The 57,671-nt window shown below is 44.3% G+C and carries 46 protein-coding genes, 1 tRNA gene and 2 pseudogenes (2 of these 49 only partly in view); 32 read left to right on the top strand and 17 right to left on the bottom strand.

Annotated features, from left to right (window positions below; translation table 11 throughout):
• Window positions 1–873, top strand: a pseudogene (locus BW947_RS04005) (TonB-dependent receptor) (it extends 1,777 nt beyond the left edge of the window).
• Window positions 874–922: 49 nt separating this feature from the next.
• Here the strand turns inward: BW947_RS04005 and BW947_RS18415 are convergent.
• Window positions 923–1,199: pseudogene (locus tag BW947_RS18415) on the bottom strand (IS4 family transposase); the annotation flags it as partial.
• A gap of 587 nt (window positions 1,200–1,786) precedes the next feature.
• Here BW947_RS18415 and BW947_RS04000 point away from each other — a divergent pair.
• The 8 genes from BW947_RS04000 to nagP all read left to right on the top strand — a co-directional run bounded on the left by BW947_RS04000 (window position 1,787) and on the right by nagP (window position 13,544).
• On the top strand, window positions 1,787–2,830 hold the full coding sequence (locus BW947_RS04000) for a substrate-binding periplasmic protein (protein WP_076497026.1): 1,044 nt from the start codon (window positions 1,787–1,789) through the stop codon (window positions 2,828–2,830).
• A complete protein-coding gene (locus BW947_RS03995; RefSeq protein WP_076497025.1) occupies window positions 2,830–4,317 on the top strand; it encodes a methyl-accepting chemotaxis protein in 1,488 nt (495 codons plus the stop codon). Before BW947_RS04000 ends, BW947_RS03995 begins: the two co-directional genes overlap by 1 nt.
• Before the next feature lie 28 nt (window positions 4,318–4,345).
• Window positions 4,346–7,159, top strand: a complete 2,814-nt coding sequence (locus tag BW947_RS03990) for a family 20 glycosylhydrolase (protein WP_076497024.1) — start codon at window positions 4,346–4,348, stop codon at window positions 7,157–7,159.
• Between the two features lie 222 nt (window positions 7,160–7,381).
• A complete protein-coding gene (nagK, locus tag BW947_RS03985; protein WP_076497023.1) occupies window positions 7,382–8,287 on the top strand; it encodes an N-acetylglucosamine kinase in 906 nt (301 codons plus the stop codon).
• Between the two features lie 46 nt (window positions 8,288–8,333).
• Entirely contained in the window at window positions 8,334–9,332 is a 999-nt protein-coding gene (gene nagB-II, locus BW947_RS03980; protein WP_076497022.1) for a glucosamine-6-phosphate deaminase NagB-II, read from the top strand.
• A gap of 94 nt (window positions 9,333–9,426) precedes the next feature.
• A complete protein-coding gene (gene nagA / locus BW947_RS03975; protein WP_076497021.1) occupies window positions 9,427–10,563 on the top strand; it encodes an N-acetylglucosamine-6-phosphate deacetylase in 1,137 nt (378 codons plus the stop codon).
• Window positions 10,564–10,764: 201 nt separating this feature from the next.
• A complete protein-coding gene (gene nagX, locus BW947_RS03970; RefSeq protein WP_076497020.1) occupies window positions 10,765–11,919 on the top strand; it encodes a transmembrane glucosamine N-acetyltransferase NagX in 1,155 nt (384 codons plus the stop codon).
• Window positions 11,920–12,245: 326 nt separating this feature from the next.
• Window positions 12,246–13,544: an N-acetylglucosamine MFS transporter NagP gene (gene nagP / locus BW947_RS03965; protein WP_076497078.1), complete on the top strand. Its 1,299-nt coding sequence runs from the start codon at window positions 12,246–12,248 to the stop codon at window positions 13,542–13,544.
• Between the two features lie 86 nt (window positions 13,545–13,630).
• On the opposite strand, the gene BW947_RS03960 is transcribed toward nagP, so the two are convergent.
• The 4 genes from BW947_RS03960 to aptA all read right to left on the bottom strand — a co-directional run bounded on the left by BW947_RS03960 (window position 13,631) and on the right by aptA (window position 17,859).
• Entirely contained in the window at window positions 13,631–14,353 is a 723-nt protein-coding gene (locus BW947_RS03960) for a TorF family putative porin (RefSeq protein WP_076497019.1), read from the bottom strand.
• A gap of 185 nt (window positions 14,354–14,538) precedes the next feature.
• Window positions 14,539–14,904, bottom strand: a complete 366-nt coding sequence (locus tag BW947_RS03955) for a cupin domain-containing protein (protein WP_076497018.1) — start codon at window positions 14,902–14,904, stop codon at window positions 14,539–14,541.
• Window positions 14,905–14,934: 30 nt separating this feature from the next.
• Complete coding sequence (locus BW947_RS03950) at window positions 14,935–16,425, bottom strand: CoA-acylating methylmalonate-semialdehyde dehydrogenase (RefSeq protein WP_076497017.1); 1,491 nt, start codon at window positions 16,423–16,425, stop codon at window positions 14,935–14,937.
• Between the two features lie 69 nt (window positions 16,426–16,494).
• On the bottom strand, window positions 16,495–17,859 hold the full coding sequence (gene aptA / locus BW947_RS03945; RefSeq protein WP_076497016.1) for an omega-aminotransferase AptA: 1,365 nt from the start codon (window positions 17,857–17,859) through the stop codon (window positions 16,495–16,497).
• A 281-nt stretch (window positions 17,860–18,140) separates the two neighbouring features.
• On the opposite strand from aptA, the gene BW947_RS03940 reads away from it, so the two are divergent.
• A complete protein-coding gene (locus tag BW947_RS03940; RefSeq protein WP_076497015.1) occupies window positions 18,141–19,637 on the top strand; it encodes an aldehyde dehydrogenase in 1,497 nt (498 codons plus the stop codon).
• 403 nt (window positions 19,638–20,040) lie between these two features.
• Here the strand turns inward: BW947_RS03940 and BW947_RS18940 are convergent, their stop codons facing one another.
• Window positions 20,041–20,166, bottom strand: coding sequence for a hypothetical protein (locus tag BW947_RS18940; protein ID WP_279626095.1), 126 nt, complete (start codon window positions 20,164–20,166; stop codon window positions 20,041–20,043).
• 234 nt (window positions 20,167–20,400) lie between these two features.
• Between BW947_RS18940 and BW947_RS03935 the strand changes: the two genes are divergently transcribed.
• The 5 genes from BW947_RS03935 to BW947_RS03915 all read left to right on the top strand — a co-directional run bounded on the left by BW947_RS03935 (window position 20,401) and on the right by BW947_RS03915 (window position 24,357).
• The gene (locus BW947_RS03935; RefSeq protein ID WP_076497014.1) at window positions 20,401–20,745 is read left to right on the top strand and encodes a hypothetical protein; all 345 of its coding nucleotides are present in this window, start codon (window positions 20,401–20,403) and stop codon (window positions 20,743–20,745) included.
• Window positions 20,746–20,858: 113 nt separating this feature from the next.
• On the top strand, window positions 20,859–21,503 hold the full coding sequence (locus BW947_RS03930) for a hypothetical protein (RefSeq protein ID WP_076497013.1): 645 nt from the start codon (window positions 20,859–20,861) through the stop codon (window positions 21,501–21,503).
• Between the two features lie 771 nt (window positions 21,504–22,274).
• Window positions 22,275–22,688, top strand: coding sequence for a septal ring lytic transglycosylase RlpA family protein (locus BW947_RS03925; protein ID WP_076497012.1), 414 nt, complete (start codon window positions 22,275–22,277; stop codon window positions 22,686–22,688).
• A 165-nt stretch (window positions 22,689–22,853) separates the two neighbouring features.
• Complete coding sequence (locus tag BW947_RS03920; RefSeq protein WP_076497011.1) at window positions 22,854–23,711, top strand: sulfurtransferase; 858 nt, start codon at window positions 22,854–22,856, stop codon at window positions 23,709–23,711.
• Between the two features lie 133 nt (window positions 23,712–23,844).
• Window positions 23,845–24,357, top strand: a complete 513-nt coding sequence (locus tag BW947_RS03915) for a DUF2937 family protein (protein ID WP_076497010.1) — start codon at window positions 23,845–23,847, stop codon at window positions 24,355–24,357.
• Between the two features lie 192 nt (window positions 24,358–24,549).
• Here the strand turns inward: BW947_RS03915 and BW947_RS03910 are convergent, their stop codons facing one another.
• Entirely contained in the window at window positions 24,550–25,857 is a 1,308-nt protein-coding gene (locus tag BW947_RS03910; protein WP_076497009.1) for an NAD(P)/FAD-dependent oxidoreductase, read from the bottom strand.
• A 235-nt stretch (window positions 25,858–26,092) separates the two neighbouring features.
• Between BW947_RS03910 and BW947_RS03905 the strand changes: the two genes are divergently transcribed.
• The 10 genes from BW947_RS03905 (at window position 26,093) to gabT (ending at window position 38,240) form a co-directional block, all read left to right on the top strand.
• Entirely contained in the window at window positions 26,093–26,641 is a 549-nt protein-coding gene (locus BW947_RS03905; protein ID WP_076497008.1) for a cupin domain-containing protein, read from the top strand.
• 418 nt (window positions 26,642–27,059) lie between these two features.
• Window positions 27,060–27,821 carry a gamma-glutamyl-gamma-aminobutyrate hydrolase family protein gene (locus tag BW947_RS03900; protein WP_076497007.1) on the top strand — a complete coding sequence of 254 codons (762 nt, stop codon included), beginning with the start codon at window positions 27,060–27,062 and terminating at the stop codon, window positions 27,819–27,821.
• A 2-nt stretch (window positions 27,822–27,823) separates the two neighbouring features.
• On the top strand, window positions 27,824–29,179 hold the full coding sequence (locus BW947_RS03895) for a glutamine synthetase family protein (protein WP_076497006.1): 1,356 nt from the start codon (window positions 27,824–27,826) through the stop codon (window positions 29,177–29,179).
• Between the two features lie 587 nt (window positions 29,180–29,766).
• The gene (locus tag BW947_RS03890) at window positions 29,767–30,867 is read left to right on the top strand and encodes a polyamine ABC transporter substrate-binding protein (RefSeq protein WP_076497005.1); all 1,101 of its coding nucleotides are present in this window, start codon (window positions 29,767–29,769) and stop codon (window positions 30,865–30,867) included.
• 177 nt (window positions 30,868–31,044) lie between these two features.
• Complete coding sequence (potA, locus tag BW947_RS03885) at window positions 31,045–32,181, top strand: polyamine ABC transporter ATP-binding protein (RefSeq protein ID WP_076497004.1); 1,137 nt, start codon at window positions 31,045–31,047, stop codon at window positions 32,179–32,181.
• Window positions 32,178–33,083: an ABC transporter permease subunit gene (locus BW947_RS03880; RefSeq protein ID WP_076497003.1), complete on the top strand. Its 906-nt coding sequence runs from the start codon at window positions 32,178–32,180 to the stop codon at window positions 33,081–33,083. Before potA ends, BW947_RS03880 begins: the two co-directional genes overlap by 4 nt.
• Window positions 33,080–33,898, top strand: a complete 819-nt coding sequence (locus BW947_RS03875; protein WP_076497002.1) for an ABC transporter permease subunit — start codon at window positions 33,080–33,082, stop codon at window positions 33,896–33,898. The genes BW947_RS03880 and BW947_RS03875 overlap by 4 nt, the downstream gene beginning before the upstream one ends.
• Before the next feature lie 244 nt (window positions 33,899–34,142).
• Window positions 34,143–35,429: an NAD(P)/FAD-dependent oxidoreductase gene (locus tag BW947_RS03870; protein WP_076497001.1), complete on the top strand. Its 1,287-nt coding sequence runs from the start codon at window positions 34,143–34,145 to the stop codon at window positions 35,427–35,429.
• Between the two features lie 53 nt (window positions 35,430–35,482).
• The gene (gene gabD / locus BW947_RS03865; RefSeq protein WP_076497000.1) at window positions 35,483–36,931 is read left to right on the top strand and encodes an NADP-dependent succinate-semialdehyde dehydrogenase; all 1,449 of its coding nucleotides are present in this window, start codon (window positions 35,483–35,485) and stop codon (window positions 36,929–36,931) included.
• Window positions 36,932–36,962: 31 nt separating this feature from the next.
• Window positions 36,963–38,240, top strand: a complete 1,278-nt coding sequence (gabT, locus tag BW947_RS03860) for a 4-aminobutyrate--2-oxoglutarate transaminase (protein ID WP_076496999.1) — start codon at window positions 36,963–36,965, stop codon at window positions 38,238–38,240.
• A gap of 126 nt (window positions 38,241–38,366) precedes the next feature.
• Here gabT and BW947_RS03855 read toward each other — a convergent pair whose 3' ends face one another.
• Both BW947_RS03855 and BW947_RS03850 read right to left on the bottom strand, forming a co-directional pair.
• A complete protein-coding gene (locus BW947_RS03855) occupies window positions 38,367–39,374 on the bottom strand; it encodes an LLM class flavin-dependent oxidoreductase (RefSeq protein WP_076496998.1) in 1,008 nt (335 codons plus the stop codon).
• 490 nt (window positions 39,375–39,864) lie between these two features.
• A complete protein-coding gene (locus BW947_RS03850; RefSeq protein WP_076496997.1) occupies window positions 39,865–41,415 on the bottom strand; it encodes a peptide MFS transporter in 1,551 nt (516 codons plus the stop codon).
• A gap of 355 nt (window positions 41,416–41,770) precedes the next feature.
• On the opposite strand from BW947_RS03850, the gene BW947_RS03845 reads away from it, so the two are divergent.
• Window positions 41,771–43,891, top strand: coding sequence for a methyl-accepting chemotaxis protein (locus tag BW947_RS03845; RefSeq protein WP_076496996.1), 2,121 nt, complete (start codon window positions 41,771–41,773; stop codon window positions 43,889–43,891).
• A 217-nt stretch (window positions 43,892–44,108) separates the two neighbouring features.
• Here BW947_RS03845 and BW947_RS03840 read toward each other — a convergent pair.
• From BW947_RS03840 to rpsU, 5 genes are all read right to left on the bottom strand, one after another.
• A tRNA-Ile gene (locus BW947_RS03840) sits at window positions 44,109–44,185 on the bottom strand.
• A gap of 263 nt (window positions 44,186–44,448) precedes the next feature.
• On the bottom strand, window positions 44,449–46,287 hold the full coding sequence (rpoD, locus tag BW947_RS03835; protein ID WP_143562195.1) for an RNA polymerase sigma factor RpoD: 1,839 nt from the start codon (window positions 46,285–46,287) through the stop codon (window positions 44,449–44,451).
• Between the two features lie 135 nt (window positions 46,288–46,422).
• A complete protein-coding gene (gene dnaG / locus BW947_RS03830; protein ID WP_076496995.1) occupies window positions 46,423–48,147 on the bottom strand; it encodes a DNA primase in 1,725 nt (574 codons plus the stop codon).
• Between the two features lie 83 nt (window positions 48,148–48,230).
• Window positions 48,231–48,674 carry a GatB/YqeY domain-containing protein gene (locus BW947_RS03825; RefSeq protein WP_076496994.1) on the bottom strand — a complete coding sequence of 148 codons (444 nt, stop codon included), beginning with the start codon at window positions 48,672–48,674 and terminating at the stop codon, window positions 48,231–48,233.
• Between the two features lie 6 nt (window positions 48,675–48,680).
• Window positions 48,681–48,896 carry a 30S ribosomal protein S21 gene (gene rpsU, locus BW947_RS03820; RefSeq protein WP_006080725.1) on the bottom strand — a complete coding sequence of 72 codons (216 nt, stop codon included), beginning with the start codon at window positions 48,894–48,896 and terminating at the stop codon, window positions 48,681–48,683.
• A 218-nt stretch (window positions 48,897–49,114) separates the two neighbouring features.
• Here rpsU and tsaD point away from each other — a divergent pair, with 218 nt between their 5' ends.
• Window positions 49,115–50,131: a tRNA (adenosine(37)-N6)-threonylcarbamoyltransferase complex transferase subunit TsaD gene (tsaD, locus tag BW947_RS03815; protein ID WP_076496993.1), complete on the top strand. Its 1,017-nt coding sequence runs from the start codon at window positions 49,115–49,117 to the stop codon at window positions 50,129–50,131.
• 69 nt (window positions 50,132–50,200) lie between these two features.
• Here tsaD and plsY read toward each other — a convergent pair whose 3' ends face one another.
• On the bottom strand, window positions 50,201–50,812 hold the full coding sequence (plsY, locus tag BW947_RS03810) for a glycerol-3-phosphate 1-O-acyltransferase PlsY (RefSeq protein WP_076496992.1): 612 nt from the start codon (window positions 50,810–50,812) through the stop codon (window positions 50,201–50,203).
• Between the two features lie 267 nt (window positions 50,813–51,079).
• Between plsY and folB the strand changes: the two genes are divergently transcribed.
• From folB to BW947_RS03790, 4 genes are all read left to right on the top strand, one after another.
• Window positions 51,080–51,430: a dihydroneopterin aldolase gene (gene folB, locus BW947_RS03805; protein ID WP_076496991.1), complete on the top strand. Its 351-nt coding sequence runs from the start codon at window positions 51,080–51,082 to the stop codon at window positions 51,428–51,430.
• Between the two features lie 67 nt (window positions 51,431–51,497).
• The gene (gene folK, locus BW947_RS03800; RefSeq protein ID WP_076496990.1) at window positions 51,498–52,001 is read left to right on the top strand and encodes a 2-amino-4-hydroxy-6-hydroxymethyldihydropteridine diphosphokinase; all 504 of its coding nucleotides are present in this window, start codon (window positions 51,498–51,500) and stop codon (window positions 51,999–52,001) included.
• An 18-nt stretch (window positions 52,002–52,019) separates the two neighbouring features.
• Window positions 52,020–52,820 carry an undecaprenyl-diphosphate phosphatase gene (locus tag BW947_RS03795; protein WP_076496989.1) on the top strand — a complete coding sequence of 267 codons (801 nt, stop codon included), beginning with the start codon at window positions 52,020–52,022 and terminating at the stop codon, window positions 52,818–52,820.
• A 118-nt stretch (window positions 52,821–52,938) separates the two neighbouring features.
• The gene (locus tag BW947_RS03790) at window positions 52,939–53,781 is read left to right on the top strand and encodes a class I SAM-dependent methyltransferase (RefSeq protein WP_076496988.1); all 843 of its coding nucleotides are present in this window, start codon (window positions 52,939–52,941) and stop codon (window positions 53,779–53,781) included.
• Window positions 53,782–54,410: 629 nt separating this feature from the next.
• On the opposite strand, the gene BW947_RS03785 is transcribed toward BW947_RS03790, so the two are convergent.
• Both BW947_RS03785 and BW947_RS03780 read right to left on the bottom strand, forming a co-directional pair.
• Window positions 54,411–54,677, bottom strand: a complete 267-nt coding sequence (locus BW947_RS03785; protein WP_006080732.1) for an Lpp/OprI family alanine-zipper lipoprotein — start codon at window positions 54,675–54,677, stop codon at window positions 54,411–54,413.
• A 233-nt stretch (window positions 54,678–54,910) separates the two neighbouring features.
• The gene (locus tag BW947_RS03780; RefSeq protein ID WP_076496987.1) at window positions 54,911–56,161 is read right to left on the bottom strand and encodes a multifunctional CCA addition/repair protein; all 1,251 of its coding nucleotides are present in this window, start codon (window positions 56,159–56,161) and stop codon (window positions 54,911–54,913) included.
• Window positions 56,162–56,340: 179 nt separating this feature from the next.
• On the opposite strand from BW947_RS03780, the gene BW947_RS03775 reads away from it, so the two are divergent.
• A protein-coding gene (locus tag BW947_RS03775) for an ExeA family protein (protein ID WP_076496986.1) crosses the window boundary here: on the top strand, window positions 56,341–57,671 show its 5' portion. Its footprint extends 343 nt past the window's final position; only the first 1,331 of its 1,674 coding nucleotides appear in the window; the start codon lies at window positions 56,341–56,343; its stop codon lies beyond the right edge, outside the window.

Raw genomic sequence — 57,671 nt, 5'->3', positions numbered from 1 at the left:
GCATTTGACCTTGCCAGTGATTTAATTTTAAGAACGTCGGCATCTCAAGTTATTTCACGTCCAAACTATGCTGATTTATTCGCAACGTCTAAATTACCTGGTTTAAATGATGGTACACCTGGTAACGAAAAGAAAGTAACTGGCAGTGTTAACTTACAACCTTTTAAAGCCTCACAAGCTGATGTGAGCTTAGAATGGTATTTTAGTGGTGAGGGTTTATTCGCTGCGACTTACTTTATTAAAGATGTCAGTTCATTTATCTCTACAAGAGAAAGTTTGAATCAACAAATCGGTATTGAAGATCCTAGCTTAGTGATTGCAGGTGGCAGTTCATGTGGCGTAGGCGTTTACGATTGCTGGACTGTCAGTGAAAACTATAATGCTAACGGTGGTTCAATTGATGGTATCGAACTGCAGTTACAAGATTCATTCGATAATGGTTTAGGCTATTCAGTTAACTACACATTTGCTGATGCAACTTCACCAGCAGAAAACTACCCTGATCGTGTGGGTGTATTCTCTGACTCATCTAAGCATACCGTTAACTTAGTCAGCTACTATGAAATGGATGATTTCTCTGCTCGTGTAGCTTATAACTGGCGTTCAGAATATATGATGCGTGAATTACCAGGTTTCTATGGTAACCGTGAACATCAAGCCTATGGCACCTTAGATTTAAGTGCTAACTACAACATAACTGACTATTTAGCTCTTACGTTTGAAGTAGTTAATTTACTTGAAGAAGATAGTGTGCAGAAAGGCGTATCACCCGTAGATGCCGAGGGCGTTATCAGTGAGTTTAAAGATAATTATCCAGTATGGAGCTTCGACGGTGAAGCTCGCTACAAGGTTGGTATCGCATTACGTTTCTAAATTTAATTTGTTAAATTAAAAGCCTAGCGTTGCTAGTAATGCCGTTCACTTAACAGTGAACGGCATTTTTCTTTAGCCTAACTGGGTGCTTATTGTTACTTATTTTAAGGACTCGTGGATAAGCCCTTTCCCGTTTACCATCCAACTTAAATTGCCGCACATTTCGTTCTATACCTAATATCTCTTGGGACATTGCCCTGCGTTTGTGATGGCAGCTGTGTCAGTGTAAAGATGATATGGCTCGCAGTATTGCGGAGATTCAATTGAGAGGGATAGGCCGATGGCAAGCTTTTAGCTATCAGTAACATCTTATATCGGATGAGATTTGAAATAGCATAGTGAATTTGGTCACCTAACGTGCTCTGGCTCTTTTGGTGTGATTGAACATCATATTAAATATTAACGTTTATCTAATTCTAATCGGAGTGTGCTACTGCAGTGCGCAAAAGTGAGAATTCTGCGCTTTCAATTGCTGACAGAGCAAGCATTAATGGGAGATAGAAGTGCTAGAGTTTATACGTACATCATTGATTAATATTAATTAGCTAATAAATCGCTTTAATTGTCAAAAATGTGTAGCAATCATGTTTGTTTTTGTGTAACTTACCAATGACAGCGTTGTCATTCGCTTGTGTGATAGCGTTGTTTGTAAGGTCTGCGTGACGAGGATGAGGTCTCCTTATCATGTTTTGATAAAAGTATTACAGCTTGGTAATACCTTTATTTTTTATATTTTTGATAGTATCTCCCCCAGAAACTAGCGTTGGCTGGGTACTGAAAACAGTGCCTAGCCATTTTTTTAGCATGTTTTTTTACTGCATTACTCAACTGCTTACCTCAGCATTGAACATTAACGACATAGATAAATAAAACTCACTGGTAAAAACCAGATAATAAAAAGAGACTGCAATTTATGGCGATTTATTTAACCGTTGCTATGCGAATCATGGCAACGGAAATCACGAGAGTCATTGGGCTTGTCATCGAACTGTCCACCAAACTCTCCATTATTAAACGAACAGTTTACTGGTCACTTTTTATTACGGCATTGACTGGGCTTTCAACGCTTTCATCATTTAGTGTGCTGGCAGCCGTCACAACCCCAAGTTATGTTGCCTCTAACTCAGATTCTACTCAGTTAACTGCTTCTAGCATTCAGTCATCAGTATCAAAAACAATTGTTACAACCATACAGCAGACTTGGCAGTTAAATTTGCTTAAAGAAGCATTGCGCCGCTCCGATAGCACTTACCAAGTGCAGCAAATGTCGACTCAAATGAATCAAAAACGCAAAGTCGAAGAGGCTTTGGCGGGGACGGTTGATGTGTTTTGGAGCATGACTTCAAAAGAATTAGAACAAACAGTGCTACCCGTGCGTATTCCATTGTTTAAAGGGTTACTCGGTAATCGATTACTTATTATCCGCAAATCAGATGAGGCACGATTTGCCAATGTGAAAACTATGGCAGATTTTAAGCAGTTAAAGGCAGGACAAAATCGTTATTGGCCCGATGCTTCGATTCTAGAAGCCAATAAAATCCCCTTGGTAACGAGTTATCAGTACACCAATTTATACCCCATGTTAGAAGGCGGGCGTTTTGATTATCTTGCTTTGGGTGCGCAGGAAGTTGGCGAAGAGCTCGCAAGTCACCCCGATTCCGCACTTAAAATCGATAGCCATATTCTGCTGCAATATCGCTCGCCAGCTTATTTCTTTGTTTCTCCTAAGCGTCCCGAACTTGCTGCAGCTATTTTGGCTGGGCTTGAAAGTATGATCCTCGATGGTTCCTTCGATGAGATGTTCAATCGCGAGCTGAAAATTGAGCAACTGTACAGTGAGGCTAAGTTTGAACAACGCGTCATTATCCGTCTCGATACGCCAGATTTAAGCCCGTTAACGCCTATAGAACGCAAAGAATTGTGGTTAGATCTTTTTAGTATGCAAGGTACAAAATAATGAAAACATTAGCCTTAAAAGTGCAGGTTGGCTTAGCGGTAGCAATTTTTATGATTGTTGGCGTGCTGTTTGGTGCATCGTACTGGTTGGCGAGTGATAAATTAGCTGCCAATGAAACTGAGTTTGAACAAAATACTGTCGCAAGTTTGCAGGTAACTATGGCGCAGCCCATTTTCACCTATGATGATAAACAAATCCAAGCCGTATTATCCGTGATGCTTAAATCTGCACAGGTTTATCATATTGTCGTCAGCGACCATCGGGGTAAAGTGTTAGCCGAGGGGCAACAGGCTCAGACTGTGGCTGATAAATACCTGAGGAAACGTGAAATTCAATTTGCAGATCAAGGTAATCCAACAGGCCAATTGGCCATTCAGTTTTCTATGTTGCCAATTCGTGCTCAGCTATCAGATTTACTCTTAGGTTATTTCTTACAAGCATTGTTAATTCTCGGGGGGAGTTTACTTGTTATCTTCATTATTCTTAAACGTTTAGTGATTAATCCACTGGAGAATATTGTCCGTGCTATGCAAGACATTGCCAGCGGTGATGGCGATTTAGGCCGCCGGCTGCCGGTTCAGAGTCAGGATGAAATAGGCCAGCTTGCCAAGGCATTTAATAGTTTTGTAGAGCAAATCCATGGCACTATTTCTAGAGTGCATGAAACCTCGGGGCAATTGCTGGGTGATGCTAAAGCGCTGGGCTCACTGTCGCAAACCAACAATGAACGTGTGCAGACTCAATTAAAAGAAACCGAGGCTGCAGTCACGGCTGTCACTCAGTTGAGTGCAAGTGCCAACGAAGTCGCGACTAATGCGAAACGTACCGCAGATGCGGCGAGTCAGGCTGATAAAGCGGTCGATGATAGTCAGCGTCAGTTTGACTTAGGGTTAGATATTACCCGCAAACTGGCATCTGAATTAGCCCGATCTGCATTGTCTGTTTCACAGTTACAGCAAGAAACTAAAAAGATTGATGAAGTCGTTGTCGTCATCAACAGCATTGCCGAACAGACCAATCTACTGGCACTAAATGCCGCTATTGAAGCAGCAAGAGCGGGTGAGCAAGGGCGTGGTTTTGCTGTGGTTGCCGACGAAGTTCGTACACTGGCGAGCCGAACCCAACATGCAACCGGTGAAATCCAGAAGATGATCCAGCAGGTTCAGAGCCGAGTGGCCGAAACGGTCACTGTGATGCAAGCAAGCCAATTGCTCTCTACCGAGGGGGTTAATCACTCGGAAGATATTAAGTTAGTACTCAGTAAAGTGACGGGTTTAGTCTCTAATATCAGTAATATGAACATCGAAGTTTCCCATGCGGCGCAGGAACAAACCTGTGTCACTGAAGCCATTTCTCGTACGTTAAATGATCTTGCTAGTGTCTCAGGTTCTGCCTCACTTGATAGCGAGCACTTAGCGCACTCGAGCGAGCGACTGTTTCATCAAGGGGAAAGACTACGGACGTTAGTAACTTCTTTCAGATTGTAGCCATTTCTGGAGCTAGATAAGGATAATCATGAATAAAACATTTGCCGCGACCGCCATACTTGTCGCATTCGGTTTGACTGCGTGTTCAGATGCGCCAGATGCTCAGGTAGTAAATCAGGCACTCAAACAAGCGCAAAACTCGCCTGTAGCTGAGGCTGATGTAGCTTCTGCTTCTGGGGTATTAACCCAAACTCAATTACAGCAATTGGGTGACACCTTATCCGTCACTTACCGTGTTGTGACGAATATTCCTGATGCGCAATGTAACAAAGCACTCGCCGATGGCCGCTGCTTTGTGGCTGAAATCGATTTTGTTCCAGCAGTCAATCTTACCAGCCACGACTGGGCGATTTACTTCAGCCAAATGCGTCCGGTGCAATCAATCGAAGGTAATGAATTTACCATCACTCACATAAAGGGCGATCTTTATCGTATTGCACCAACGGTTGCCTTTACGGGCTTTAATCAAGGCGTGAAAAAAACACTCAGATTCCGTAGTGAGTTATGGCAATTGGCCGAAACCGATGCCATGCCCAATTATTACTTGGCCGCCGAGCATTTAGCCCCCGTGCTCATAGCGAGTACCCAGGTGAGTCAGGATACTGAAACTAGATTAGAATTACGTCCTTATGTCGAAAGCTATACCGACATGGTGAAACAGTATCGCCGTACTGAAACCGATAAGTTAGTGCCTGCGGATGCTAAGCAGCTGTTTATCACTAACCAAAGCGTAAGCGAAAATGCGGCCTTAGCAGTAAATACGATTATTCCTACACCACAAAAAGTACAACTTCATTCAAGCAATACATCAGTATCACTGACATCTGGTATTAAGCTTGAATATCAAAAAGATAATCCAGATCAACCGGCTCAAGTCGCTGCAGCATTGGCGCGTTTAGCCCGCCTTGGTGTGGCTGAATCTGCTAGTGGTATTACGGTGAAGTTTGCCAGCCAAAAAGGGGATGAGGGCAGTTATCGCTTAGATATTCAGCCAACTGAAATTGTGATCGCTGCCAATGATGCGGCGGGCTTCTCTTACGGTTTGTCATCATTAGCAAGCCTTGTGGATGTGAATTCGCTGAAAGTGAATGCCATGACGATTGAAGATAGTCCGCGTTATCCGTTTCGTGGTATGCACATAGATGTGGCGCGCAACTTCCATAGTAAACAGCTGATCCTAGATTTACTTGACCAAATGGCAGCTTACAAACTCAATAAGCTGCATTTACACATGGCCGATGATGAAGGCTGGCGACTTGAAATCGACGGTTTACCAGAGCTGACTGATATAGGCAGCAAACGTTGTCATGATCTTGAAGAAAATACCTGTTTACTACCACAACTGGGTAGTGGTCCTTTTGCTGACGCTAGCGTAAATGGGTTTTATAGCAAACAAGATTATATCAACATAGTGAAATATGCCGAAGCTCGTCAAATTCAAGTGATCCCATCGATGGACATGCCGGGCCACAGCCGCGCGGCGATTAAGTCGATGGAATTGCGCTTTCGTAAATTGCAGGCACAGGAAGTTGAGGGGACTACAAATACTCAAGTGCAAGTGGTCGCGTCAGTGGATAAGCCAAGTAGTAATGCGGTGAAGTCTTTAGATACTGGCGCTCGCCAGTTGCAAGTAGAAGGGAAAAACACCGCAGCTGAGCAATATTTGTTATCCGATCCCAAGGACACCACGGTCTATTCATCAGTGCAGTATTACAACGACAATACACTTAACGTGTGTATGGAGTCGACTTATCACTTTGTTGAAAAAGTGATTGATGAAATTGCCAAGTTACACCAAGCCGCGGGACAACCACTTACTCGCTACCATATTGGCGCCGATGAAACTGCAGGTGCGTGGAAGCAATCACCACAATGCTTAGCGTTTATTGCGCAAAATGATAAGGGCGTTAAATCGGTCGATGAATTAGGTGCGTACTTTATCGAACGTATTTCTACCATGCTTGCCGCTAAAGGCATTGAAGTTGCGGGATGGAGCGATGGCATGAGCCATGTTCGCCCTGAAAACATGCCGGCTAAAGTGCAGTCTAATATTTGGGATGTGATTGCCTATAAAGGTTATGAACACGCGAATAGGCAAGTTAACTATGGTTGGGATGTGGTGTTATCCAATCCTGAAGTCTTGTATTTTGATTTTCCATACGAGGCGGATCCCAAAGAGCACGGTTATTATTGGGCAGGCCGTGCGACTAACAGCCATAAAGTGTTTAGCTTTATGCCAGATAATTTGGCCGCCAATGCGGAGCAATGGACCGATATTCAAAATCAACCATTTGAAGCAGATGACCGCATCAAACTCGATGAGACAGGTAAAAAAATATCGGGTCCAATTGAGAAAGGTAAATCATTTAGCGGCTTGCAAGGGCAACTCTGGAGTGAATCGGTTCGCAGTGACGATACCGCTGAATATATGATATTTCCTCGCTTATTGATGTTGGCCGAGCGTGCTTGGCATCAAGCCGCGTGGGAAGTTCCCTATCAATATCAAGGCGCGCTCTATAACCAAAGTTCAGGCGCTTTTACGTTAGCCATGCGTAATGAGCAAGCAAAGGACTGGCAACAACTGGCAAATACCTTAGGGCATAAAGAGTTTATTAAGCTAGATAAAGCCGGTATCGATTATCGCGTACCGACGGTCGGCGCTGAGATCCGTGACGGAAAACTGTTTGCCAATATCGCGTATCCAGGACTAAAGCTTGAATACCGTAGCCTAAATGGCCAATGGCAAACTTATCAAGCGGGACAAGCGGTTATTGCACCGATTGAGATCCGCGCCCTTGCCGCCGATGGTATTCGTAAAGGCCGAAGTTTAATCGTTAATTAAAACGATATTTATACCAAGCTGTATTTTAACGATAAAATACAGCTTTGTTTATTTTTATGTCGGTCGTTTTTTCAGTCTTAACATTGAGTTTTAAACGTTATGAAAAAACAAATGACAACGCTGTCATTTCTGTTGTAACATTGAGTTAACTAAAGTTCAGTGCGGTATTAACGGCATATAATCAGCAACGATAGCGCAGCATTGATAGATGAGAGGGGTGTCATGGGGTTAGTCCAGACAAAAGTTCAACCGCTGTTTATCGGTGTAGATGGAGGCGGCAGTAAATGTCGAGCCACTATCTATTCTGTAGACGGCAACGTTTTAGGTACTGGTGTAGCTGGCCGCGCGAATCCACTGCATGGTCTTGCTCAAACATTTGAATCCATTGAGGAGTCGACTCGTTTAGCATTGCTAGATGCCGGTATGAAAGAAAGCGATAGTCGTTTGCTGGTGGCAGGGCTAGGGCTTGCAGGCGTCAATGTACCTCGGTTATATCAAGATGTTGTCAACTGGCAGCATCCTTTTGCGGCTATGTATGTCACAACCGATCTGCATACCGCTTGTATTGGTGCCCATCGTGGTGCCGATGGCGCGGTGATTATCACTGGCACTGGTTCTTGTGGTTATTCCCATGTTGATGACACCAGTTTAAGTATTGGTGGTTATGGTTTTGCATTAGGCGATAAAGGCAGTGGCGCTTGGCTTGGATTAAAGGCAGCTGAACATGTGTTGCTGGCGCTCGACGGCTTTGCCGTATCGACAAGCTTAACCGACATGCTACTGAATTACTTTAACGTCACCGACGCACTCGGTATTGTTGAAAATTTAGCCGGAAAATCATCAAGTTGTTACGCTGCATTAGCCAGAAACGTGCTTGATTGTGCCAATGACGGTGATGCCGTCGCGATAGCCATAGTGCAAGAAGGCGCGGATTACATTAGTGAGATGGCACGGAAACTATTTAGTCTCAATCCGGTGCGATTTTCGATGATAGGCGGTCTTGCTGAACCGTTACAAGCTTGGCTTAGTGCCGATGTGGTTGCCAAAATTTCAGAGACCTTAGCCCCGCCCGAATTTGGCGCTATGTATTTTGCCCAGCAAGAATTTAATAAATCGTTATCAGTATAAATAGTTACTGAAACCCAATCCTCTATTTGAACGTGAAGGTAAAAACATGACAAACACGATTATGGAACAAGAAGCTCGCACTGCACCGCAAAAAATCGCGGCTCAGTTAGAAGCTAACGTTGATATTATGCAGCAGTTAGGTGAAAAGCTGCGCGCTTTCAATCCTCGTTTTGTGATGATGGTTGGCCGTGGTTCATCGGATCATGCGGGTGTTTTCGCTAAATATTTATTTGAAATTGAAACCGGTGTACCAACCTTTGCCGCAGCACCATCGGTGGCGAGCGTATATGGTAAAACGTTAAAATTAGACGGGGCGTTAGTGATTGTGATTTCACAATCTGGCCGTAGCCCTGATATTTTGGCACAAGCGCGTATGGCAAAAAATGCCGGTGCTTTTTGTGTTGCCTTAGTCAATGATGAAACTGCACCGATTAAAGATATCGTCGACGTAGTTGTACCTTTACGTGCCGGCGAAGAAAAAGCCGTTGCAGCTACTAAAAGTTATCTTGCGACGTTGTCAGCTATTTTGCATCTTGCTGCTGCGTGGACGCAGAATGAATCACTTGCCAAAGCGGTACGTTCTTTACCACAAGCGCTGCAAACAGCGGTGGACGCAGAGCCGCAGCTCACGGCTGAATCTGTTGCCGATGTAAAAAACTTAGTCGTACTCGGCCGTGGTTTAGGTTATGCGGTCTCTAAGGAAATTGCGCTTAAGTTAAAAGAAGTGTGTTCAATCCATGCTGAAGCGTTTAGTAGCGCCGAGTTCCTCCACGGCCCCGTGACCTTAGTTGAGAAAAAACTTACTATCGTCGATGTATGTATTGGCGATGAATCCTACGCGAGCCATATCGAACAAATTGAAAACGTGAGCCAACGCGGCGCCGACTTAGTGCATCTAAATCAAACCTCGACTGACATTCATCCACGTGTGGCACCGTTAGCGTTATTACAACGTTTTTATATCGACGTGGCCGCAGTTGCGATTGCCCGCGGTATCGATCCTGATCAACCCGCGGGTCTTAAAAAAGTGACCCAAACACTCTAAGTGACTCGTTGATGAGATTGAGTTTTACGGGGTTAAGCCTAGCAGGAATAGGCTTAACCAAGTCACTCGCGTTATTTATTGAAAGAGGTTTGCGATGAAAATCACCCTGATCGCTGAACGTATTTTTGATGGCGAACATTTCCACCAAGATGCGCCAGTGACGATTGAAGACGGGCATATTCTGGCTTTTGATACCGTTAAAGGTGCAAAAGAAATTCGCCAAGCCGGAACATTGGTGCCGGGCTTTATCGATGTACAAGTTAATGGTGGCGGCGGCGCACTATTCAATGCCGAGCCTAGCGTGGCCTGTATTGAAACGATTGCTAAAGCACATGCACGTTTTGGTACGACCGGATTTTTACCTACCTTAATTACCGATGACGTTAGTGTGATGGTAAAAGCAGCCGATGCTATTGCTGAGGCATTGCAAAAAGGTAGTGCTGGCGTCTTAGGCGTACATTTTGAAGGGCCGCATTTATCTGTACCTAAAAAAGGAGTGCATCCACAGGGCTTTATTCGCGACATCACCGATGCTGAACTTGCAGTATTTTGTCGTCAAGATCTGGGGATAAAAGTCGTTACGCTTGCGCCTGAGAATGTGTCGCCAGAGGTTATTCGTACGCTTGTTGCTTCAGGCGTTAAGGTGTGTTTGGGGCATTCTAATGCCGATTACAACACGGTTGTTGCGGCATTAGCGGCAGGCGCCACTGGTTTTACGCACCTTTATAACGCCATGTCACCACTCGGTTCCCGCGAGCCAGGCATGGTTGGCGCGGCGATAGAGAGCGAAACCGTTTGGTGTGGGTTAATTGTCGATGGTCACCATGTGCATCCTGCTGCGGCAAAGATTGCTCTGCGCGCCAAGCCTAGAGGCAAGATAATGTTAGTCACCGATGCCATGCCGCCAGTTGGCATGGACGATGAAATGAGCTTTGAGCTCTTTGGTATTCAAGTGCTTAGAGTTGGTGACAGGTTAAATGCCATAACAGGTGAATTGGCAGGTTGTGTGCTCGATATGGCAAGCGCAGTAAATAACACAGTGAACTTATTAGGTTTACCGTTAGCTGAAGCGTTAAGAATGGCGGCCTTGTATCCGGCACAGTTCCTCGGAATTGATCATAAGGCTGGCCGTTTAGCATCGGGGCACAGAGCCGATTTGGTGTTGCTTGATGCGCAAAATAAAGTGCAGGCAAACTATATTGCAGGTCAGACCGTTTATGCTCGCTGTTAAGTTATGCAGCTAGTAAACATCAGACTTAACTATTAGCCCCTGTCATATTTTGATGACAGGGGCTAAGTTTTTTATGATGTAGCACTATATAGGCGCCGTACTAAATGGTGCAGCAGGCATATCGTCTGACACTAATCGTAGAGGGTGCTAATTTTTGCCTAACTTTGAAAAACTATAAATAACAATAAGAAAGGATATGGTATGGAGATAATGCAAACAAACAAGTCCTTGGCTAAGAAAGTGAACAAACCTAGGCTGATGTCTCTTGATGCACTTCGTGGTTTCGATATGTTTTGGATTTTAGGTGGTGAGGCGCTGTTTGGTGGCTTGCTGATTTTAACCGGCTGGGCAGGCTGGCAATGGGGCGATGAACAGATGCACCATAGCCAATGGCACGGCTTTCGATTTTACGATTTAATTTTTCCGCTATTTATTTTCCTCTCCGGTGTCGCCTTAGGGTTATCCCCCAAGCGTTTAGATAAATTACCCATGAACGAGCGATTACCTGTATATCGCCATGCAATTAAGCGGCTATTTTTATTGTTGTTACTGGGTATTTTATATAATCATGGTTGGGGTACTGGAGTGCCTGCCGATCCCGAAAAAATCCGCTATGCCAGCGTGTTAGGTCGAATCGCTTTTGCTTGGTTTTTTGCGGCGTTATTGGTGTGGCACACCAGTTTACGAACCCAAATTATCGTCGCCTTGGGCATTTTGCTTGGCTATGGCGTAGTGCAACTTTGGTTGCCCTTTCCAGGTGGGCAGGCCGGCGTGCTCTCGCCAACGGAATCAATCAATGCCTATGTTGATTCAATTTTATTACCCGGCATAAGCTATCAAGGCTATACGCCTGATCCTGAAGGAATATTGTCAACACTCCCCGCCATAGTCAATGCCTTAGCAGGCGTTTTTGTTGGTCACTTTATTGTTAAATCCCACCCTAAAGGTGAGTGGGCTAAAGTCGGTTTACTCGCAGCAGCAGGCGGTGTCTGCTTAGCTGTAGGTTGGCTGTTGGATATACTTATTCCCGTTAACAAAGCCCTATGGAGCAGTTCATTCGTGCTAGTGACTTCAGGCTGGAGCATGATTTTATTGGCAATATTTTATGCCTTAGTGGACGTACTTAAGTGGCAAAGATGGGCATTTTTCTTTGTGGTTATTGGTACTAACGCCATTATTATTTACTTAGCGTCTAGCTTAGTGGATTGGAAATATATCGCGCAAAGTGTGTTTGGCGGTGTGGTTGCTGCTTTGCCTGCAAATAGCCAATCCTTAGCTGCGGTTATCAGTTTACTTGCGGTGCAGTGGCTAGTTTTATATTGGATGTATCGCCGCAATATTTTTGTCAAAATTTAGGTTATTCGCTTAATCGATGGAAATAAGCCGTAGGCACTGAGTGCCTACGGTTTTTTTATATTGTTTCTTAACGTTGCACCGCAACTGCCTTAGCGTTGAGCTAAAAGCAAATTAGCAGTAGTTCTGTCTTTTCTAGGAATTTTATCAAATGACAGCGTTGTCTTTTTATGTTATTTGTTTTAACATCGGTGAAACAATGACGTCTTTGAGTTATAACATTCATCATTGTGAACGAGTCGTGATAAGGACATTCGGGAACTTAGAACTAATTTTAATCCCGTGATCACCTCAATAATTAACTATTAATAAGAAGCAGGTTTATGGAAATGACACTCGATAAAAGCCAGCAAAAAAGCAGCTTTCTCCCCATGGCCATTGTAGCGGCTCTATTTTTCATCCTCGGATTCGCCACGTGGTTGAACGGTTCTTTAATGCCGTATTTAAAACAAATATTGCAGCTTAATCCTTTCCAAGCTTCGTTGATTTTATTTTCTTTTTATATCGCAGTGACATTCACCGCTTTACCTTCTGCCTGGCTTATTCGCAAAGTCGGTTATAAAAATGGCATGGCATTGGGAATGGGCGTGATGATGTTGGCGGGATTGTTATTTATCCCTGCGGCAGAAACGCAAATTTTTGGTCTATTTCTATTTGCTCAATTGGTGATGGGTACAGGCCAAACCTTATTACAAACAGCGGTTAACCCTTATGTGGTGCGTTTAGGTCCTGAAGAGTCTGCCGCAGCCCGTGTGAGCGTGATGGGTATTTTGAACAAAGGTGCGGGCGTGATTGCACCTTTAGTATTCTCGGCACTGATTTTAGACAGCTTTAAAGACCGTATTGGTACTGAACTTACGCAAATTCAAATTGATGAAATGGCTGATGGCTTAGTGTTACCGTATTTAGGAATGGCCATTTTTATCGGTATTTTGGCATTGATGGTGAAAAAGTCGCCATTACCAGAGTTATCTAATGAAGATGAAAGCCTTGACCATACTGACAAAAGTCAGCTTAAAGCGGCACTTTCTCACCCTAATTTAGCTTTCGGTGTGTTGGCACTATTTGTTTATGTGGCCGTGGAAGTGATTGCTGGTGACACGATTGGCACCTTTGCGCTCTCACTCGGGGTTGAACATTACGGCGTGATGACCTCTTATACTATGTTGTGTATGGTGCTGGGTTACACATTGGGTATCTTACTGATCCCGCGCTTTATTTCACAACCTAAGGCGTTGATGATTTCGGCCATTTTAGGGTTAGTGCTGACATGTGGCATTTTATTGGGCGACAATAACTCCTACGCCATTGCTAATATCGTATTAGTGCCTTTTGGTGGCGTGGCACTACCTGACACCTTGATGATGATTGCTTTTCTTGGTTTAGCTAATGCAATAGTTTGGCCCGCCGTGTGGCCACTTGCCTTGTCTGGCATGGGCAAATTAACCAGTACCGGTTCTGCACTATTGATTATGGGGATTGCGGGTGGCGCTTTTGGGCCTGTGTCTTGGGGCTTAATGAGCTCCGCGACAGACATGGGCATGCAAGGCGGTTACATGGTGTTGTTACCCTGTTATTTGTTCATTCTGTTCTACGCGGTAAAAGGGCATAAAATGCGTCGCTGGTAAACTGAATTGTAAAAAGGAAAGCCCTCGATGATGAGGGCTTTTTTATTCAGTGGGTTAACAAGGTTGTGCTTTAGAAATTTGGATAATTAAAACGCGTAACTCACGCTAGCAAGCACTGTATCCGAGGTTTTATATACACCATCAGAGACCTTTTGGTCACCGCTAAGATCAGTGCCTAACCAAGCTAAAGAAAGTCCAAAGCCTGCTAGTTCAGTCGATACACCAACAGAGTAGTCTGAGTAACTATCAAAACCTTCACCGTCATCTAACGCTTCGCCAGCATTATAACCGTAGTGCAGATCGAGGCTCCAGTTCTCAACAAATCCATAAGAGTAGTTAAGTTCGGTGTAGTGATAGTCTAAATCAGTGCCGCTGTAGTCATTGGTGAACCAATAGGCAACGCGAAAGCCTTTATAATCCATGCCCGCAGTAACTTCAAAGTAGCCTATATCGCTCTCACCGGAATAGTTATAACGGTTAAGAGTAATATCGTAGGTCAGCTCTTCGTTGATTTCGCCGCCATAAGCAACATAGAAATCGTATTCGATAGCTGGGCCGTTATAACCTGGCTCATCAAAATCGACGTTACTTGCCCAAGCACCAACAGAGAAACCCGAGTCGAAGCTCCAATCGATACCCCCTTGCAGGGCTGGGTCGCCTGCTGTTTGTGATATGCCGCGGAAACGATAATCGTTAGTCACACCAATTTCCCCAGTCACTTCGGCGGCGGCAATGCCGGAGAATAGGGTGGTGGTTAGCGCGAGCCCAACCAGCTGTGCCAGCCGTTTTTTATTCAGATTGTTATGCACGGTATTTCTCCCATTTTCTTTATTGACTCGGACGTGTTACTGGCGGCCAAGGTGAGTTAATGGCGTCAATACATCCGTTTATTTGCCAAACAACAGCTTAGGGAAACCCATTGCTGCGACCTCATGGCGAGTATCGCTAAGATAACTTAGCCGTTCTACTGAGGCTGACATCAGCCTCGTTGATCTCACTTTTGCTCAAAAATAACGTAAATCTTACGACATGGCTCCACGACTTCCCAAATACCTTCAAATCCTGCCGGTATAATAAACCTATCACCCACAGTGAAAGTCTGTGATTGACCCTGAAGATCAGTAATAACACTTATCCCTTCGAGGATTTCGCAGTACTCGTATTCAGTATAGTTTATTTTCCAAGCCCCTGATTCGCTTTGCCAAACTCCACTGTGAAATTGATCGCAAGGGCTAGAATAATGATTCTCTAACCCTTGAGTTGGGTTACCCGCTAACAACTTTTCTGCCGGTAGCTGATAACTTTCGACGGCCGTTTGTGCCGTGGCAAAGCGAATAATGGCGTTAATGCTCACCGTCATGTGTGATTTCCTTATTAAACTGGCATTGGGCTATTTCATCGTTGGCATAACAAACTCAGTTTGAATCTGTTTACCTACGGGCCAGCGCGCAGTAATGGCTTTACGTTTAGTGTAAAAACGCACGCCATCGGGGCCATGCATATGCAGCGGTCCAAACAGTGAACGTTTCCAACCACCAAAACTGTGGAATGCCATCGGCACCGGAATCGGTACGTTCACCCCAACCATACCGACTTGCACGTGGTGGCAAAAATGCCTTGCCGCTTCACCACTTTGGGTAAAAATGGCCGTGCCATTACCAAATTCATGTTGGTTAATCAGCTCAAGTGCGGTCGGGTAATCTTTTACGCGCATAATGGCGAGCACTGGGCCAAAGATTTCTTCACGATAAATGCTCATCTCTGGCGTGACGTGATCGAATAAACAGGCACCGAGGAAATAGCCCTGTTGATGGCTGGCAACACTCAAATTACGGCCATCGACCAGCAATGCTGCGCCTTCTTGCACGCCTGCTTCAACATATTGGGTTACTTTGGCAAGATGTTGTTTTGAGATAAGTGGGCCCATTTCTATTTCTGGCGTCAGGCCGTTGCCGACTTTTAAGCTTTGGATTTGCGGTAGCAGTTTTTCCACTAACGCATCGCCCACATCACCTACTGCTAGTACGACTGAAATCGCCATGCAACGCTCGCCCGCACTGCCGTAAGCTGCGCCCATTAAGGCGCTCACGGCTTGATCTAAGTCTGCATCAGGCATGAGTAGCATATGGTTTTTTGCGCCGCCCAAGGCTTGCACGCGTTTGCCATATTTAGAGGCGGTGCTGTAGATGTATTCGGCTACTGGAGTTGAGCCAACAAAGCTTATCGCTTGCACATCTTTATGGGTGAGCAAGCTATCAACGGCTTCTTTATCGCCGTTAATCACGTTAAACACGCCATTGGGAAGGCCCGCTTCTTTAAGTAACTGCGCAATACGCATCACCGCGCTCGGGTCTTTTTCCGAGGGTTTCATAATAAAGGTGTTACCGCAGGCAATTGCGATTGGGAACATCCACATGGGAACCATCACCGGGAAGTTAAAGGGCGCTATGCCTGCGACAACACCTAAAGCTTGATTCACTGACCAAGAATCTACGCCGCCACCCACTTGTTGGGTGTGCTCGCCTTTAAGTAAGTGCGGAATACCACAGGCAAACTCGACCACTTCGAGACCGCGAATGATCTCGCCCTTTGCATCATCCAACACTTTGCCGTGCTCGCGGGTGATAAGCTGTGCCATTTCATCCATGTGCAGCTCTACTAAGGCTTTAAATTTAAATAGCACGCGAGCACGGTTGAGTGGTGTTACCTGCGACCACGTCTCAAAGGCGGTTTTAGCGATAGCGATAGCTTCACCGACTTCCGCTTCGCTGGCGAGCGAGACTTGGCTACTATGTTCGCCAGTGGCGGGGTCAAAAATATCTTGGACTCTTAAGCTGGCAGGCGTGTGCTGACCGTTAACAAAATGAGTGATCGTGTGCATAGTAAACCTTTGATATTCGCTGTTGTAGCGCAGTGTTAAATGTAAAAGTGAAATAAGAGGTTGGCTTTATTATCCAACAGCATTAATCGCATCGCTTAGGCTGTTAACCATTTGGTCAATCTCGCGTTTATCGACAATCAGTGGCGGCGATATAGCAATAATATCGCCCGTGGCTCGCACCAATGTGCCGTGGCGGAAGCAATGCTCAAACACGCCGTAGCCACGTTTGCCCGCGCCTTGAGCGTTAGGTGCAAATTGAATCCCAGCGACTAAGCCTGTGTTGCGAATATCAATCACATTCGGCAAGCCTTTGAGACTGTGCACTGCGTCCTCGAAGTAGTGCTCAAGCTCAAGACTGCGCTCAAATAATTGCTCATTCTCATAAATTGATAGGGTGGCAAGCGCCGCCGCTGCAGCCACTGGATGACCGGAATAGGTATAGCCGTGGAAAAACTCAATCAGTTCAGCGGGGCCTTGCATACAGGTGTCGTGGATAAAATCTTGCACAAACACCGCGCCCATTGGGATAGCGCCGTTATTGATGGCTTTAGCCGTGGTGATCATATCTGGGATCACGCCCCAACGTTGACTCGCAAAGGCGGCGCCAACGCGGCCAAAAGCGGTAATGACTTCATCAAAAATCAGTAGGATGCCGTATTTTTTAGTGATTTCACGCAGACGTTTTAAGTAACCTTGGGGCGGTAATATTACTCCAGCAGAACCCGACATAGGTTCAACGATGACGGCGGCAATATTCTCGGCGCCATGTAAGGTTACAAGCTGTTCTAATACCTCGGCTTTTTCCGCGCCAAGGTGTGAGAGTCCACGGGTAAATGCTGCATTTTGGATATCTAAGGTGTGGGGTAAGCGATCAACGCCTTGCAACAATTGGCCGCTAAAGGCTTTGCGGTTATTACTTAACCCACCGACAGAGATGCCGCCAAAACCCACACCGTGATAACCCATTTCACGGCCGATAAAGCGAGTGCGTGAGGCTTGACCATTCGCTCTGTGATAGCACAGCGCCATCTTAAGCGCTGTATCGACCGACTCAGAACCTGAGTTAGTAAAAAAGACTTTATTTAATCCATCTGGACTTAGCTCAACTAAACGCTCGGCGAGTTCAAAGGCAATAGGATGACCCATTTGGAAGGAGGGCGCGTAGTCCATCTCGTGTATTTGTTTGCTGACAGCTTCGCTGATTTCTTTGCGCCCATGGCCCGCGTTACAGCACCATAAACCGGCGGTGGCATCTAATATCTTATTGCCATCAATATCCTTGTAATACATGCCTTCTGCTTTGGCGAGTAAGCGCGGGTTGGCTTTAAATTGGCGGTTGGCAGTAAAAGGCATCCACAGGGCTTCAAGTGAGGGCATCTCTTGTGAAGACTTGCTGGAAAAATCATTTGAGGAATTGAGTGGCAAATCGGCCATAGTGTTTACCTTTTCCTGTATTTTTTAGGTCTGGCTTTTGGGTGGCTATTATTTGCTATGCTATGTCAGAAATAATGAACATGGAATAGTCGTGTGCAGTTATTTGTAGCTAAAATGCTATTTTTGTAAAAAATATTGAATTTTATTGCTCAAACAGCGTAACCTGAAGCCAGAAATTATGCCTGCGATGCTGTTTAGCATTTGCAATTCGTCTGTCACAGATGGCTATTTTTTGTCGATAAACGATAAACCACACTTATACGAACTATTAAGGGGTCATCATGAACACACCAAAGAAACGTAGCGAATGGGAAACTCTTGCTGCCAGTCTGTCTATTAATGGCAAGGCTTTTATCAATGGCGAATACCAAGATGCCGTTTCGGGTAGCACCTTTGATTGTATTAGTCCTATTGATGGCCGCTTGTTGGTAAAAGTGGCGAGTTGCGATGTTGACGATGCCAACCTTGCGGTTGCCAATGGCCGCAGCGTATTTGAGTCGGGTGCTTGGTCGCAGCAATCTCCTGTGCAGCGCAAAAAGGTCATGATACGTTTTGCCGAGTTACTCGAAGAAAATGCCAATGAACTTGCCCTGTTAGAAACCCTCGACATGGGTAAGCCGATTCGTTTCTCTAAGGCGGTGGATGTGGTGGGTGCTGCCCGTGCCATTCGTTGGTCGGGCGAGGCGATAGATAAAATTTACGATGAACTCGCGCCAACCGCCCACAATGAAATCGGCATGATTACCCGTGAACCGGTGGGAGTTGTGGCAGCAATTGTGCCGTGGAACTTCCCTATGCTGATGGCCTGCTGGAAATTAGGGCCTGCGCTAGCCACGGGTAACAGTGTGGTGTTAAAACCCTCTGAAAAATCACCTTTAACGGCTATTCGTATGGCGCAACTCGCCATAGAAGCAGGCATGCCTAAAGGCGTATTAAACGTGCTGCCAGGATTTGGCCACACCGTGGGTAAAGCCTTAGCCCTGCATATGGACGTGGATACGCTGGTGTTCACAGGTTCGACAAAAATTGCTAAGCAATTAATGATTTACGCAGGCGAGTCGAACATGAAACGCGTGTGGTTAGAGGCGGGAGGCAAGAGCCCTAATATTGTCTTTAATGACGCGCCAGATCTCAAAGCCGCAGCCGTTGCCGCCGCTGAAGCGATTGCCTTTAACCAAGGTGAAGTCTGCACCGCGGGTTCGCGTTTGCTGGTGGAATCAGGGGTAAAAGATGAGCTTATTGCGCTTATTGCAGAGGAACTAGCCTCATGGCATCCGGGTCATCCACTCGATCCTGCCACAGTGAGCGGCGCCGTTGTCGATAAACAACAGTTAGACACTGTGCTTAGTTACATCAAAGCGGGTAAAGATGAAGGCGCAACTCTAGTCTACGGTGGCAGCCAAGTTATGGCCGACACGGGCGGCGTGTATGTGCAGCCAACGGTATTTTCTAATGTAAATAATCAGATGAAAATTGCCAGCGAAGAGATTTTTGGCCCTGTGTTATCTGTCATAGAATTTAATGGTATGGAAGAAGCGATATCAATCGCCAACGATACTATCTACGGTTTAGCCGCAGGTGTGTGGACCTCAAATATTAGTAAGGCCCATAAAACCGCCAAAGCCCTGCGTTCTGGCATGGTGTGGATCAACCATTACGATGGTGGCGACATGACAGCGCCGTTCGGTGGCTATAAACAGTCAGGTAATGGCCGAGATAAATCTCTACACTCCTTCGACAAATACACTGAACTGAAAGCGACTTGGATCGTGCTATAAGCGGACTATTTTTATAACTGCTCTTTTTTGTCTATATTTTTTGTCTATATAGAAGAAGGAGCCGCTTTCGCTCAATACTAAAACCTCTTTTCATATTACATGGAAAGAGGTTTTTATTTTTAGGGCTGACCCATCCTAAAGCAAGATAATTGAATCGTCAGTTGTGCTGCATTTATTGCCATTGTTTCCCTGTGACTCGCCGCCCCTTTATTAAATAAAGAGTATCCCTATAGGCTCGACGGCGACATCTACAGCACACGGAAGTGTATATGCCGCGTTCACAGGGATGTGAAAAAGCGGCCATGTCGCTAACGGTCACTGTTACAACAATGCCAATCCTAACCAACCCTCTCGCTGCCGTTCTGCGAAAAAGCTATTGCCCCAAAGCAAGATAACTTTGTTGTCAGTTTGCAGCATGAATTGTCATTGTTTCCCCTGTGACTCGCCATAAATTCGTCCCTGAGGGCTCGACGACGGCATCCATGCCGCCAACGGTCACAGTTGCAACAATGCCAATCTTAACTAACACTTCTGCTGTTCGTTTAGCTAAAAAAATATTGCCCCTAAGTGCGCCACGGCTCGAAGATCAGCCCTTTGTTATCTGATAATTTGAGATACTTAAAGTAATGGGTACCCAAAAGAAAGACCAGATCATGAGGGATTGCAAAAATCGTTGCAGTGAATCAGACTTGCCTAGTCTGATTCACGCCCTGCACACGAATAAAATGTTATACATACACATCGACATATGAGATAGAAGCTAATGAAAAAATACTTGTTGTCCTTCCTACTACCAGTTGTTTTAGGTGCGTGCGGAACTCTAGATAATAAAACGATCTTAATTGATGCTGGGGATTCAAAAGAGAAAGTAATAGATGTTTTAGGGCTTCCTTATGATCGCCAATTTGAGCAACAAAAAGAAGCATGGCAATACTGTGTATCTGGAGCTGGTTTTGGATATAACGACCATAAAATTATTTGGTTTACGGATAAAAAAGTCACTGGTATTACAAGTTATAGAACGACACGTAGCGGCTGCACCGGTGCCGTGAAAACAATCAAATGGGAAGATACACCTGATTACACCGTTGAAATCCGTCAAAAGTGATATGCATAACAAATAAGGATAAGCCGCGCGTAGCCGCGGTGGTTACAGTTGTTGTATTTGAGTTTAGTGGTAGTGCGTTGCGAGCCCTTAGGCGGGCATTAGGTTTAAGGAGAATGATCATCGAGTTTTCAAATGTACCACTTGCACCAATAGCCACGGTTGTCGCTGCATTAATTACTGCACTAATTTCTTTTGTTAACTTAACGCTTAGTAAAGAGCAAAAAACATCTGAGTTCAGGCAGGCATGGATCGATGGCTTGCGTGATAATTTAGCGACATTTTTCTCGTCTTCCAGAGCATTATGCAGAACAATGCAGGAAGCTCGTAGTGCCAATAGTAATGATGAAGATGTTAAAGGTTTTAGATTTGGCGCTGATCAAGTTGGAAAAATGCGCTTGGAAGTAGCAGATGCTCTTTATAGAGTAAAGCTTCGCCTTAATAAAAACGAAGCAGAGCATAAAGAGCTATATAGATTGCTTGTGGCTGCTACAAATATTCAAAGCCGAATCAACATTGAAAAAGGTAATGACTACACTGAGGCGCTCGACGCCATTGAAAGAGCATCTGATTATTCGCAAGACATTCTCAAAATTGAATGGGAACGGGTAAAGAAAGGTGAAAGATCATTTCAAATAGCAAAAAATAGGGTGATGCCAGCAATAATGATAGTTTCAATTATTTTTATCGGATTTTTGCTGTTCAATTCAAGCGAACCTAATAAACTAATGCCGCCGACCGCTACCGCGTCGGCTGATTGAAGCGTGAGCCCTTGAATCACTCTACACCAGACTGATTCACGCGAGCCGCTAAAACCCGTCCCAACCCCCCGTTTGCGGCTATTCTGGGGCGGTTTGTTCCCTTAAGATGAATCAAATCTCTAGAGAACTGATTCATGTCCCTGTTATACCTATTCCGACTGGTTATATCGTTCATTGATTGGTTTGTAGCCAAACGAAGCATTACTAATAGAATAGCTAATCCGAATCTGGCTCATAAGAGTGAATTATCTAACAAGGTTTTGTCCCAAAGCGTGCTGCGTAAGACCTTTAAATCTACAGGTTCATGGTGATTAGCGAGACGACCGTCCGCCCCATGGCCGCTCTTTGGCGTCCATGCCATCGCGGCATTTGTGAATCCTTTCACATCAGATGGGGCGGCCCTGCATCCAGGGAGGGACTTGCTGCGTGTCGGTGAGTTAACACCATGGCTTGCCCATCAGTAGGGGGTAGCATTTAAGTTACCCAACAAGTTATTTAGCCGACTAGGCCTCTATTTCTAAAGTTATTCTGCCTGTTTCTAAGTCAGTATGTCAGCAACCTTTTACTTCAAACCGAGAGTATTCACCTGTAAATACGTGATATTAGCGTGTAACTGCTGTAGCCTTGTGGGGTTTTCTGATGCCTTGCACTGATTTTTTAGGATCAAGCCCTGAGCTTTTGTTATCCAAGGGTTCTTCGTTATTTCCCCCTTAATGTTTACTGAGCAGATTGCTCCCTAGCAATAAATTCACTTATTAGAGAAGGTGTCATGTGAACACACTTAAAAACCAAATTATGCGTTCTACTTTTATCAAATTATCTGTACTGGCACTGTTAAGCTTTTTGGTAGGTTGTTCTTCGTTAAAAACGGGTGAAGATGGTAACTGGGTGGGATTCACTGAGTCTGGCAAAGCTTCTTTTTATGGTGATAAACATCAAAATAAAAAAACGGCGAGCGGCGCACGTTATAAACACACATTAAAGACGGCGGCGCATAAAAAGTTACCCTTTGGTTCGAGTGTTAAGGTGACTAACGTCGATAATGGCAAAAGTGTCATTGTAAAAATTAACGATAGAGGGCCTTTTGTGCGTGGCCGTATTATTGATTTATCAAAATCGGCATTTAGTAGTATAGGTAACACTTCTTCAGGTTTAATTGATGTGAAAATAGAAGTCATTAAATAGTGGCTAGCTTAATAAAACGGTGCGATGCACTTTTAAGCATCGCCAAACGCGATTAATGCTTTCGTTAAATGGCTAAAGCCGGCAACTTTTAAAGCCGATATTTGGGCTTTGCGGCATAGCATGAAAGACTCCCACTCGATCCACATAACAATATAAGGATTTGCTATGGAATACCCACTTGTTAGTACGCAGTGGCTCGAAGCACACCTCACCGATCCCCATTTAGTGCTGCTCGATGCCAGTATGCAAACCGTTATTGGTAAAGAACCTCTGGTTTACGATGAGCCTATTTGCATTCCGCGCTCACGTCGATTCGACTTGGAAAATGTGTTTTGCGATAACACTTCAAGCCAAATTCATGCCTTGCCGACGTTTGAGCAATTCAGCCAAGGGATCGCACAACTTGGGATTGAGGCCGATAGCATTATTGTTATCTATGATAACCAAGGCATTTATTCTTCTCCGCGGGCTTGGTGGACTTTTAAAGTGATGGGTTTTAGTCAAGTTTATGTACTTGATGGTGGTTTGCCTCAATGGATTGAAGAAGACCGAATGACCTCATCGCGCTACCAAGATGAAGGTATCGATTATGGCCCTACGGATGTCGATACTTTGGCTGATGTACTGCAATACCACACCGAGCGGGTGATGGACGCCGAGGCCGTTTTATCACGAATTGATGATGCCAAAACCGCGATTATCGATGCCCGTGGCGCGCCACGCTTTTTAGGCCAAGTGAGTGAACCTCGCCCCGGTGTGCGCTCTGGGCATATTCCTCACTCGGTTAACTTACCCTTTGCTCAAGTGCTCGATGGCTATAAAATTAAATCTACCAGCGAGTTACAGGCCATCTATCAAGGGCTTGCTGCAGATAAGTCTGCACGGGTATTTAGCTGTGGTTCGGGAATTACGGCGTGTATTTTGATTTTAGCCTCGGTGGCGGCAGGGCATACTAATCCTATCCTCTATGACGGTTCCTGGGCAGATTGGGGCGCTCGTAATGATCTGCCAATAGAGTGTTAACTAAGCAAGGTATTGATTAAGTTAGTGTCACTTCGAGCGTTATGTAGCTTATTTGTAGTAACCAAGGTTCGTAACTCGATGTGCTTGTGTTGCTTGGCTAAAGTTCCAAGGTGAAAGTATCAAGGAGAAAGTCTTGATTGGCAGATTAATTGATAAGTTGGTATTTGGACTGATTCTAGTGATGGCCTTGCAGTTACCGCAATTGGCTGATCATTATGAGCAATTTTTATCAGGTCTTTATGAATCGACCCGATGGCAAGTAGAAGGCTATGAAGCAACCGCGAAACAATACCAATATGCGGATGCACAAGAGATGATTGCCCATCACCAAGTCAATCAGGAGCCCAGTGTACGCGCTGATGCTGAGCAAAAGTTGCAGACACTCGAACTTTACACTCAACTTGAGCAAGGTATGGGAATTTTCAAAACAGGTAATTTGTTTGAGAAAACCGTCTACATGTTGAATCCTGCTCGCTTTGATTATCTTGAAAAAACCCTCAGTAACTTTAAGCCAGGCATCCCTTTAACCACCAGTGGTATTGGCTTTGGCGTTGTGGTGGCTTTAGTGGTGCATTATCTTGGCTCTATGCCTTTTATTCTGTGGGCAAGGCGTAAAAAGCGGCTGAGATTAAGCAGAGCGAAGTAATTTGTGTAGGTGGGTCGAGCTAGAACTTAGGTTTTAGCTGAGGTTGTCCCCTGTTGCAGCTAAATCACGCATGCTTAAAAGATTAATGCGTTAATGATTAGCGCTTAAATGACTAGCGCTTAAATCACTAGCACTTAAATGACAAATCATGCTCAGCGGATAAGCTGTTCGCTGGGCATGATCTATTCGTAATTAAAACAAATCCTTAAACCTGTGATACAGCATGCCTGCCGCGAGCATAGGCGAGCGGAACGTTGGGCCGCCGGGAAAGGTCATATGTTTGATTTTGGCGAACACATCAAAATGTCCCGCCTGCTGGCAAATAGCCTCTGCAAGCAGTTTTGCCGCCATGTGAGTGGCGTTCACGCCGTGTCCTGCATAGGCTTGGGCGTAAAAAATATTATTAGCATCGGGCAGGCGACCAATTTGTGGCATACGGTTAGCGCCGATACCTATCATGCCGCCCCATTCATAATCGATGCGTATCCCTTTTAATTGTGGGAACACCTTTTCTAGATTAGGCCTAAGCGCCGCTTCAATATCCTTAGGATCTTTACCCGAATAAGTGCAAAGGCCGCCAAACAGCAGTCGACGATCTGCGGATAAGTGAAAGTAATCTAAGGCAATTCGCATATCGGCGAAAGCCATGTTCTGCGGGATAATACTGGCGCATTGATCTGCCGTTAAGGGCTCTGTCGCCAATAAATAACTGCCAGCGGGTAATACTTTGCCACCGATAAAGCTGTTAAGTTTGTGGCCGATATATGCATTGCCAGCGAGCACTAAGTATTGGCAAGTGACCTGACCTTTAGCGGTGATAACCTTAGGTTTGGCGCCATGAATGATTTTTTCAGCTTTGCTGTATTCAAATAACTGCGCGCCGAGATTACGGGCGACGCGGGCTTCGCCAAGGGCAAGATTAAGCGGGTGTAAATGGCCGCTACCCATATCGACCAAGGCACCTTGATAAAAATCTGAACCAATCACGTCACCCAATTGCGATTTAGTGAGCAGCTTGATTTCTTGCTGATAACCCATGGCTTTAAGTGTAGTGAATTCTTCTTCAAGTTCATCCATGTGGCGAGGTTTTACTGCTAAGTCGCAGTAACCCATATGTAGATCGCAGTCTATTTGGTGTTCTTGTATGCGATTTCGCACAATTTCAACCGCTTCAAAGCCCATTTGTTGGATGGCTTGTACGCCTTCAATGCCGATTTCATTTTGAAATTGTGCGGGATCGTGGCCGATACCGCGAATGAGCTCGCCGCCATTGCGCCCCGATGCGCCCCAACCAATGCGCTTGGCTTCTAATAGCACGACACTCAGACCTCGTTGTGCGAGTTCTATGGCGGTATTTATACCGCTAAAGCCACCGCCCACTATGCATACATCGGCACTGATATTGCCTTCAAGTTGTGGGTGTGCGTAAATTTCTTTTGCAGTATCAACATAATAAGATTGTGGATACTGTTCACTGTGCACGGGCGGTTTACTTGCCATTATGGCTCCAAAATTTGTTTTTATTGTAAATTGGACTTGCCTCAGTATACTCATCACACTTTTAACATGATGTAAAAAAGTGTTCGTTTTATTTAACATGCTTTTTATGTAGAATACAATGAAAGCAGTAAAACACGCACTTTTAGGGCGAAAATACGTTCTGGATGGGGTTTATCCTGAACATGTTATTCGTCATCTATCGGGTTTGATCCGAGCGTTTAGGGGGATATGAAATTTGGATATTGGCGCCAGCCTTAAAACCATTCGAAAAATGAAAGGCTTATCTCAACGAGAGTTAGCCAAGCGTGCTGGTGTGACTAACAGCACCATTTCAATGATCGAAAAAAATAGTGTTAGCCCATCAGTTAGCTCTTTAAAAAAAGTGCTTTCAGGCATCCCTATGTCTTTAGTGGATTTTTTCTCAATTGAAACCTCAACGGATAGTGAACGCAAAGTTGTTTATCGGTCCGATGAATTGCTCGATATCGGTACGGGACCTCTAGAATTTAAACTGATTGGCCGCGATTATCCAAACCGCGCTATGTCAGTAATGAATGAGATTTATCCACCCGGCTCAGACACGGGTGAAGAAATGCTAAAGCATGAAGGCGAAGAAGCTGCAATGGTGATCGAAGGTAAATTCGAACTTACTATCGGTGATGAGGTGTATATTTTAGAAGCAGGTGATAGTTATTACTTTAACAGTGAATTACCGCATCGATTCCGTAATCCCTTTGATGAACCTTGCCGTTTGGTGAGTGCGACTACGCCCGCAAACTTTTAACCAAGTTACTTACTTAGCTTATCATTCAATCTATTAGGCCACTTGTTCAGTAAAGGAGAGTGGCATAATGGCACTTAATCATTCTCACGCTGACGCCTCTAGTTCTGCTGTATTGCCTATTCTTGTTGTGTAAATAATATTAGTTCAAATTTGACGTTAATATGACTGTGTTCACTCGATATCAATCGATTTTAGACTGGCTAAATAGTTGCTGCAATCATAAAAATTAACATGTCACTTATATGATAAATATTTAACTATATGTTACTTATCCATATTTATAGATCTCACCCTTAACTGAGGTTAACAAATGTTTAACCTCTTGCCTCGTGTTAAATTTCGGTGTACTGTGTGAAAAAATGAACATTTGAAAGCAGAGTGTTCATTATGCTAGTAAAACGAATTCTAAAGGTGAGATATGTCAGCTGATTTGCCTCTTATTGGCGTTGTAGCATGTAATCGACAACTGGGATTGCACCCCTTTAATATCGTTGGTGAAAAATATCTTTTAGGCGTAGTAAATGGTGCAAAAGGTTGGCCGTTAGTGATCCCATCCTTAGGCGGTGATTTACCGATAAGCGCTATTTTGGCACGCCTTGATGGTATTTTGTTTACTGGCTCCCCTTCTAATGTAGAACCCCATCTTTATGCTGGTCAGCCGAGTGAGCTTGGCACACATCATGATCCCAAGCGTGACGCAACTGCATTGCCGTTAATCCATGCTGCAATTGCTGCTGGGGTACCTGTATTAGGTATTTGCCGCGGTTTTCAAGAAATGAATGTGGCTTTTGGTGGTAGCTTGCACCAGAAATTATATGAGGTAGATGGCTTTATTGAACATCGAGAAGATAACACCGCATCCTTAGATGTGCAGTATGGGGTTTCTCACAGTATTACTGTTGAGCCTGGGGGGGTTATTCATGAGGCCTGGGGCCGCAACTCTGCAGAGGTTAATTCTTTGCATACTCAAGGCGTGGAGCGTCTGGGTGATGGGTTGCGGCCAGAAGCTTATGCTCCTGACGGATTAGTGGAGGCTTTCTCCGTGATCGGTACTAAAGAATTTGCCCTCGGTGTGCAATGGCATCCAGAGTGGAAGGTCAATGAAAATTCATTTTATCTTTCTATCTTTAATGCGTTCGGTGACGCCTGCCGACGTAGGGCTACAACTCGAGTGAAATAATAATGAATAAGCTTATCGCTTTTTTAAAAGAACGAAAAATCACAGAAGTCGAATGTGTTGTCTGCGACATGACGGGCATCGCCCGCGGAAAAATTGCACCAGTCGATAAATTTCTCGATGAGAAGGGCATGCGTTTACCTGAAAGCGTGTTGTTACAAACCGTGACTGGCGATTTTGTAAATGAAGAGATTTACTACAGTTTACTCGATGCTGCCGACATTGATTTTGTGTGTGTGCCAGATGAAAACGCTGTCTTTATGTTACCTTGGACCATTGAAGCCACCGCGCAGGTGATCCATGATTGCTACGACAGAATGGGCAATCCGATTGAACTATCACCCCGTAACGTATTGAAAAAAGTCTTGTCTCTCTATGACGAACAGGGCTGGGAACCGGTCATTGCTCCCGAAATGGAATTTTATTTAACCCGCCGTAGCGACGACCACGACTTACCGCTTAAACCCCCAATTGGCCGTTCAGGCCGACCCGAAGCGGGCCGCCAGTCATTCTCAATTGATGCGGCTAACGAATACGATCCTATGTTTGAAGACATGTACGATTGGTGTGAACTTCAAGGTTTGGATATCGATACCTTAATCCATGAAGATGGCCCCGCACAGATGGAGATCAACTTCAGCCATGGCAATGCATTGTCCCTTGCTGATCAAGTGTTTATCTTTAAGCGTACCCTGCGTGAAGCTGCATTAAAGCATAATGTTTGCGCTACTTTTATGGCAAAACCTGTAACGGACGAGCCAGGTAGTGCGATGCACATTCACCAGAGCGTAATTAATAAAAAGACAGGTAAAAATATTTTCACCAATGAAGATGGCACTAAGAGCTCATTATTCTTGGGATATATCGCTGGCCTGCAAAAGTTTATTCCCGAATTACTGCCACTTATGGCGCCCAATGCGAACTCTTTCCGCCGTTTCTTGCCCGGTACTTCAGCACCAGTAAACTTAGAGTGGGGTGATGAAAACCGTACCTGTGGTTTGCGCATTCCTGAGTCTTCGCCGCAAAATCGCCGTATCGAAAACCGTATTCCCGGTGCCGATGCTAATTGTTATTTAGCGATTGCTGCCAGCTTATTGTGTGGCTATATCGGCATGGTTGAAGAGTTAAAACCATCGACACCGGTGCAAGGTAAAGCTAATGAAAGTCGCAGCAATAATACCCATTGCCTACCTTTGACTCTAGAAGAAGCCTTGGCAGCGATGGAAGAAAGTGATGCTTGCAAGCAGTATTTAGGCGAAGCCTTTACCACAGGTTTTGTGGCGGTGAAACAGGCTGAGCTTGAAAACTTCCGCCGTGTTGTCAGTTCATGGGAACGTGAATTTCTACTGCTCACAGTGTGATGCTGTTACGTTAAGACTCTGCAATGTTTGCCCGCGTTAGCCTAAGACCGTTTCAAGTTAACGCGGGGACTTAAGCTTGAATATTTGCACTGTTATAGTAATGTTGCACCCTGTTGGTGCGATGTTGTTGTTAAATAATATAATGATTTTATAATGGTTTGCATAAAGCGTGTACTTCAACCGAGTGTTTAGATGGTTAGAGTAAGCTAATAGCCTTAATCGTGTTTGTTGCCCTAATTATTTTTAGGTTTAAGTATTTGTTTTTATTTGCCAATAATTTCATGTGGCAAGGGGTTTAATGATTGATTTAGTGCGGCTTGAGGCTTTTAAAAATATTGTCCTATGGCGATACTAGCAATATTTAGTCTGTTTTTTTGAGTATTAATGCAATATTTTATATTTGGCACAAAACCTGATACCTAACAAGTTGTAACAAGAGCGAAATCAGCATGATTATCATGTCGTAGTGACTGCCGATGCGGTTTTAAGGTGTAGCATTGGTCGAAAATAACAACAATATCCGGGCAGCCCGGTGACACAATGTCAGAATTGCTTAAGCAATTCTGCTACCCGAGAAAGGAGAAAGCATGAAGCTATTTAATAAAGTGACCACTCTCGCTTTGGTGACAGCGAGTGTAATGGCAAGCGCAGCAGCCCAAGCTGAACAAGTCGTACACATGTATAACTGGTCTGATTATATTGCAGAAGATACCTTAGATAATTTTAAGAAAGAAACGGGTATTAGAGTAGTTTACGATGTGTTTGATAGTAACGAGGTCGTCGAAACCAAGTTGCTCTCAGGCCGTAGTGGCTACGATATCGTCGTGCCTTCTAATCACTTTCTTGCTAAGCAAATTAAAGCGGGTGCCTTTAAAGAATTAGACCGTAGCAAATTAACTAATTTCAAAAATCTAAATCCGGCGTTGATGAAATTGCTTGAAAAAGCCGATCCCGGTAATAAATACTCGGTACCTTATTTATGGGGTACAAATGGAATTGGTTATAACATCGACAAAGTAAAAGCGGCTATTGGCGAGGATGCACCATTAGACTCAATGGAGCTGATCTTTAACCCTAAATATGCTGAAAAAATCTCGAAGTGTGGTTTTGCTATGCTGGACTCTGCCGATGATATGGTGCCTCAAGCATTGATTTATTTAGGTCTAGATCCTAACAGCGCTAATCCTAGCGATTATGAAAAGGCAGGTGAGTTACTTGAAAAAGTTCGTCCTTATGTGACTTACTTTCACTCATCACGCTATATTTCTGACTTAGCAAATGGCGATATCTGCGTTGCCTATGGTTTCTCTGGTGATGTGTTCCAAGCCAAAGCGCGCGCTGAAGAGGCGGGCAACGGCAATAAAATTGGTTACTCAATTCCTAAAGAAGGCGCAAACCTGTGGTTTGATATGTTAGCTATCCCTGCTGATTCAACTAACGTAGATAATGCCCATACACTGATTAACTATCTATTGCGCCCAGAAGTGATTGCGCCAATTTCTAACTTTGTCGCTTATGCTAATCCAAACGATCCTGCACAACCTTTGGTTGATGAAGCGATTCGTACCGATCCAGCTATTTACCCACCGCAAGATGTACTCGATAAACTCTATATTGGTGAAATCCGTCCTTTGAAAATCCAGCGCGTATTAAACCGTGTTTGGACCAAAGTGAAGTCAGGGCAATAGTTGATAAGGGGCAAGTTTAGCTTGCCCCTATTTTGCAAATTCACTCTATCCAACCCTATGCAGATTAATCCACGTATAGGATTTAACAGCGTTTTGTTACTCTATTTTTCATTCATTAATTGTGTTGAACCCAGAATTTGAGGATGTTAACGCCTCATTATAGGGTGGAGAAGTACTATGACAATCACCTCGGGCGTCACTAATAAACCGACAACAAAGACGCAAGATAAAGTGCTGCTCAAGATTGAGCGAGTTAGTAAATTATTTGATGATGTACGGGCTGTCGATGATGTGTCATTGACGATTAATAAAGGTGAGATTTTTGCCTTACTTGGCGGCTCTGGATCGGGCAAATCAACACTTTTACGTATGTTAGCTGGGTTTGAAAAGCCCACGTCTGGCCGCATTTTTCTCGATGGTGAAGATATTACCGATTTACCTCCTTATGAACGTCCCATTAATATGATGTTTCAATCCTACGCGCTGTTTCCTCATATGACAGTGGCGCAAAACATCGCCTTTGGTTTAAAACAAGACAAGCTACCTAAAGCAGAAATTGAGCAACGTGTGCAAGATATGCTCAAACTTGTACACATGGAACAATACGGTAAGCGTAAGCCGCATCAGCTATCTGGTGGTCAACGTCAACGTGTTGCGCTGGCGCGTTCATTGGCAAAACGGCCTAAATTATTATTACTCGATGAGCCTATGGGCGCATTGGATAAAAAGTTACGAACCCAAATGCAACTCGAAGTAGTTGAGATTCTTGAACGTGTGGGGGTGACTTGCGTGATGGTGACCCACGATCAAGAAGAAGCCATGACAATGGCGGGACGAATTTCCATAATGAACGATGGTTGGATTGCCCAAACAGGTTCACCGATGGACATTTATGAAAGCCCAAACAGCCGCATGATTGCCGAGTTTATTGGTACCGTAAACTTATTTGCTGGCGCCATTGAAGTGGATGAAGCTGACCATTTGGTCATAAAACCTAATGAGTTAACACAGCATTTTTATGTTGGCTATGGGGTGTCGACTAACGTTGAAGATAAAAATGTCTGGTTAGCCGTACGCCCTGAAAAAACCATCATTAACCGTGAACAGCCAGAAGGCCCGTATAACTGGGCTAAGGGTGTTGTACACGATATCGCATATTTAGGCGGTATATCAGTCTATTACATTCGCTTAGAAAATGGCCAAATTGTACAGTGCAGTATGACAAACCGCGAACGCCGTGCCGATAATGCGACATGGGATGATGAAGTCTTTATCAGTTGGGAGGACACCAGCGGCGTGGTGTTGAGATCATGAAGATACCGACTCGATTAAAATGGTTAAAAGGCCGCATTTGGACCATAGGTATTCCTTATCTTTGGCTGTTATTATTTTTTGCTTTGCCATTTGCGATTGTACTCAAGCTGAGTTTTTCGACGGCGGCGATTTCGATTCCGCCCTATGAAGCGACTTTTCAGTATGCCGATAATGTCTTAAATGTTTTTTTACATTTTGGTAATTATTTGATGTTGCTTGACGATTCGCTGTATTACATGGCCTATCTCAGCTCGCTTAAAATGGCATTTATTTCAACGATTGGTTGTTTGATTATTGGTTATCCCATGGCTTACGCCATAGCCCGTGCACCAGCGCGGCTACAAACCGTGTTACTGCTATTAGTTATGCTGCCTTCTTGGACCTCGTTCTTAATTCGTGTTTATGCTTGGATGGGAATTCTAAGTAATACTGGGATTATCAACAGCATGCTGATGTGGTTAGGTGTTATCTCTGAGCCACTACAGATTTTAAATACCAATGTGGCTGTATACATCGGCATTATCTACGCGTATTTACCCTTTATGATTTTGCCCCTGTACGCCACCTTAGTGAAACTTGATATGAGTTTGATTGAAGCGGCGTCAGACTTAGGCTCAAGCCGTATTAATACCTTCTGGAAAATTACCTTACCACTGTCAAAAAGCGGTGTTATTGCGGGTTCTATGTTGGTGTTTATTCCAGCGGTGGGAGAGTTTGTGATCCCCGAGCTGCTAGGCGGCCCAGATTCCCTAATGATTGGCCGAGTCTTATGGCAAGAATTCTTCAACAACCGTGATTGGCCAGTAGCATCATCGCTGGCGATTGTAATGCTCGGTTTATTAATTATTCCGATAACGCTATTTCATCGCTATCAGGCGCGTAGTTTGGAGAAAGACCTATGAAAAAATTAAGTTTTTCTTCCGTTATGCTGTGGTTTGGACTGCTGTTCCTATATGCCCCAATGTTGGTACTGGTGATTTACTCCTTTAACGACTCTAAATTAGTGACGGTATGGGGCGGTTTTTCACCTAAATGGTATGGTGAATTATTTGAGGATCAACAGATTTTAGATGCGGTATGGACCAGTCTACGGATTGCTTTTTATAGCTCAACCATGGCGGTTGTTATTGGTACTATGGCGGCATTTGTGATGACGCGCTTTAAGCGCTCGTGGGCTAAATTAACCCTATCGAACATGATTACCGCGCCGTTGGTTATGCCAGAGGTGATTACCGGTTTGTCATTGCTACTGCTGTTTGTGCACATGGCCGATTTATTCGGTTGGCCCAAAGAGCGCGGTATGTTGACAGTATGGATTGCGCATTCGACTTTCTGCGCGGCTTATGTCGCTGTGGTGGTTTCATCACGATTGCGTGAGCTTGATAGATCAATTGAAGAAGCCGCTATGGACTTAGGTGCAACACCACTTAAAACCTTCTTTGTAATTACTGTGCCTATGATATCGCCCGCATTAATGGCGGGTTGGTTATTGTCTTTCAGTTTATCTTTAGATGATTTAGTGATTGCAAGTTTTGCCTCCGGCCCTGGTGCAACGACCTTACCTATGGTGGTGTTCTCATCGGTACGCATGGGTATTTCGCCTAAAATCAACGCACTAGCGACGCTGATTATTTTGAGTGTGTCTTTAATTGCCTTTCTTTCTTGGTATATGGCAAGGCGGGCAGAGAAACGCGACCGTATGCCGATTAACGAGTGACTTTAATAACAAAATGGCTTTGTGCTCGACAAAGCCATTTTTATTAGCTTATCAGCTGCTATTCGCAACGTTATCCTACAAACGCTTCAAGCTTAATTTAATCACTGGTTTTGACAATATATTCCGTTTGAAATATCAAACAAGGTGTAAATTATTGTGCTTTTTTGGCTAGTGTTTCGTTTTGTGAGCGTGTAGGATGTGATGGCTGTTTAAAATAATGAACATTAGAATTCAAGGGAACAACATGTCTGCCATCGCTCACGCTGGATCATATTATGCGGCATCGGCCAACGATAAGGTTGAACGTCCGCGCCTACAGGAATCGATTGAAGCCGATGTGTGTGTGATTGGCGCGGGTTATACCGGACTTTCTGCCGCACTGCATTTATTAGAATCAGGCTTTAGTGTGGTGGTGTTAGAAGCTGCTCGCATTGGCTGGGGCGCTTCGGGGCGTAATGGTGGGCAAATCGTCAATAGTTTTAGCCGAGACATTGATACGATTGAAAAAACGGTTGGCAAAGAACAAGGTAAACTCTTTGGCCAAATGGCTTTTGAGGGCGGTCAAATCATCCGCGATCGTATTGCAAAGTACAACATTCAATGCGATCTAAAAGATGGCGGCGTATTTGCGGCTATGAACGAAAAGCAAATGGGCCATCTGCGTCATCAAAAGCAACTGTGGGAAAGCCACGGTCATGTTAATCAGCTTGAGCTTCTCGATACTAAAGGTATTCGTAGTGTGGTCAATACTGAACGCTATGTTGGTGGGCTACTCGATAAAAGCGGTGGCCATATTCATCCGCTTAACTTAGCGTTAGGTGAAGCGCGGGCGGTAGAATCCCTTGGTGGTAAGATTTTTGAAGACTCAGCAGTATTACGTGTTGATGAAGGCGACAGCCCCGTAGTGCATACGGCGCAGGGCAGCGTGAAAACCAAGTTTGTGATCGTGGCAGGTAATGCCTATTTAGGTAAGTTAATGCCAGAGCTACAAGCTAAATCAATGCCTTGTGGTACACAGGTTATCACCACAGAGCCTTTAGGTGATGATTTAGCCGCCAGTCTATTGCCACAGGATTACTGTGTTGAAGACTGTAACTATCTACTCGATTATTTTCGCTTATCTGGCGATAAACGTATGATTTACGGTGGTGGAGTGGTGTATGGCGCTCGCGATCCGGCGGATATCAAATCAATCATTATTCCGAATATGCTTAAAACCTTCCCGCAATTAAAAGATGTAAAAATCGATTATGCGTGGACAGGTAACTTCTTACTGACATTATCACGCTTACCGCAGGTCGGTCGTATTGGTAAAAATATTTATTATTCACAGGGTTGTAGTGGCCATGGCGTCACCTACACCCATTTAGCGGGCAAGTTACTGGCCGAAATGCTCAATGGTCAAGCTACGCGTTTTGATGCCTTTGCCGCGCTCCCCCATTATCCTTTCCCCGGTGGTCACGCATTACGCGTCCCTTTTAGCGCTATTGGGGCTTGGTATTACACGTTAAGAGACAAACTAGGTCTCTAACATTACCACTTTTAAGAAGCAGCTAGGTTGCTTCACAATGCGAGGAAATCCTTGTGCAATTAAATGATCCGAGTTTGCTACGTCAACAGTCTTTTATAAATGGTCAATGGTGTGATGCCGTGTCTGGTGACACGCTAAAGGTGGTTAATCCCGCAACCAATGCCGTGATTGGGCATGTTCCCAATATGGGACAAGTTGAAACTGAAATGGCGATTAAGGCGGCGGAGGCGGCTTTACCTGCATGGCGAGCACTTACAGCCAAAGAGCGCGGCGCTAAGTTAAGGCGTTGGTTTGAATTACTCAATGAAAACAGTGATGACTTAGCATTGCTCATGACGACTGAGCAAGGTAAGCCACTGGCAGAAGCGAAAGGTGAAGTAACCTATGCAGCCTCGTTTATTGAGTGGTTTGCCGAAGAAGCGAAACGTATTTATGGCGATACCATTCCTGGGCATCAAGGTGATAAACGCTTGATTGTGATTAAGCAGCCTGTTGGTGTAACTGCCGCGATAACGCCGTGGAACTTTCCTGCCGCGATGATCACCCGCAAAGCGGCTCCTGCCTTAGCCGCGGGTTGTACTATGGTGGTAAAACCGGCGCACCAAACACCTTTTACCGCATTAGCGATGGCTGAACTCGCACAGCGTGCCGGTATTCCTGCCGGTGTATTTAGCGTATTAACCGGTGATGCGGTGCAAATTGGCAATGAAATGTGCAGCAACCCCATAGTGCGTAAGCTGTCTTTCACTGGCTCAACCAATATCGGTATTAAATTAATGGCGCAATGTGCGCCTACCTTAAAAAAACTGTCGTTAGAGCTTGGCGGTAATGCACCATTTATCGTGTTTAACGATGCCAATATCGATGCTGCCGTTGAAGGCGCCATGATCGCTAAGTACCGTAATGCCGGCCAAACCTGCGTCTGTGCTAACCGTATTTATGTGCAAGACGGTGTATACGATGAATTTGCTTTAAAACTCAGTGCTGCAGTGAGCAAACTTAAGGTTGGCGAGGGTATTAATGAGGGCGTGACTACCGGACCGCTTATCAATACTGCTGCAGTTGAAAAAGTGCAAAGCCATCTCATTGATGCCATTGCGAAAGGGGCTTCGGTACTCGCTGGTGGTAAGGTCCACGACCTTGGCGGTAATTTCTTTGAGCCAACGGTGCTCACAAACGTTGATAAAAGCATGCTAGTTGCCCGTGAAGAAACCTTTGGTCCACTCGCGCCGCTGTTTAAATTCAGCGATGTTGATGATGTGATTCAGCAAGCCAACGATACCGAATTTGGCCTTGCGGCCTATTTTTATGGCCGTGATATCTCGCTGGTGTGGAAAGTGGCTGAAGCCTTGGAATACGGCATGGTTGGGGTCAACACAGGTTTGATTTCGACTGAAGTGGCTCCCTTTGGCGGCATGAAATCCTCTGGACTGGGCCGTGAAGGTTCTAAGTTTGGTATCGAAGAATATTTAGAAATGAAATACATTTGTATGTCCGTTTAATACGGCTGATTTGGCGAGTGAGGAACACTAAATGACTATAACCAATGATTCATTAATGGCACGTCGCCAAGCCGCTGTTGCGGGCGGCGTTGGGCAGATTCATCCCATTTTTACCGCACGCGCTGAAAATGCCACTGTGTGGGATGTTGAAGGTCGTGAGTTTATCGATTTTGCCGGCGGTATTGCAGTGCTTAATACCGGTCATCTTCACCCCAAAGTAAAAGCGGCGGTTGCGGCGCAGCTGGATAATTTCTCCCACACTTGCTTTATGGTGCTTGGTTATGAGAGCTATATCCAAGTGTGTGAAAAGCTCAATCAATTGGTGCCTGGGGATTTCGCCAAGAAGACGGCATTATTTACTAGCGGCTCTGAAGCGGTTGAAAACGCAGTTAAAGTGGCGCGAGCTTACACTAAACGTGCTGGCGTGATTGCGTTTACCTCCGGTTACCATGGTCGCACTATCGCGGCCTTAGCATTGACCGGCAAAGTTGCGCCTTACAGTAAAGGTATGGGGTTGATGTCGGCGAATGTGTTTCGCGCTGAGTTTCCCTGCGAAATGCACGGCGTGTCCGATGACGATGCTATGGCTTCGATTGAACGTATCTTTAAAAATGATGCTGAGCCTAGTGATATTGCCGCCATTATTTTAGAACCTGTGCAGGGAGAGGGTGGTTTCTACGCCGCATCACCGGCCTTTATGCAGCGTTTGCGCGCATTATGCGATCGTGAAGGCATTATGCTGATTGCCGATGAAGTGCAAACGGGCGCTGGCCGAACCGGCACTTTCTTTGCCATGGAGCAAATGGGCGTAAGTGCCGATATCACCACTTTTGCTAAATCAATTGCAGGCGGTTTCCCACTTTCAGGTATTACAGGCCGCGCACAAGTGATGGATGCGGTTGGCCCGGGTGGTCTTGGCGGTACATATGGTGGCAGTCCGTTAGCCTGCGCCGCGGCGCTCGCTGTCATTGAAGTATTTGAAGAAGAAAAACTATTAGAGCGTGCTAATGCTATCGGTGAGCGCATTAAGTCAGCATTAAATGTGATGCAAGTTGAGCATGCGCAAATTGCCGATGTACGTGGTTTAGGCGCTATGATTGCCATCGAACTGATGGAAGATGGCAAGCCAGCGCCGCACTATTGCGCGCAAGTGTTAAGTGATGCCCGTGATCGTGGACTGATTTTATTATCTTGTGGCACTTACGGTAATGTACTGCGTATTTTGGTGCCATTAACTGCGCCGGATGCACAAATTGATGCTGGCCTTGGTATTCTAAAAAACTGCTTTGATGCTGTGCTGAAAAGTTAATACGGTTTTGATATAAACCTTTTTAGATGACAGTTTTACATAATGAAAATCCCGCTTCGGCGGGATTTTCAATGGAAATTGTTTTGGCTGCCAATGGCTTTTAGCACGAGTCAATTTACTGAATGGCTACTTCTTTATCTCCATTAGGATCTGCAGTGCCCTTTTGCGTTTATCAAGATCATATAAGTCGTTGGTGAAGATAAACTCATCTATGCCAAGTTCTGTGACGATCATTTCCAAGCGATGTTTTATAGTCGCAGGGCCGCCAGAGACAGATAAACCTAAGAAATTATCGACGTAGGTCTTTTCTTGCTCACTCCACAAGCCGTCCATGGTTTCAACGGGTGGTTTTAACCATAAGTCGTGACCACGGATAAGCGCCAGTACGCGTTGCTTCGATGTCGTACCCAGAAATTGCGCCTCTTCATCAGTGTCGGCGGCAACGAGCGGCAAACCTAACATCACATACGGCTTATCCAGCACTTGCGATGGTTTAAAATCGCGGCGATAGATTTCAATCGCATCATAAAGAAAACGTGGTGCAAAGTGGCCGGCAAACACATAGGGCAAACCGCGCTGCGCCGCTAACTGTGCACTAAATAGGCTTGAACCCAATAACCAAATGGGTACATTTGTGCCTTCTCCGGGAATTGCTCGCACCGCCTGACGGCCATTGTAAGGGCCAAGTAAGGTTTGTAATTCACTGACCTCCTCTGGGAATTGTTCGGCGCGGCTGCTATCGCGGTTCAATGCTCGGCTGGTAATTTGATCGCTGCCGGGCGCGCGCCCCAAACCCAAATCAATTCGACCGGGATACAGGCTTTCAAGGGTACCGAACTGTTCTGCGACCACTAAAGGTGCATGGTTAGGCAGCATAATGCCGCCCGCACCAACCCGAATGCGCAGGGTGTTACCAGCAATATAACCAATTAATACTGAGGTCGCTGAACTGGCGATACCGGGCATATTGTGGTGCTCGGCAAACCAAAAGCGATTAAAGCCGAGGCGATCGGCCTCTTTGGCATACTGCAAACTGTCGTGCAGCGTTTCACCTACGGTCGACCCTTGGCGCATGGGTGCGAGTTCCAATAACGAGAAAGGAATATCGGCTAATATTGATGTTTGTTGTGACATGGTGTCTCCAAGTGACTGCCGTTTTAATCAGTGATAGCAAGTGGCTCTTATGTTGTGAGAAGCACTGTTAAACTGAAGATAAAAATAAACGTAGGGAACAGTCATGATGAATAAAAGGTATTCAGTGTCATTGATATGGGGTCACATTAGCACTTCTCAAGCTTAGTCGGCTAATGCCTCGTAGCTTAATCTTTATTTGAGTTCTTATTTAACGTGTTCTAGTCGACCGAGCACGTGATTGCTTTGTAACAATAATCGAGGGTTAAAGTCATCTTAGTCTGAGCATTATAAAGTGGGAATAAAGATTTTATTGTCAACAACTGAGCGCTGTGCCCACCGTAATGCGCTTGTATAGCTTTTGCTAAAGTCCATTGGGTTATGAGGCGCTACGCAAGGACAGTAATCGATTTGAATCAGGTGATAAAAAACTGCCGATAGCATGGCTTATCGGCAGTTTAGTGTTAAGCAATAAAGATGATTAGATTGAAGATTACAGCTCCGCTTTTACATCACGAAGTGATGCTGCCGCATTATCGCCAATACTGTTATGGGCATTGTGAGTCTCAGTCAGGCGGCGCATCAAAGGCAACACTGCTAACGCGATAAAGGTACAGACCACCGCCGCGATACCCAGTTTATTAAATAGACTGGTATATACTGGCAAGGTTTGCAGCGGATCGATTAAATCTTTCGGTACACTGGCAAAGTTGGCCACTACACCGCCTAGATATTGAGAAATACCTGATGCGACAAAATAAGCGCCCATCATAAAACCACCCATACGTGCAGGCACGTAGCGGGCAATCATCGCAAGACCAAGACCACTAACCAGTAATTCACCTAAAGAGTAAGAGGCATAGCCCCAAATCATGATCCATGATGAGGTTTTACCATTAACAGCAAATTGCTCCGCAAAACCATAGATAAAAAAGCCAATCGCGACGACCGCAAAACCGAGCGCAAACTTAGCAGCAATAGAAAAGTCTTTATTATTGCGCCCCGCCCATGAATAGCTCCATGCCAATACAGGGCTCAACACCATAATCCACAGTGGGTTAAGTGCTTGAAATTGGGCTGGTGACCAAGTCCATAAATGGGTACCAAAAAATTGGAAATCCCAGTCCACGTTACGCAGGGCAAACAGCGCCAGTGATGTCGACATTTGCTGATAGAAAATAAAGAAGAACACGGTTTGCACTGTTAGGATCAATGCCGCGATAAGGCCCGCGCGTTCACTTTTTTCGCTGGTACGGATTAAGTGGAAGAAAATAGCCAATACCGCAATACCTGCGGCATAAACGAAAATACGTGCAACCGCTTCATATTCAAGAATAATGGCCGAGGCCACAACTGAAAGCGCGGCCAGAACTAAAACAATTGTGAGGCTTTTCTTATTGACTGGGCGTGTATCTGGCTCAGAACCATAGTTAGCGAGGCTTTTATACATTAATGCATAGTTGCCTAAGCCCACCAGTATACCCACACAACACACGGCAAAAGCTGCATGCCAACCAAATTCGTTGCCATACTGGGCGTTGACGTAATCCTTAATCCAAGGCGTAAGCAACATAGAGAAGGTTGAGCCGACGTTGACTGCCATATAATAGATAGTAAACGCACTGTCGATTTTAGAATCGTCACCTTCATAAATTTTACGAACTAAGTTACCGGCATTGGGTTTGAATAGGCCGTTACCGACCACAATCACACCGAGTGCTGAAAACATAAACCAAGTATTTTCAGTGGGTACTGCCATTAATGCATATCCTAGAGAAAGGATACCCGCACCCAATAACATCGTTCGCTTAGTGCCGAGGATCTTATCCCCAACCCAGCCGCCAATCGCAGGTGATACATAAATAAGCGCCGCACAGGCACTCCATACTAAGTTTGCGCGTGAGTCATCAAAGCCGAGGCGCTGCACCATAAAGTACACAATCAGCGCTTGCATACCGTAATAACCAAAGCGTTCCCATAATTCGATAAGTGACACAGTCATAAATGAATGTGTTTTACTTACCGGAGCAGTCCCAATAGTCATATCGCTTGCTTCCAATATTATTTTTTTAGATTTAAGGGGGAAGATTATAAGGCGATATTCACTGCAAACCAATGGTGTAAAGCAGTAGAATGGATTTTGTTACAAATGATTTTAAAGTTTTAAGCTGAATTTCAGTAATCGCGGCCGATAAATGTTTATCTCGTCAGATAAAGAGATAGATCTAGACCTTAACCTCTATTTTGATGCTAATATTTTACTTATTAGCAACAAAGTAGACCTTTGATAATATGGATAAGCTTAACAGTGGGTTGCCATTTTTAAGTTAGTTTAATGAATATTAAAATAAAATAGCTCAAGATTATTGTGCAATTGTCATCCCTTGGGAGTTAACCAGATGAAGCATTTATCCATCAGTACTAAATTGTTGTGGATTACTTCCGCATTGTTCTTATTGATTGTCGCAATTTTAACGATAAGTCTTTGGCAGGCATTATCCGCACAAAATATCCAGGTTTCTGAACAAGTACAAAAAACCCTGCAACTGGAGACTCGCGATAAGCTAGAGGCACGAGCAGGCGAGTATGGTGAAATGGTTGCGGGGTTTATTAATGAAGCTTCTCGTATTCCTTTTTCTTTTGCGGGGATTGTTGAAAGCACCGCTGAAGAATTACCCTTAAAGCGCGATAGGTTAGAGCTTGCTCTTGCGGCCGTGCTAAAGAAAAGTTCGCAAACCTCTTCTATGTACGCGCAATTTGAACCGAATGGTTATGATGGTCTCGATAGCGAATTTTTAAATGTAGAGATTAGCCATAGTGTGGCATCTTCTGGTGCATTAGAAGTGTATTACACCCGTAATAGTGATGGTAGTGTGAAACAACGGCAAGTTGATGATTCACAAGAAAAATACCTTACTAGTCTGAATGAGTTTGGTGTGCGTGATGCTGAATGGTATCTGTGCGCTAAAGAAACGCTAAAACCTTGTTTAATGGAGCCATATTTAGACGAAATCAGCCCTGGTCATACTGAGCTAATGACCTCCCTGACAGTACCGATAGTCAAGCATAAGCAGTTCATCGGTGTAATAGGCATTGATGTAAACTTACCGGTATTCCAATCATTAATTGATCGATTAGCAAAGAGCCTTTATGACGGACAAGCTAAGGTCACATTACTGAGTAATCATGGCTTTATTGTTGCGTCCAGCTATGACAGTAAAAAAGCCCGTCCTCTATCAGAATCAATTGATCCTAAATTAGCGACTAAAATTAGTTCATTGCATAAGAATGGTCAATACATGACGGACGGCGATGAAATTATTGTCGCTTATCCGATTAAAATTTCACTCGCGAATACTGAATGGTCACTGGTTATTCAAGTCCCTAACGCTCAAGCTTATAAAAGCTCAATTGAACTCAATAATAAAATGGATGAAATGGCTACATCACTTGGCAGCCTACTATTGATAGTGGGGTTAGTCGTATCAGTGATTGCCGTTATCACCATTAGTTTGGTGCTTCGCAGCATTATTTCGCCACTGAAGATGATTCAAAATAGAGTAGAGCATCTTGCTAGTGCTGAGGGTGACTTGACCCAATCGATTGAAGTCGACTCACATGCTGAGCTCATCGCTCTAGCAAAAGGCTTTAACTCCTTTATCTATAAGCTAAAGAGTCTCATTGCAGAATTAAAAGTTTTAGCGAGTCGTACTCAGCAAGAAAGCCAATCATCAGCAGAAATAGCCCAATTAACTCGTGATAGCGTCCAACGACAACATGGTGAGATTGAAAGTGTTGTTACTGCGGTAAATGAAATGAGCGCAACAGCGCTCGAAGTCGCTAAAGCATCAGAGCAAACGGCGGTAGAAACAGAGGCGATGTCGCGTAACATTCGTGCAAGTGAGGAAAGTTTAACTAAAGCAATGGATTATGTAGACACGATGTCGAAAGAGTCATTGCAAGCCAAAATAGCCGTTAGTAAAGTGGCCGAAAGTAGCACCAATATTAGTCGAATTCTTGAGGTGATTAGTTCGATTGCGGCGCAAACAAATCTACTCGCTTTGAATGCGGCAATTGAAGCCGCTAGGGCGGGTGAGCAAGGTCGTGGTTTCGCCGTCGTTGCCGATGAAGTCAGAGCGTTGGCGTCCAAGACTCAAAGCTCCACCGATGATATTAGTGTGCTTATCGATGCCCTCCAAAAAGAAGTACATAGTGCTTCAAGTATTATCGATAAAGGGGCTGAACGGGCACAAATGGCAGTGACTCAGACAGAACAAGCTTTATCTTCTTTGAATTCAATGGTAAGCCAAATTGAGGAAATATCAGGACAAATTACACATATAGCAACTGCAGCAGAAGAGCAAAGTGCCGTAACCGAGGAGGTTAACCGTAATATTACTGGGATTTCAGAGTCCGCATCAGAACTTGCTCATCTTGCCGATGAAGCACAGCGAAGCAGTGTGGTATTGGCGGATTTAGTTAGACAACAACATGAAGAATTAGGTAAGTTAAAAACCTAAACGTCAGTTTGACAGTGTTCTATGTATTTAAAAACTCTTAGAATGAAGGCGATTCATCTAAGAGTTTTTTATTAGATAAATTAAATTTATCACGTTGTTATTCTACGTAATTTATATCGCGTAGAAAGAATATTACTCATAGAACCAATAAGCAACGCGACTATTTTAAATACGAAAAAGCCGTAGTAGGGGTTAACCTACTACGGCTTATCAGAATTGGTGGCCCCTCACGGACTTGAACCGTGGACCTAACGATTATGAGTCGTGTGCTCTAACCAACTGAGCTAAGGGGCCGACTAAAGACAGTCGTCACTGTCTAAAGCGAGTGGAATTATACTAAGCTTGTTTGCGCTTGTCACTGGTGTTTTTGCTTCTAATTCACCTAATTGATTCAAGTGGTTATCTGTTAATCAACTTTATTGATTTATCGGGTGTGCGCTTAGCTATTTTTATCCTATTACAGGTTAATGACTTTAGTGCAGACGGATTAGTGACATAAAAAAGCCCTGCAAGAGCAGGGCTTTGTCGTTTTAGCTTAGTGTGAATTTTATATCCAACTATTCATCTAAGAACGATTTTAATATTTCTGAGCGTGAAGGGTGGCGAAGCTTGCGCAGCGCTTTAGCTTCAATTTGTCGAATACGCTCGCGCGTTACGTCAAACTGTTTACCTACTTCTTCTAACGTATGGTCGGTATTCATATCGATACCAAAACGCATACGCAGTACTTTCGCTTCACGAGCGGTTAGGCCCGCTAATACTTCGTGGGTAGCGTTTTTCAAGCTTTCGCTAGTCGCTGAATCCAGTGGTAATTCGAGGGTTGTATCCTCGATAAAATCACCTAAATGCGAATCTTCATCGTCACCGATTGGGGTTTCCATAGAGATAGGTTCTTTAGCGATTTTTAATACCTTACGGATCTTATCTTCCGGCATCATCATACGCTCAGCCAGTTCTTCAGGCGAAGGCTCACGGCCCATTTCCTGTAGCATTTGGCGAGAGATACGGTTCAGCTTGTTGATCGTTTCGATCATGTGCACTGGAATACGGATCGTACGTGCTTGGTCGGCGATAGAGCGAGTAATTGCCTGACGGATCCACCAAGTTGCGTAAGTCGAAAACTTATAACCACGACGGTATTCAAATTTATCCACAGCCTTCATCAAGCCAATATTACCTTCTTGGATTAAGTCCAAGAATTGCAGACCACGGTTGGTATATTTCTTCGCGATAGAAATTACCAGACGTAAGTTTGCTTCAACCATTTCTTTCTTCGCTCGGCGCGCTTTGGCTTCACCGATTGACATACGACGGTTGATGTCTTTGATGGCTGAAATGGCTAAACCCGTTTCTTCTTCCACTGCTGCAAGCTTAGTGCGACAACGGTTTACGTCATCTTCAACCATTCTTAGGCCTTCGGCATAAGGTTTAGTTGAGGCTTTTTCAGTGTGGAACCAATCAAGATTACTTTCGTTGCCCGTAAAGAATTTGACGAAGTTTTTCTTCGGCATTTTAGCTTGTTCAACGCATAGTTTTAATACTAAACGTTCTTGAACACGCACGCGATCCATCATAGTACGCATGCTTTTCACTAAACGATCGAACTGTTTAGGGACTAAACGAAACTCTTTGAAGATTTCGCCGATTTCGAATAAAGCTTTTACTGACTCAGGGTGTTCACGGCCCTTGGCGTCAATAATTTTTAGCGCACTTTCGTAAGCGGTTCTGAGTTGACCAAATTTTTCACGTGCCTCTTCAGGATCCGGCCCTTTGTTGCCTTCCTCTTCTTCTTCGGCATCATCGTCATCTTCTTCGTCATCTTCGTCATCTAATTGATCTTCAGATAATTCAGAACCGATGTGAGTTGCCGTCGGTGCAACGTCATCTTCGTCTGGGTTGACAAATCCAGAAATAATATCGGATAGACGCAGTTCGTCGGCTTCAAATTGGTCGAATTGTTCAAGGATCATCGCGATCGCTTGTGGATATTCGGCTACTGAGCTTTGAACTGTGTTGATACCTTCTTCGATACGTTTGGCGATAACAATCTCGCCTTCACGGGTTAGAAGTTCAACAGTACCCATTTCACGCATGTACATGCGCACAGGATCGGTTGTACGGCCAAGTTCGCTTTCGACTGTTGCCAGTGCGGCGGCGGCTTCTTCAGCAGCATCTTCGTCTGTATTGTCTTCTGACATCATCATGTCATCGGCATCGGGAGCTTCTTCGAAAACTCGGATACCCATGTCATTGATCATCTGGATAATATCTTCGATCTGGTCAGAATCGACCATGTCTGCAGGTAAGTGATCGTTCACTTCTGCATAGGTTAAGTAACCTTGCTCTTTACCTTTGGCAAGCAACAGCTTAAGTTGCGACTGCGGAGTATGATCCATAGATATCATCCAAGTTGGGAAACTGTTACAACGACGGACACAGAGCGTAAGCTCAATGCCGCGCAAATCGTCAATTATAGCCGCGTGCACATATCTGTGCTAGTCACGGGGATAGTGAATGAGGACATTTTTGCCTCAGTTTAACCCTTTCATGACTGAGATCAGCTTCGAGAGCTGTATCTTCTCTTCTTTAGTATGAGCCTGTTTAAGACTCAATTCCTGATATCGTTGTTCAATATATTGATTGTTCAACCAAACCAGGGTTTGTTTAAACTTTTCGAGCAGGTTTTCATCCGCCACTTGATGGTCCCATTGGGCTAATTTATGCAGAGCTCCGCTGTGGGAGTGTTCCCTGAATTTTTCAAGTAGTTGTGCGCTGTTTAACTCTTGCTCTCGAGTCATCTCCAATAACAGTGGCAGCAATTCTATGCCTGGCATCTGCAAGTGGGCTAGTGCGGGCTGTGGGGATAAACCCAATCCCAGTTTAGGATGTTGTACGAGTAATGCGATGGCAAGTCGCAATGGTGTACCACGTCCTTTTAATCCTCTATTTGCTATTGGCTTAGCTTGTTTAACGCTAAAGCCTAGCTTCTTTTTCATATCTTCTGAGCTGTTCATTCCAAGCTTGTGAGCTAAATTCTCAAGCAATAAATTTTGCAGTACAGTGTCTTGAATTTTTTCAATTAAGATAAAAGCTTGTTTCGCTAAGTTGCCTTTATCCGTACCGTATTTGGTGGCTAATGTGTCAAATAAAAACTCAGGTAGCGCAATGGCAGAACCCATTAAAACTTCAAAGGCCTCTTTACCAATTTTACGCACCATAGAATCAGGATCTTCACCCTGAGGCAGAAACATAAATCGCACTTGATCGCCCGGCTTTAATAATGGCAATGCCGTTTCTAAGGCGCGCCAAGCCGCTTCTGTACCCGCTCGGTCGCCGTCGTAACAACAAACCACTTCTTTAGCACTACGCAGTAATAGCTGAAATTGTTCAGCAGTAGTCGATGTACCTAAAGAGGCTACGGCATAATCGACGCCAAATTGCGCCAGTGCGACCACATCCATATAGCCTTCGACGATCAACACTTTGTCAGGATCGCGATGGCGTTGCTTTAGTTCATACAGACCGTAAAGCTCATTGCCCTTATGAAATATGGGCGTTTCTGGAGAATTCAAGTATTTGGGTGTGCCATCACCTAAAACTCTTCCACCAAAGCCAATCACTCGTCCGCGTCTATCGCGGATAGGAAACATAAGGCGGTCACGAAAACGGTCGTAACGTTTACCACTGTCGTTGCTAATTAACATACCGGCAGTCAGTAGTTTGTCCTGCGCATCTTGATTTTGACGATAGCGGCTTAGTAAGCCATCCCAACCGTCTGGCGCAAAACCGATACCAAAATGCTCTATTACCTCATCGGATAAGTCACGATAAGTAAGGTAATCGATAACCTTTTGTTTATCTTGGTGTTGTCTAAGTTGGTTTTGAAAGTAAAGACAAGCTTCTTCCATGAGTTGATATAAATCACGACTTAAGCCGTCGTCATGTCGCTTGCCTGTGCCTTGTTCTCTAGGAACCTCTAATCCAAGCTGGCCCGCCAGATCTTCAATGGCATCAATAAAATCGAGTCGGTCATACTCCATCACAAAATCGATGGCGTTACCGTGAGCACCGCAGCCAAAGCAATGATAAAACTGTTTATCATGGCTGACGGTAAACGAAGGTGATTTTTCGCTATGAAAAGGACAACAAGCCGAGTAGTTCTTACCCGCCTTTTTCAAGGGCACTTTACGATCGATAAGTTCGACGATGTCAGTGCGAGCGATTAGCTCATTGATAAAATCACGAGGTATTGCCATTGAATGCTTAAAATCTCGCCTTGCGCGAATTTAAACAAACAAGCCGCGCATAGGCACGGCTTGTTCATACAGTGAAACGCTAATTATTGCAATTTAGCACGGATCATAGCGCCAATAGCGCCCATGTCTGCACGTCCTTGCACTTTAGATTTCAATGCTCCCATTACTTTGCCCATATCCGCCATAGTGGATGCGCCTATTTCTAGAATAGTTGCATCGATGAGCGCCGTGATTTCCGCCTCGCTAAGAGGGGTAGGCAGGAAAGCTTCAATAACTTGAATCTCTGCTGCTTCCACGTCGGCCAAATCGTTGCGACCGGCTGCTTCAAATTGAGCAATCGAATCACGACGTTGTTTCACCATTTTGGTTAAGACCGCTATGACCTGTTCATCAGTCAGAGATTCGCGGGTATCCACTTCAATCTGTTTGATGGCGGCCAATGCCATACGAATAGCACTCAAGCGCACCTTCTCTTTGGCGAACATGGCCTGCTTCATATGGTCTTTTAGCTGATCAATTAGGCTCATATGAGATTAATATAAACGTACGCGACGTGCGTTTTCGCGAGAAAGCTTCTTAGCTAAACGTTTAACTGCAGCTGCTTTTGCGCGCTTACGTGCAGTAGTTGGCTTCTCGTAAAACTCACGAGCACGCACGTCGGCTAAAATACCAGCTTTTTCACAAGAGCGCTTGAAACGACGTAGAGCTACGTCGAATGGTTCGTTTTCACGTACTTTAATAATTGGCATACGCCATCACCCCTTAGGTGTAGGTTGTTCTGGTTCAATTGGATCGAACCAAGTCTATTTAAAATGGTGCGGAATTTTATACCGAGACACCTAGGCTTGTAAAGCCCTAAAACCGGGAACTGCCACTATAGCGGGTTCAATAATGGTTTGTGCTGCTGGAGTAATATAGCACTTACAGGTAGAATTAGCGCCCTTAATTAGACAATTGATGAGACATCATGCGGGTTCTAGGTATTGAAACATCTTGTGACGAGACAGGTATTGCCGTTTATGACGATGAGCTAGGCTTGTTATCCCACACGTTATACAGCCAAGTTAAGTTGCATGCGGACTATGGCGGTGTGGTGCCAGAGCTGGCGTCACGTGACCATGTACGTAAAATTGTGCCGCTTATCCGTCAAGCGCTGAAAGATGCGAATACTGAAATAGCTGAACTCGATGGGATTGCCTACACCAAAGGACCTGGCCTTATTGGGGCCTTGCTTGTTGGTGCCTGTGTCGGGCGTTCGCTCGCTTTTGCGTGGGATAAGCCTGCTATTGGTGTGCACCACATGGAAGGGCACTTACTGGCGCCTATGCTCGAGGAGAATGCGCCTGAGTTTCCTTTTGTGGCTTTATTAGTCTCCGGCGGCCACTCTATGTTGGTTAAAGTTGATGGTATTGGCCGCTATGAAGTGCTAGGCGAGTCCGTTGATGATGCTGCGGGTGAGGCGTTTGATAAAACGGCTAAGTTAATGGGACTAGATTATCCCGGTGGCCCCCGTTTAGCCAAGCTTGCCGCTAAAGGCTTACCAGCAGGTTATAAATTCCCGCGACCAATGACGGATAAACCTGGGCTTAACTTTAGTTTTTCGGGTTTAAAAACCTTTACTGCCAATACCATAGCCGCCGAGCCTGATGATGAGCAGACACGAGCTAATATTGCCAGAGCCTTTGAAGAAGCGGTGGTTGATACGCTGGCGATTAAGTGTCGTCGGGCGTTAAAACAAACGGGTTATAATCGACTCGTTATCGCCGGTGGCGTAAGTGCAAATACTCGTTTAAGGGAAACCTTAGCCGAAATGATGAGCTCGCTGGGTGGGCAAGTTTTTTATCCTCGCGGGGAGTTTTGTACCGATAATGGCGCCATGATTGCCTTTGCGGGATTACAGCGTTTAAAGGCTGGACAGCATGAAGACTTGACAGTTAAAGGTCAGCCTAGATGGCCGTTAGACACTTTGCCTCCAGTCGATTAGTTATTTTATATAAAACAAAAAACTGCGTATTAAACGCAGTTTTTTGTTTTTAGGCATCGGACTAAATCGCTACAGTTTTTTAGGGCGTTTTTTGCGTGATACCTTAGATTCTTCACCCTTGAGCAACCGCTGAATATTATCTTTATGCCTTATAATGATAAGAGTCGATAGCATGGCAACGGGAATGGTAAATCTGTCGTCTAATAACCAAGTGTAGAGCGGTGCAAGTAAAGCGGTAAGGATAGCAGCAAGGGAAGAGTAGCGGCTAATAAGTAACAAGATAACCCAAGATGCCATTAAGCAAATGGCCAAATCATCGCCAATGGGGGCCATAGCGCCAAAAGCAGTAGCAACACCTTTACCGCCTTTAAAACCAAAAAATACTGGGTAAATGTGGCCAAGACAGGCTGCGATGGCGATTAGTCCCAAAGATATGGCATCTATGCCCATAAGATAGGCTAAATAAGAAGGTAGAGCACCTTTGAGCATATCGAAAAACAGCACAGCCGCTGCCGCACCAGCTCCACCAATTCGCAAGACGTTAGTGGCCCCTGGGTTGCCTGAACCTTGCAACCTTGGATCCGGTAACCCCCTCATTTTACAAACCAGCACGGCACTTGAGATCGAGCCTGCCAGATAGGCCGCTAAAATCATCAAAAGTGTCAGTGTTAATGGACTCACATTGGTTTCCTTACGCGTCTTAAGGTATTATCGCGCAGCAATTTAAAAAGCTAACTCAGTTATCAATTCCGTTATCGGTCTGTGTTATTACCAACACCGTTTTTACGCAGATATTTTCTGAATGAGCAAATCCTTTTAGGACGTTATCCTACTGTGGATTGGCCTGAGTAGAAAGTAAATTAGTGATCTGTCAGAAGATTGCGGATTATATAGCGAGAATCGCTTTCAACTTATCAGACCTCAAGATAATCAGTCGTTGGAGAATGCATGGATAAGGTACTTATACGTCAATTGCGTATTGATACAGTGATTGGCGTTTATGAGTGGGAAAAGAGTATTCATCAAAGCCTATTACTCGATCTTGATATGGCATGGGACATCAAACCTGCCGCAGCGACCGATGATTATCAATTTGCCCTCTGCTATGAGACGGTTTCTAAGCGGCTAACGCAACTTATTACAGAGCAACCTATTGAATTAATTGAAACCGTTGCTGAGCGAGTTGCCGATTGTTTGTTGCAAGAATTTAAGGTGACTTGGGTTAAAGTTATCGTAATGAAACCAGGGGCTGTGGCAACAGCAGCTTCTGTGGGTGTTCAGATTGAGCGTTCACGTTAACTAAACCCTTACGTACCATCATGGTTTAAAAAGATAATGTTTACCTACAGATAAATCGGACATTCGCATGGCACGTATTTATATCAGCTTAGGCAGTAATATAGAGCCTAAAAAACATCTGCAAGCAGGATTGCAATCACTGCGAGCATGTTTTGGACCATTGAATCTTTCTTCTATGTATGAAAGTGAAGCCGTTGGTTTTAGTGGCACCAACTTTTTAAACATGGTCGCGAGCGCTGAAACAGACCTTAATATTGCCACAGTAGTTGCACAGTTTAAGCAAATCGAGCAGAATCACGGCCGGCTTATTGGGGCTAAGAAATTTAGCCCTAGAACTTTAGATTTAGACTTGTTGCTCTATGACGATATTGTTTGTCAAACTCCTGTTGTGCTGCCCCGTGATGAGATAGTCAATAATGCATTTGTGTTATGGCCATTAGCTGAGTTAGTACCAGCGCTTAAGCATCCTTTGGCTGGTAAAAGTTATGCAAGTTTGTGGCAGGAGTACGATAAAAATTCACAGCGGCTTTGGCCCGTGGCGTTTGAGTGGCCTCAAGGGCTGACGTTTTAATTTATTGATAGGATTGTCATGGATACGTTTCAGGTTATTATTTTAGCGCTTATTCAAGGGCTAACCGAGTTTTTACCTATTTCTAGTTCTGCTCACTTAATTTTACCCGCACAGCTCTTAGGTTGGGAAGATCAAGGTTTATCTTTTGATGTTGCGGTTAATACCGGATCATTATTTGCCGTAGTGATTTATTTTAGGCATGAATTATGGACAATGTTTAATGCGTGGATTGCCAGTATATTTAAAGGCAAACAATCCGAAGACAGTAAGCTGGCTTGGTGGATTATTCTAGCAACCTTACCTGCGGTGTTTTTCGGTTTTATGGCTAAGGATTATATTGCGACCCATTTGCGAAATACTGAAGTTATCGCTGTTACTACTGTCATATTTGGTTTGTTGTTGTGGTGGGCTGATAAGATGTCACGCCGTGATTTAACTGTGTATCAAACCGGCTGGCGCAAGGCTTTGTTAATTGGTTTTGCGCAGGCATTAGCCTTAATCCCTGGCACATCACGTTCTGGTGCAACCATGACAGCGGCACTTATGCTAGGTTTAAGCCGAGATGCCGCCGCGCGATTTTCATTTTTAATGTCTGTACCTGTGAGTTTAGGTGCCGCTATTTTAGTCGGTAAAGATTTAGTGAAAAGCGAACTACCAATTGATTATCAAGCATTAACGTTAGGGACATTGGTTTCATTTGTGGCTGCTTATGCTTGTATTCACTACTTCTTGAAGATTATTAGCCGTATGGGTATGACCCCATTTGTAATCTACCGTTTAGCGTTAGGTGCTGTATTGTGTGGATTTATTTTTCTCTAGCTATCCTAGCTTGGACATCATAGTTAGATAATAAATAATAGAATCGGGTCAAGTACCCGATTTTTTGTTCTTTAAGCTTTTTTATTTTCTGAAGCTTAGCTTATTTTTGGAGCTTTATATGGGTCTTGAATTTCAGTGTCCAACCTGTGGACTTGCGTTAAAACAACATAAAGCATCCCAAGGCTTCTATTGTGCAGATAAACATCACTTTGATCGGGATGAACAAGGCTACTGGGTTTTTACTAAGCCACAACGCCAGAAACCGACGGGGGATTCGCGCGAGCAAGTGAGAGCTAAGCGTTTTCTGCTCGAATCAGGTATCTTTTCGCCCTTGGTTGATACATTGGCTGAGATAATCACTAGCTCTATCAGGCCTGATGCTTGTTTATTGGATTATGAATGCGCTGAGGGCTTTTACCTACGTGCTTTAGCATCTAAGTTGGCAGAGGTTGAAAATCCGTTAAATGTCCAGTACGTGGGCGTAGCGGACGCAGAAAACGCCATTTTTGCCGCGGCGAAGGCGCAGACTCCTGGAATGTTGTGTTTAAGCTCTTCTAAAAAATTACCCTTTGCTGATAATTGTGTGGATTTTATTACCGTCATTGATCGGCCGTTAAAAGGAAAAGAGTCTGTTAGGGTATTGAAAGATGATGGGACTATGTTACTGGTCATGCCAGGGCCACGACATTTATGGCAACTAAGAGAATATATTTATTCCGACTTAGTTGAAAAACCTTTCCAAGTGAATTTACCCTCAGCATTATCGGTAAAAAGCACTCAGCCACTGAGTTTCACTTTATCTGTTACTGGCGAGCAGGCATTAACATTGCTGGATATGGCTCCCTATGCGTGGCGTGCCACTGACAAGATGAAACACGATATCCAAGCTAGTCATTTTGAGTCGCTGGAAATTGACTATGTATTAGTCTTGGCACATAAACGTATGAGTGAACCGCTATAGATTAAAATCTACAGTTGATACGGCTGATTTTAATACAATTCATAGGCTTAGAACGATGGCTTTTAGGTGGTTTTAAAGGCTATATGACTCAAGCCTATGATTCAGTTTGTTATTTCTATGTTATGCTGGCTGAAATAGTTGTTGTTTTTAACCTTAGGTCCATTTCCTCGCTGACAAATGCAATCTTCTTGGAGCCACCATTCCCCATCTAACCTCGATTTGTTATTAATAACTATTCTTAAAATGATAGTGTTTTATACTTTTTATAAAATCATGCTTTAAGGGGAGGTGAGGCTGAGGTTTAAGAATTATTGTCTACTATATCTAGCGATTATTATGATTAATGATACGGACTTTCTAGAAATGAATCGCGATTGTTTATAGGAATCTGCGCTGTTTATAGAGTGGTATATAAGTGATTGCTTTTAGATTGACTAATAAGGGCAACTTTAAATGACATTCTAATCTTCAAAGTCAATTTAGTGTTGTGGTATTTTGTTTATCGTATCTGTAGATGATTTATATAAATAGCAGGCATAAAAAAAGGCTTAGATTGATGTGCTTATCGCTTTCATCTTTCTTAAGCCTTTTGTCTTAACCTACTAAATAGTAAGCTAAATTACCTATCATTACTTCTTGTAACGAGAAGCAACGTTGTCTAAACGGTCGTTTGCGCGTTTAGCTTCTGCTTGTGCGTCCATAGATGCAGCTTTTGCATCTTTAACGTCTGCAGACAGTTTGCTTTGCTCTGATTTCAGAGAACCAACATCAGCTGACAATTGATCAACCTTGTTGCCCAGAGTTGCAACGCTTTCTTCCAGTGCAGTAGTGTTTGCGCAACCACCTAGTAGGGCAGTCATTGCTAAACCAGCAATCATCAGTACTTTTTTGTTCATTGTAAAAAATCCCTTAAAATAGGTTGGATTTGAATGTTCCGTTACTTTGTAAGCGAAACTGCCTAATTATGACATAGCTATTTTAATTTGCTACGAATATTAATGTGTTTAACCACTATAGGCAGATAAAATTTTTTTAAAAGCTTTTTTTATAAGTTATATTAATATTTCTAATCGTAAACAGGGCAATTGTTCACTATAAAACGCTACGGCATTTACAAATTAATTACAAATTACGGGTTGTTTGTTGACTGTTGGGTTTGCAATTTGTGCTTAAGCTGACTGACCGCTTCAATTCGACGTAAATTTAATGCGTTTTTTATCTCTGCTCCCTGAAAGCCTGCCGCAATGATGGCACTAATATCAATGTTATTGGCGACGTCAAAGCACTGAGTTAGATACTCACCTTGTGGGTATACATTGCTTTCAAAGCCAGTGCGACCACGCATATCGGCAGTGCAAGCTAAGATGAGTTGCTCTAAGCGTTCAGGCTTACGCCAAAAATCTGCTTTATCGAATATTTTGACGATAGTTTCCGCTCTGAGTTCGAATGCCTGATGCACATTCTGATGTTGATCGCTGACTAATAAAGCCACATCGCGCATTTCGTTAGGTACTCGTAAACGACTGCAGAGTGCTTTAATCAGCGGCAAACCTTTTTGTCCGTGACCGTGATGTTTTGGTAAATGCTCTTTGGGGCTAAGCGCTTTACCTAAGTCATGGACTAATGCGGCAAATCTAACGCTTTTGTCCTCTGTGAGAAGGGCTGCTTGAGCGATAACCATCAATGTATGCACGCCTGTATCAATTTCAGGATGCCATTTTTCAGGTTGAGGAATACCGAATAAAGCAAAAACTTCAGGAAACAGCACTTTTAGAGCACCACATTGATTCAATACCTCAAAAAAAATCTCAGGGTGTGGGCCAGCTAAACTTTTGTCCACTTCTTGCCAAACACGTTCTGGCGTCAATGCGTTAAGTTCATCACTTTCGCTAATTTGACGCATAAGCGCGAGCGTTTCAGTGGCAATTTTAAAGCCTAAAGCATGGAATCTCGCGGCAAAACGAGCAACACGCAATACCCGTAAAGGATCTTCTATAAAAGCATCAGAAACGTGGCGTAAATTGCGCTCTGCAATATCCCTCATACCATTAAAAGGATCGTAAAGCGTGCCATCTTCATCTTGTGCTATGGCATTGATAGTCAGATCTCGGCGCAGCAAGTCTTGTTCTAAAGTCACATCAGGGCTGGCATAGCAACTAAAACCACCATACCCTAGTCCAACTTTTCGTTCGGTGCGAGCCAGTGCGTATTCTTGTTGATTCTTAGGATGTAGAAAAACAGGAAAGTCTTTACCGACTTGACGGTAACCCAGCTGGAGCATTTGCTCTGGCGTTGCCCCAACGACGAGGTAATCTTTATCTTTAATTGGCAGATTGAGCAGGTTGTCACGCACTGCACCGCCGACGAGATATATTTTCACGGATTTGCTTCGGCTAATGTGTCATAAACATAGCTTAACATGCTCACATTGATGATTGGCAACGTCGCCTTGAGTTATTTACATGCAGAGTATGTCACATCGATGTTGCGGATATTTTGACAATAACATTGGGACGCTTTAACGTGGGGCGTTATTTTTAAATTAGGATGATTGGTGGTATGTACAAGGCTTTTTATGGACTCAGCGACAACCCTTTTTCAATTGCACCCAATCCCCATTATTTGTTTTTGAGTGATAGGCATCGAGAAGCGTTAGCCCACTTAACTTACGGGTTGGGTGAAACAGGTGGTTTTGTGCTGTTAACTGGTGAGGTTGGTACGGGAAAAACAACAGTATCTCGCTGTTTGTTAGGGCAATTGCCCGACAATACCGATACCGCATTTATTCTAAATCCGTCACTGACTGAGCTTGAGTTACTGGCAACACTTTGTGATGAGCTGAAAATCAGCTACGGCGATAATCCTACACTCAAGCAACTGATTGATCACTTGAGTCGGTTTCTATTAGCCAATCACAGTAAGGGCCGAAATACCGTACTGATTATTGATGAAGCGCAGCATTTACGCCCTGAGGTATTAGAACAACTGCGCTTACTTACTAATCTTGAAACCGATACAAAAAAACTATTACAAGTCATTTTGATTGGCCAGCCAGAATTGCAGTTGTTACTAAAGCGCCAAGAGTTACGTCAATTAGCACAGCGTATTACCGCACGTTACCATTTATTGCCGTTAAATGAAGATGAAATAGGGCTTTATGTATTGCATCGATTACAAGTTGCGGGGCGGTTTGAACCGCTATTTACTGGAAAAGCCATTAAGGTTTTACAAAAGTACAGTGGTGGCATACCTCGATTAATTAACTTGTTATGCGAACGAGCTTTAATGGCTGGCTATGCTCAGTCACGAGTGCCAATTGATCATCATATGGTCAGGCAAGCCGCAGCAGAGGTGTTAGGTGAAATCGAGCCCACTCAGCATAAATATTTATGGCCAACAGTGACCACGATTGTGCTATTTATGGCTTTTGGTGTTTCTTATTGGCTATTGACTGATAAGCCCGTAAATGCAGCGACTAGTTTAGTTTCTCAGCCTAAGTTAGCGCCTAGTGGAGCAAATCCTCAAGAGTTAAGCACAACCGCTGCGGCGCATGAAGTGGCACATCCCGTTAATCACTCAAGCATTGAGCCGCAGCAGACATTAGTGGCCAGTCCTAATCAACGTTTGCTCAATGATGCGATTAATCAGAGTCGCAATATTGATACCGCTTTTGCGGGGCTATTTAGTGTGTGGGGAAAAGTGCCTTATAAAGGTTTAACGGCTTGTCAGTCTGCGGTTGAGCAAGAATTAGCATGCTATCAACAACAGGGTAATTGGATGTCATTGACTCGACTTAATTATCCCGCCGTTGTCTATTTAGTTGATGATCATCAGCAAGATTTTTATGGTGCTGTGATCGCAATTGATGGTGAGCAGTTACTAATGCAATT

Source organism: Shewanella morhuae (assembly GCF_900156405.1).
GTDB lineage: Bacteria > Pseudomonadota > Gammaproteobacteria > Enterobacterales > Shewanellaceae > Shewanella > Shewanella morhuae.
This window is presented reverse-complemented; position numbering and strand designations above follow the sequence as displayed.

Coding starts and splice junctions, on each gene's coding strand:
- potA (WP_076497004.1), top strand. CDS start 31,045: ATGACAATCACCTCGGGCGTCACTAATAAACCGACAACAAAGACGCAA.
- nagA (WP_076497021.1), top strand. CDS start 9,427: ATGAAAATCACCCTGATCGCTGAACGTATTTTTGATGGCGAACATTTC.
- BW947_RS03890 (WP_076497005.1), top strand. CDS start 29,767: ATGAAGCTATTTAATAAAGTGACCACTCTCGCTTTGGTGACAGCGAGT.
- BW947_RS03850 (WP_076496997.1), bottom strand. CDS start 41,415: ATGACTATTGGGACTGCTCCGGTAAGTAAAACACATTCATTTATGACT.
- BW947_RS03790 (WP_076496988.1), top strand. CDS start 52,939: ATGGGTCTTGAATTTCAGTGTCCAACCTGTGGACTTGCGTTAAAACAA.
- BW947_RS03785 (WP_006080732.1), bottom strand. CDS start 54,677: ATGAACAAAAAAGTACTGATGATTGCTGGTTTAGCAATGACTGCCCTA.
- nagK (WP_076497023.1), top strand. CDS start 7,382: ATGGGGTTAGTCCAGACAAAAGTTCAACCGCTGTTTATCGGTGTAGAT.
- BW947_RS03920 (WP_076497011.1), top strand. CDS start 22,854: ATGGAATACCCACTTGTTAGTACGCAGTGGCTCGAAGCACACCTCACC.
- BW947_RS03825 (WP_076496994.1), bottom strand. CDS start 48,674: ATGAGCCTAATTGATCAGCTAAAAGACCATATGAAGCAGGCCATGTTC.
- BW947_RS03930 (WP_076497013.1), top strand. CDS start 20,859: ATGATCATCGAGTTTTCAAATGTACCACTTGCACCAATAGCCACGGTT.
- BW947_RS03855 (WP_076496998.1), bottom strand. CDS start 39,374: ATGTCACAACAAACATCAATATTAGCCGATATTCCTTTCTCGTTATTG.
- BW947_RS03995 (WP_076497025.1), top strand. CDS start 2,830: ATGAAAACATTAGCCTTAAAAGTGCAGGTTGGCTTAGCGGTAGCAATT.
- BW947_RS03875 (WP_076497002.1), top strand. CDS start 33,080: ATGAAAAAATTAAGTTTTTCTTCCGTTATGCTGTGGTTTGGACTGCTG.
- aptA (WP_076497016.1), bottom strand. CDS start 17,859: ATGGCCGATTTGCCACTCAATTCCTCAAATGATTTTTCCAGCAAGTCT.
- BW947_RS03940 (WP_076497015.1), top strand. CDS start 18,141: ATGAACACACCAAAGAAACGTAGCGAATGGGAAACTCTTGCTGCCAGT.
- folB (WP_076496991.1), top strand. CDS start 51,080: ATGGATAAGGTACTTATACGTCAATTGCGTATTGATACAGTGATTGGC.
- nagX (WP_076497020.1), top strand. CDS start 10,765: ATGGAGATAATGCAAACAAACAAGTCCTTGGCTAAGAAAGTGAACAAA.
- nagB-II (WP_076497022.1), top strand. CDS start 8,334: ATGACAAACACGATTATGGAACAAGAAGCTCGCACTGCACCGCAAAAA.
- nagP (WP_076497078.1), top strand. CDS start 12,246: ATGACACTCGATAAAAGCCAGCAAAAAAGCAGCTTTCTCCCCATGGCC.
- BW947_RS03880 (WP_076497003.1), top strand. CDS start 32,178: ATGAAGATACCGACTCGATTAAAATGGTTAAAAGGCCGCATTTGGACC.
- BW947_RS04000 (WP_076497026.1), top strand. CDS start 1,787: ATGGCGATTTATTTAACCGTTGCTATGCGAATCATGGCAACGGAAATC.
- BW947_RS03895 (WP_076497006.1), top strand. CDS start 27,824: ATGAATAAGCTTATCGCTTTTTTAAAAGAACGAAAAATCACAGAAGTC.
- tsaD (WP_076496993.1), top strand. CDS start 49,115: ATGCGGGTTCTAGGTATTGAAACATCTTGTGACGAGACAGGTATTGCC.
- BW947_RS03795 (WP_076496989.1), top strand. CDS start 52,020: ATGGATACGTTTCAGGTTATTATTTTAGCGCTTATTCAAGGGCTAACC.
- rpoD (WP_143562195.1), bottom strand. CDS start 46,287: ATGGATCATACTCCGCAGTCGCAACTTAAGCTGTTGCTTGCCAAAGGT.
- BW947_RS03870 (WP_076497001.1), top strand. CDS start 34,143: ATGTCTGCCATCGCTCACGCTGGATCATATTATGCGGCATCGGCCAAC.
- BW947_RS03900 (WP_076497007.1), top strand. CDS start 27,060: ATGTCAGCTGATTTGCCTCTTATTGGCGTTGTAGCATGTAATCGACAA.
- rpsU (WP_006080725.1), bottom strand. CDS start 48,896: ATGCCAATTATTAAAGTACGTGAAAACGAACCATTCGACGTAGCTCTA.
- BW947_RS03935 (WP_076497014.1), top strand. CDS start 20,401: ATGAAAAAATACTTGTTGTCCTTCCTACTACCAGTTGTTTTAGGTGCG.
- BW947_RS03845 (WP_076496996.1), top strand. CDS start 41,771: ATGAAGCATTTATCCATCAGTACTAAATTGTTGTGGATTACTTCCGCA.
- BW947_RS03990 (WP_076497024.1), top strand. CDS start 4,346: ATGAATAAAACATTTGCCGCGACCGCCATACTTGTCGCATTCGGTTTG.
- BW947_RS03955 (WP_076497018.1), bottom strand. CDS start 14,904: ATGACGGTGAGCATTAACGCCATTATTCGCTTTGCCACGGCACAAACG.
- folK (WP_076496990.1), top strand. CDS start 51,498: ATGGCACGTATTTATATCAGCTTAGGCAGTAATATAGAGCCTAAAAAA.
- BW947_RS03910 (WP_076497009.1), bottom strand. CDS start 25,857: ATGGCAAGTAAACCGCCCGTGCACAGTGAACAGTATCCACAATCTTAT.
- dnaG (WP_076496995.1), bottom strand. CDS start 48,147: ATGGCAATACCTCGTGATTTTATCAATGAGCTAATCGCTCGCACTGAC.
- gabT (WP_076496999.1), top strand. CDS start 36,963: ATGACTATAACCAATGATTCATTAATGGCACGTCGCCAAGCCGCTGTT.
- BW947_RS03950 (WP_076497017.1), bottom strand. CDS start 16,425: ATGCACACGATCACTCATTTTGTTAACGGTCAGCACACGCCTGCCAGC.